Genomic DNA, 56,610 nt, shown 5'->3' on the forward strand with positions numbered 1-56,610 from the left:
TGCCCGCTGTCAGCTTCAACTCGATCTCACGTAGCAGCTTCAGCACGTCTTCGTCTGAATGTCGCTTCCTCGCCATGCCCAATCCCCTCTCGCGGCAAATGTAATGGCCCAGTTCTAGGGGGGAAGGGCAACCTGGCCCCCGCTGTGGAGGCTCCGCTAGATCAGACTTCCATCTGAGCAGATCAATGCTTAGATCAGTCGCGGCTGCACCATCGAGGTCTTGTCAACGTTGGCCGAGCCAACCGATATTAGGAGATAGGGATAGGGATAGGGATAGGGATAGGGACCGGACAACGTTGCCTGGTGAGGATCAAGCGACGTCTTAGGATAAGTCTAGGTCGTGCATTTGCGAGCTACGAGGAGTCGTATGAAACGTGGGTTAGCAATTTATGGAGGGGGCAATTACATTTTCTACATAGCCGGGGTATTAAATCGCCTCATAGAAAGAGGTCTTCAGTTCGACGCGTCCGCGAGCTACAGCGCAGGCGCAGCTCTGATACCTGCCGTAATTTCAAAGAACATTGATGTACTTCTTAACTTTTATTGCGCACAGAGTTTCGATAGACTTGGCGCCTACAACAATCAGAACATGGCTTGGTTTGATAGAATTTTTAGTAGAGATGCTGCTTATTTCCGTATCCTACGAAATAGCTATGATTTTGGCTCTATTCAATCGTCACAGAAGGATATTCGAGTTATTTTTGCTACCTACGAAAGTAGAATTCTTGGCGGTCGTATTGTCGCCCTTGGTGGACTTGCTGCGCTCGCAGCCTACGCTCGTTCGAGACGGCTTGCCGGGCAAACAGCATTGACGCTGTTTAAAAGATGTGCGGGCCTTCGTGCTGATATTGTCGATATGCGTACCTGCACCACGCGGGACGAAGCGATTCACATTGTTCAGGGTAGTTCCACTATCTATCCGTTCATCAAGATCCGCTCGCACAAGGGTCGATATATGCTGGATGGGAAGTTTGCGCTCCTGTCACCGATTGCGGCGCTCGACGATTGTGATCGAATTATTTCAGTGCATGGGAGCTACACCTTCCCGGTGAAGCGAAAAAACCTCGTTCAAATAGGACCGAACCGCCCCTTGAACGCTAAACCCTTTGAATTGATTGATCGTGAAGGCGTATTCGGGCTTTTTGAACGCGGCACCGCTGATGCTGACTCACATTATGAAAGCATAGCAAAGCTTGGATTTTTTGATGATCGCTCTAAAGGGTAGGATCACCCGAACCACGCGTACTAATTATTAACCTGACCCGCTCCCCTTGGAGTCCGCCTATATGAGTTAGCTCTGTTCAGGTTTTGATCTTCGTTTGAACGGTTAGTATATTCGTGTGGCGTCAGGCCAGCGAGGTTAGAGTGAGGCCGCTTGTGATTGTAGTCGGCGCGCCATGCCGCAATCATGCGGCATGGCGCAAAGACTGGAACATGTGTTCGTTCAGGCACTCCTCCCCCATTCGACCATTGAAGCTTTCGACGAGGCCGTTCTGCATCGGTTTGCCTGGCGCGATGCTCAAATGCCAGCCGACCTTTCGGTCTTCTTGCCATTTGAGCATCGCATTTGATGTCAGCTCCGTCCCGTTGTCTGAGACCACGAGGCAGAGATACCCACGCAACTCGGCGATCCGGTCTAGCTCACGGGCGACACGCGCACCGCCGATGGAGGTATCTACCACGGCGGCCAGGCATTCCCGGCTGAAGTCGTCAATCACGTTCAGCACCCGGAACCGACGTCCGTCTTCCAGCGCGTCCGACATGAAGTCGAGCGACCGCCTCTGGTTCGGCCCTTATGGGATTGCCATGCATGTTCTGGTGCCCACTGCGCGCTTGCATCCGCCCCGTTTATGAGCGGTTAACCCTTCTTCGCGGTAGAGCCGGTACAGCTTCTTCCAGTTCACCTCCCAGCCTTCGCGTTTCAGCAGGATGTGCAGCCGTCTATAACCGAACCGACGCCTCTCGGACGCCAGTTCCTTCATCCTGATGCGCAACGCGGTGTCTGCCGGACGCTTCGACGTCCGTCGATAGACACGCAGATCGATCCCAGCCAACGCACAGGCCTGCCTCTGATTATTACCCTTAGTCTTCATGGCCCAGTTCACAGCATTCCTCCGCGAACCAGGCCTCAGAAGTTTTTTCCGAGCATCTCTTTCAGGGTGGCAACGTCGAGCATCTGCTCCGCGAGCATCTTCTTCAACTTGGCGTTCTCAGATTCCAGCGTCTTCAAACGCCGCGCATCAGACACATCCATCCCGCCATACTTGGACCGCCATTTGTAGAATGGTCGCATCGCTGATCCCATGCTTGCGACACCGGTCCTTCGCGTCCAGCTCGGATTGGTGCTCCTTCAGAATGCCTGCAACGATGGATGTAACGGATAGCGTCGCTTCGGAAGTCACACTCACCAAAGCTCTCTGCAAAATCTGATCGCTATGGACTCCACATTAGAAACAGGCCCATGTGACCTTCTGATCCAGGGTGGACCAAAGTCTTGTCTGGCGCGAGATTTTGATGTAACTTGAACTAGAGAGACAGTGATGATCTTTGATCTGAACTTTACACTCGCCCGGATCGCTGAGGTGGTAGGCAAGAACCCTGTCACGCTTCGCACTCATATCAATCGTGGATTGGTGACCGCCCAGGGGCCGCGGAACATGACTGGGGACAAGCCCGCAGGGAAACACTCCCGGTTTAGCTTCTTTACATTGATGGAATTTGCGATGGCCTACCGGCTCTACGACGACCGCGGCCTTCAGCTCGACAAATCCTTCGATTACGCGCGTCATTTCGCGCACGGATCTGGTGGCGGAGATGTCTTCGATCTGCCGTATCGATATCCCGCCCTGCCATTTCATTACGATCATGGCGAGACCCTCTGGGGCATCGCTGGTGAACGTTCCTTTGAGATCCCCACCAATAGCGCGCCGGGCAGGGATCTCTACACCATGATGCGACACTACCTGCAATCTGACGATTTCATGCTGGTGAACGCGAGCAGCGTCTTCGACCAGATGTGCGCCAAGTTGAGACTGCATCCGATCGAGGTTTTGGATGAAGTCTATGGCGACGACATCGAGGACAACGGCCCGGAATGGCCAGAGGCGCCGGAGTAGAAAGTGGCTCGCCCTGCGCCCCTCTTCGCTGACGAGCGTACCGCTGCGGCACTGTTCTGCATGAAGCAGAAGGAGTTCCGGACACTGGTCGATGCCAGGCATTTGCCTCAGCCGAGAGATCTGGGCAGGTTTGAACGCTGGGACGTGGACGAGTCGCGCCGCATTGCCTCGGGTGAAGCCGTCGAAGGATTGGGGGACGTAGAATGGTGACTAAGCGCTACTTCTGGCGAAATGTCCGGGGACGTCCTTGCGTCCGCATTAAGGGCAAGGTCTATCCTCTTCGCGACGAAAACGGCGTCTATCATGAGTTGGACACCGAAGAGGGCGACCGGCACTACTGGGAAATTCTGACTGGCAAGAAGATGGAAGCGAAACGCTCCTGGTCCGCGGCCATCAAGCTCCTTCGCGAATCCGACCGATGGGCCGGGCTTTCCTCCCGCTATCGGCAAGACCTTGAGCCGGTTCTTGAGTACATCGAGAAGAAGATCGGCAAGCGCGATGTGTCTCACCTGACGCATGCAGATATCTATGCCGCGATGGATGCGAATAAGCACCGCGTGAGGTTCGCCAACTATATCCCCGTTGCAATCTCTCTGATTTTCAAGGTGATTGTCCGGCGGCGGTGGATTCAGAACAATCCTGCGACTGACATAGAACTTCTCAAAGTTCCGAAATCACGCACTAAGCCGCACCTTCCCTGGACCAACGAAGCCGTTGCCAAGTGGCGCGCGAAGGCAGGACACTTACCCCTTCTCATCTTCGAGATCGGGGTCGGCACCGTCCAGCGACCGGGCGATTGGGTCGATTTCCGTTGGGAGGATTTCGACGGCGAGGCACTCAACCTCGACCAAAACAAAACCGGGAAGCCGCTGTGGCTCCCCTGCACTGCCCCGCTCTTGAAAGTTCTTGCCGCGGAAAAGGCTCGGCTGGGATATGAACCTCATGGCTCACACTTCATCCTACGAGGTCCAAAAACTGATCGTCTGACCTATCGCCGCATGGCCGATATCATGCGTACGGAACGCAAACGGCTGGGACTCGAGGCATACGACCAGCACGCGCTTCGCTATCGCGGCGTGATGGAATTGGCGTGGGCGGACTGCGACGACGAAGAGATTATGTCCTATAGCGGCCACACCACGAAAGCGATGGTCGTCAAGTATGCGGGGATCGCCCGTCAGATTATGCGAGCAAAGTCCGCCAGCGAGAAGCGGAGGCTCTGGGCTCAGCTATAAACAGAACAAGCACAGAACGCGAAAGTGATAACAGGGGTGATAACTGCTTGCAGGCCGCTTCGCAAAACTCTAATGAAACCAAGGCTTCGGCGAGTTGGCGGAGTGGTTACGCAGCGGATTGCAAATCCGTGTACACCGGTTCGATTCCGGTACTCGCCTCCATTTAATTTCAATCACTTGGCTCACCTCACTGATTGCGCGCGCTGCGCGGTTTGCAGGAGCGTTGACAGTTGTGTTCATGGTCCGCCCCTTTTGGCCTGTGCCAACATAACCAAGACGGCGTCCATTTCGTCGGGTGAGACTCGAGCGTAATGCTCGATCACATTGGCGGCGTGGCAGATCGACCAGCCTATGCGATCAGGCTCAGGATACATAGCCAATAGATGACGGTTGCGGCGAGGGCGATTGCAGAGAGGAAGACCTTTGGGCATCTGTCGTAGCGGGTCGCCACTCGCTGCCAGTCCTTGAGCCTTCCGAACATGATCTCGATCCGGTTGCGCCGCTTGTCGTATTGGACCGGGGTCTTGCGTTGCTTTCTTCCAGGGATACAGGCGCGTACCCCTTTGTCCTTCAACGCTTCCCTGAACCAGTCGGCGTCATAGCCGTGACCAAAAGGTTGAGCGGCCGACATTCACCATTGTCGCTCGGACCAGTGGCGCCCCATGGCTCATCTGTCGCAAATGGCATGCAGTTTGGTGTTCATTCCGCCCTTGGTCCGACCGATCAGGCGTCCACGCCCCCCTTTTTCGCGCCCATGCTGGTCGCTGTTTGATGGGCTTTCAGATAGGTCGCCTCGATCATCACGGTCTTCTCTTCGCCATGCTCAGCGGCCAGGCCGGCCATCATCCGGGCAAACACACCCTTGTCGCTCCACCGCTTCCAAAGATTGTAGAGTGTCTTCGGCGGGCCATATTCCGGAAGCGCGTCTCGCCAGCGCAAGCCTTTGTGATTGATGAAGATAATCCCGCTCAGCACGCACCGGTCATCGACGCGCGGCTTGCCGTGGGACTTGGGGAAGAAGGGTCGAAGACGCTCCATCTGCGCCTCCGTCAGCCAGAAAAGATCAGACATGTCACCGCTCGTTTTCGACGAGTGAATCACGCTAACGCTTGCCGATCAATGGGTCCTGACCCTAGGCAAAAGAGTCGAGAGCCCCCTTGCGTCCATTGGCGATCCTCCGTCCGGTTTTGCTCTCGCGGAGCATCAGCATGGCGGGCGTAACGATGAGGGTGAGCACGGTTGCGATCACAAGACCGCCGGCGATGGCGGCGGAAAGTTCTGTCCACCACTGGGTTGATGGAGCTCCATAGACGACCTCTCGCGTGAAGAAGTTGAGATTCAGGCCGATCACCATCGGCATCAGGCCGAGTGCGGTGGTCACCGAGGTCAGGACGACCGGCCGCAGACGCTGGGCGCCCGTCCGTAGAGCGGCTTCTAGCGGGCTGAGGCCTCGGCGCAGGAAATCGTTATAGGTGTCGATCAGAACGATGTTGTTGTTCACGACAATTCCAGCCAGAGCGATCACGCCGATCCCGCCCATAACCACGCCGAAAGGGCGGCCCGTGAGGATGAGGCCCAGCAGCACGCCTGCGATGGAGAAGACGATCGCACTCATCACGACGAATGCCTGGTAGAAGCTGTTGAATTGCAGCACGAGGATGACGAGCATCAGGAAAACGGCGGCGATGAATGCGCCGATGAGAAAGGCCATCGCTTCGGCCTGATCTTCGGCCTCACCAGCGAAGCTGTAGGTCACGCCCTCTGGAAGATCCGCTGCGTCGAGCGCCGATTGGAGGGCCGTGATCTGGTCGTTCACCAGCAACCCGGGCCCAACATTGGCCTCGATCGTGACGACGCGCTGTTCGTCGAGGCGGCGGATCGTGCCGACCCGGGGCGTCGGTGCAAATGTGACGAAATTCGAGATCGGAACGAGGCCGGAGGCCGTAGGAACCCGGAGATTTCCCAGTTCGGCCAGTGTACGCGCATCGCGGGGGAAGCGAACCCGGATATCAAGCGCGCCTTCTGCGTCATCCGGACGGTAATCGGCCACGGTTACGCCCTGCGTAAGCATCTGAACGGCCTGGCCCAGAAGGCTGACATCCGCCCCGAAACGCGCCGCTTCCGCCCGGTTGACGAGGATCGACACCTCGACGCCGGGGAGCGACCGCGTATCGGTAATGTCGGTGAAGCCGCCGACGCGTTCCATCACGTCCAGAACCGCGCTGACGGCCTCTGTTTGAGTGTCGGAGGCCCTTGCCCGGATCTGAAGATTGATCGGCTTTCCCGCAGTCGGTCCGCCGTCTTCCGTTTCGACCTGGACATCGATACCGGGGATATCGGCGACGTCGGCCCGGATGCTCTCACCGATTTCGGCAGCCTTGCGGCGTTCGTCCCATTCGATCAGGTCGAGTTGGATGACGCCGATCGTTTCCTCGTCGCCTTGCCCGGCCGACATGGTGGACCGGGCATAGACGCTCTCGACCTCGTCGTATTTGAGCAACCTGTCTTCGACGAGACGGACGAGAGCGTCACGCTCCCAGATCGAGAGATTGTCTCGCGCCCGGACCTGAACCGACATGAATTCCGGTTCAACCGATGGGAAGAAGGCCAGACCGCGGCCGAATTGGCCGTATGACGCGAAAGCTCCAAGAAGGAGGGCCAGTGCGAACAGGAGGGTGGCCGCGGGCCGCAGAAGCGCCCATTCCAGAACGCGGACATAGGCCCCCGTCCACCCCTCCATCTCGCGCGGATCGCCCTGTTCAGCGGCGCGGAGCGCACGCTTTGCGCTGGAGGTTTGCGGCTGACGCCGCCCGATGATGCTGCCTGTCACCGGAATGAAGATGAGCGCCATGAAGAGCGACGCGAAGAGGGTCAGGATGACCGTGATGGGCAGAAACTTCATGAACTCGCCCACCAGCCCGGTCCAAAAAAGGAGCGGGAAGAAGACGCTCAGCGTCGTTGCGGTTGAGGCGATGACAGGCCAGGCCATCCGCTTGGCGGCAGCGGCATAGGCAGCGCGGGGGCTTGCCCCATCCTGCAGATGCCGGTCGGCAAGTTCGACGGTGACGATCGCACCGTCAACGAGCATCCCGACGACGAGGATCAGGCTGAAGAGCACGACGATGTTCATCGTATAGCCCATCGCCCAAAGTGCGGCGACCCCGGTCAGAAATGCGCCGGGGATCGCAAGCCCGACCAGAACTGCTGACCGAAGCCCCAATGCGAAGACGATGACAATCATCACCAGGATGACAGCCGCGATCACATTTGCCTCCAGATCCGAGAGCATCGTTTTAACATCTTCGGACTGGTCCTGGAGATAAGTCACCTCGACGCTGTCCGGCCAGTCTTCGCTGACGCTTTCGATAACCTCCCGCACCTGTTCGATGGTGTCGATAATGTTCGCGCCGGAGCGTTTGACGACTTCGAGAGATAGGGCCGGTTGACCGTCGATCCGGGCAAAGCTGGTCGGATCTTCGAAGGTTCGCCGCACGCTGCCAACATCGGCGAAGGTCACGACCGTATTGCCGCGCACTTTCACAGGCAGGGCCATGACATCTTCGATATCCTCGATCAGACCCGGAACCTTCAGGCCGATGCGCGCACCGCCGGTCTCTATCGCGCCGGCGGCAATCAAGCTGTTGTTGCGCTGAAGCTGCCCGATCAACTCATCAAAACTCAGATTGTAGGTCTGAAAGACGGTTGGATCGATCAGGACCTCAAGGACTTCGTCACGCTGGCCGCCGATGTCGATCTCCAGAACGCCGGGCAGCGCCTCTAGGGCGTCCGCGGTATCATCGGCGATGGCGTTCAGGGCACGCTCCGGGACAGGCCCCGATAGCACGATGGTGATGATCGGGAAGAGAGCGGTGTTTATCTCGGTGATCTGGATGTCGTAGGCATCGTCCGGCAACTCGCTTTCGACCCGGTCAGCGGCTTCTCGAACCTTATCGAGCGCGTCGTCGATGTCGCCGCCCGCTGTGAATTCAAGCTGGATGGATGCAAACCCTTCGGCGGCATCCGACGACATCTCGTCGAGGTCTTCGATGGAGCCGAACTCTGCTTCCATCGGCTCCAGCAAAAGCCGTTCGGCATCAGTCGGACTGATCCCGTCAAGCCCCGTTGATACGTAGACCAGCGGGAGCGGCACCTCAGGGTTCGATTCTTTCGGGATCGAGATGTAGGCAACCGTCCCGACACCAAGCAGCATGACGAGCGCCATCATGACAACACGCGATCGGGAGAAAGCGGCGTCGATGATCGCGTTCATCGTCCGGCCTCCCGCGCGGTCGAGGTGCCGCTCAAATCGATCTCCGGCGCGGCGCGTACGGCTTCACCATCCTGAACGAAGCCCTGACCGATGGTGATGATTTCTGCTGCGTCCGGAATACCAGTAACCCAGATGCCGTCGATTTCTGCGCGGACCACCTCTACCGGATAGAAAACCACCCTCTCCTCCTCGACGGTTTTCACGCCGATTTCGCCGGACGGATCGAGCGAGACGATGGACGGAGAGATAAAGTGGGCCTGCGTTTCTCCCGTAGGGATAGAGACCTCGGCAGAGATCCCGGCCGCGATCTCACCTCCGTCATTCGGAACCTCGATTTCGGTCAGAAAGGTGCGGGTATCGGATGAGGCGGCTGATCCGACGAAAGTGACCCGGCCGTTGCGCTGTTCACCGGTAATGAACGTGACCGTGGCCTCTTGACCGTCCCGGATCCTGGTCAATTGCTGCTGCGGCACCTGTACCGCCACGGTCAGGGGCTGATTATCGACCAGACGGGCGACCTCCGCACCGGCTTGGATGAATTCGCCCTCGTCCAGGGTCATCGTCTCAAGCCGTCCGGCAAAGGGCGCCACGATATCGGTGCTTTCCAATGCGGTTTCGGCTGCAACCAACTGTGCTTCCGCGGCGGCCAGGGTGGCCCGGGCCTCTGAAACGCGGTCCTCGGTGGCGCTCCCCCGCTCGCGCAGATCCTGGGCATTGTCGAATTCCCGCTGCGCGCGTGCGACCTCCTCGCGGGCGCGCAGAACATCCGCGCCTTCGCGCTCTGTCGACAGACGCGCGATGACAGTGTCGGCCTCGACAACCTGCCCTTTCCTGACGAAGACCTCTGCCACATCGCCCGACGCCTCGGCGCGGATCATCGTGTCCCGATCCGGCAATGCCTGCCCTTCGGCCTGAAAGGTGAGAACCACAGGCTCCGCTTCGGAGATTCTGACAGCCACCGCGATCGCCTGAAGCTCCGTCTCTCCGGCCCCATCGAAGGCGTCTTCGCTCGGAAAGACAAAACCGCTCCCCATCCAGGCGATGATAAGCACAACGAACCCGCCTGCGACCCACGTCGACCGCCGTGCGCCTGCATCGTCTTCGTCGAAACCCAGTACGTCGCGATGCTGACTTCCCGACGCTTCGCCTTCGTCGCGCATTATCTTTCCTTCGTCATCCGGCCTGGCTTGCAGAGGCTCTCTGTCGCGGTCCGTCAAATCTATGGCAATAATCACGAAACAATCCGCCGCTTCTCCATCCTTCCAATTCCACCCCGATGCAAGACATCGATCCGCTGGTGACGGTGATCGGCCGAGAATGCAGACCTGTCCTCCGCCGCTCCGGTAAAAAGCCGCCGCTGAACCTGACAGGCGACATGATCGTCAACACTTGTGGGACAAGACCGGCTGGCGACGGTCAGTCTTGGCAGGGCATGTTAGGCGGGAGCTCACCTGTGACGTCGTCTTGGAGACTGTGCCATCGAAAGACTGCGCCCCCTTTCTGTTCAATCAGTCAGCGGCAGACGGACAGTTGCGCGCAGTCCGACCTCCGGCAGGTTCTCTAGGGCAACCGTTCCGCCGTGGGCGGCAATGACATCTTGAACGATCGCCAGGCCCAGCCCGACGCCGCCCGTCTCGGCGCTGCGGCTGTCTTCACCGCGCACGAAGGGCGCAAAGACTTCGGTGAGCATGTGGTCGGGGATCCCGGGGCCGTCATCATCGATGGTGACGACTGCCACGTTCGCATCGCGGATCATTGAGGCGCTGGCCGACTTCCCGTATCTCAGCGCGTTGTCGAGGAGGTTGCCGATCGCCCGGCCAAGGGCGACGGGACGGCCGCGGAGGATAGCCTCTTCATGGCAGTCGAACGGCACGCCCCGCTCCACGCAGGCCCGCTCGACAAGCGGGCCGAGTTCAACATCGCGAAAGGGTTCGCCCTCGCTGCTCCCGCGGGCATAAGCGACCAGCCCGTCGGCCATCACCGTCATCTCGTCCAGCGTGCGGATCATCGGGCCGCTTTCTTCCGCTTCCAGCATCTCGGCGCGGATGCGCAGGCTGGTGATCGGCGTGCGCAGGTCATGACCCACGGCGGCGAGGGTCCGCATACGCTCGGCATCGAAACGGGCGATCCGCGCCTGCATATCGTTGAAGGCCGTGGCCGCATCGCGCATCTCTCGCGGCCCCTCGGCATTCACGCGGGCGCTTCGATCCCCGCGCCCGGCTGCGCGGGCTGCAGAGGCAAGCTCGGTCAGCGGTTGCGTCAAGCGGCGAACGAAGAGCAGCCCAACCCCAAGCACGGCCGCAAGCGACAGGACAAGGATCAGCAGGAATGCACCCTCGTCGCTCCCAGGTGGGCGGGGCTGCCTGCCCCGCGAGCGGATGTTGAGCCACTGCGCCTGCCCGCCTTCGGGGATACTGAGCCGCACGGACGCGGCCACGGCTTCTCTCATACCTGCCGCCTCGCTATCGGGCCGCACCCGGATAGCCGCCCGCACGTCACGTCCGTCAAGCGCCTCGGTCAGGGCGCGCGCCAGGGCGAGGGATCGGGGCGCGTCAGGTTGCGTCATCACGAGTGGCTCCGGGTCCACCGTGACCCGGGAAAAGCGGGTCGAGGCCGCGTGCGCGAGGCGTGGGCGTGCCTCTGGGACGGCGGCTTCCAATGCTGGCACCAGGGAGAGAATCCGCTCCTCTTCCCGGGCCACGAGGGCCGCGCGGTCAAGGCGGACCCGCTCGAACGACAAGACCGCGAGGGCCAGCAAATTCGCACTGACGAGAGAGACGATCAGGAGAAGCGCAAAACGGCCCGCGAGGCCGTTGGGCAAAAGGCGGTGAAAGACGGTCAAGCGTTGTATACCTCGGTGGCCAGGCGGTATCCGCCACCCCAGTCTGTCACGATCAGGCGTGGCTCTTTGGGATCCTCTTCGATCTTGCGGCGCAGGCGGCTCACGCTGTTGTCGATCGCGCGGTCATAGGCCTTGGCATCGCGCCCGGCCGTCAGGTCTAGCAGGCGGTGGCGCGACATCACCGTTTGTGGATGATCGAGCAAGACGCCAAGAAGCCGGCTTTCACCCGATGTCAGGGGGATGGCGCGGCCATCCGTATGGCGCACCTCCTGCGCCGCCGGATCGTGAATCCAGGGGCCAAAACACCTGCGGCCCGGCGCCACCTGTGGTGCAGGCGGCGGCGCGCGGCGCAGCACTGCGCGAATACGTGCGACCAGCTCACGCGGATTGAAAGGCTTCACCACGTAATCGTCCGCGCCCAGCTCAAGCCCGACGATGCGGTCGGTCTCGTCAGCCATGGCGGTCAGAAGGATCACCGGCGGCCCCCCGCGCGCGACCAGCCAGCGGCAAAGGCTCAGCCCGTCCTCGCCCGGCATCATGATGTCCAGCACGACCAGGGCCGGTGCGCTTTCCTCGAGCGTCCGGCGCGCCTCGGCGGCGCCCGCGGCAAGCTGCGTCCGCAAGCCCTGGCGCCGCAGGTACTTGCCCAGCGGTTCGCGGATATCGCGCGCGTCGTCCACGATCAGCACTAGGGGGGCCGTCTGCTCCATTCTATCTCCTGCAACCGGACCGGTCCGCATGTTCCTAGCGCCGCCAGCCCGCCCATCCGAGTCTATGCCCTGTCTCGATTGTCGCAAATTGTATCAGCGCCCCGGGGCTGCGACAGGTCGCGACAAAGAAGGCCTCGGGCTGACAAACCTTCCGGGCTGACCTTGTCCATATCGGGGTGAGCGGAGGCGAAACCGCCTCCCGAAACCCGACGAAAGGACATCCAACATGAAACGACTGAACTTTACCGCCATCAGTGCCCTGACCCTGTGCCTTGTCGGACTCGGCGCCGTCGTCGCGAACGCGCAGGACGACGTCGATCCGACGCCGCCGCCATCGGCAGAGGCGCAAACGATGCGCGCCGATCTTCGTGGCGACCATGGCGGAAATCGCATGCGCGGTCATCGCGGCGGGATGCGCGGCGGTGAGATGCTGCGCGACATCTTCGATGCGGCCGATGCCGATGGCGACGGCGCCGTCACGCAGACCGAGATCGATGCCTACCGCTCCGCGCAGCTGGCCGAAGTCGATGCATCGGGCGACGGCGCCCTGTCGATCGAAGAGTTCGACACGCTCTACCGGAGCTTCACACGCTCACGTATGGTCGATGCTTTCCAGGCGCTCGATGCGGATGGCGATGGGCAGATCGCGCCGGAGGAGATGGACCGCAGCGTCTCGCGCTTTTTTGAGCGGATGGACCGCGACGGCGACGGCACGCTGACCCTGCAACGCCCGGGTCGTCCGGCGCCTCAGGAGTGAAGGACGATCGGGGCGGTCTGCACCGCCCCGATCCAGCCAGCGCAGCCGGCACGAAATCCGCCGCAGGCCCGCTGCGCTCCAGACGGAAAACTACCCGAACGTAAAGGAACAGGAGATCCCGATGATCCTCAACGCGTCAGACCTCGTGACTGTCCCTGAATTCGTTGCCCAAGCCGGACCTCGCATCGCTTGCGTCATACCGCCGTACGGCCCAGCACTCTGCACATTTTCCGCGGGCGCCTGCTTGAGGCGTCGGTGACGGTTTGCAGCACGGGACCTAGGTGACAGCGCTCGTGCTCAGCTGCTTCTCGAAACGCCATACCTCCAAGGGGAACGCTCCGTCCGAGGTATCGAGCGCCACGACGTGCCGACCTGCGTTGGTCCAGCCCGACTTTTCGTAGAAGCGGCTGGCCCGCCCGTTACCCACAGCGCAACCCAACCAAGCCATGGGGTGACCCGCTGCGCTGATACGATTTTCGGCGTCCTCCATCAGCGCTTGGGCGACGCCGGAACCGCGCGCTTTTGGCGACACATACATCTGATAGAGTTCGTTCTCTTTGGTCATGCAAAACCCTAGCACTTCAGAACCGTCAGTCGCGACTCGGGTATCAGCAAGGTTTCTTAGGGCGCGTTCACGGAAACTCTTTGCGGTACGCAGCTCACGAAGCGCGGGCGGAACAATCTCCGCATGAGCCTCGTGCCATCCAGCTTCCCAGATCGCACAAATCTGTCCGACCTGTCCTTCCGTCGGAAACTCCAATGTGTAGCCCATGGCACGAGGGTACGACCGGGCCAGCGTCTCGGCAACAGATCTGCAGGCCCATTGCGGACTTTGCTCTTCCGTCAAGCGCTGCAGGGCAGCTCTCGCACTACTGTCATTCGCGCCTCTAGACGTATTCGGGCACGGGAGTGCGATCACGGAGGGCGGGTCGCGGCTTTCCTGATCATCGCCGCCGGGGCGGGATATGATCCATACACCCGGGTCGTTCCGTTGAGAGGACGACTGTCCCCACTGGTATCGCTATCAAGTCTTCGCCTGCTCATCTGCGGGAATGGGGCAGTCGGCGCAGATGCGATTATCGCAAAGGCGGCAGAGCGTGCGGCGCTCGGATACAGTCGTCTCCATCGAAGACAACATCTTGTGCAGCAGCGCCGCAAAGGCCTCCTGCTCCGCGCTGGTCAGCGGGGTCAGCAGCGGCCGGATGGCGGCAAGGCGCCCCGTCAGGAGCTCCTCGCGAAGAGCCGCGCCCCGTTCGCTGAGGTAAAGCGCGATGGCCCGTCGATCGCGCGCCCTTCGACGCTCGACGAGGCCATCCGCGACGAGCCGATCGACAAGGCGCACGGTGCCTGGGTGGGACAGACCCAGGATGCGCCGCAGCTGATCGTTGGAGGGGCCGGAGCCGTATCCGATGACAACCAGTGCTGCAGGCGTTTCACCGCCATGCTGAAGGACCTCACGCGCCACCTCTCCGATGCGGTCGGCGACAGCAAGCCCGACGACACCGAGCAGATTGGCAGTACGGTCAATCATCGGTCGCAGGATATGTGCGGGACGCACGAATTTCAACTTGACAATATGTGCGCTGCGCACATGATTGATCCCATGACCGAATAGTGGCCGCACGGGCCTACCGCAGGTCAGCGGGCGCCAACCCGAATTGACTGTGACCCAGATGGAGGGCGAGACATGCCGGATACGACACGCAGACGTCTGCTTGTCGGCGCGGGCCTTTATGCAGCAGCCGCGCTTGCTGGGCGTGGCCATGCCCATGTTCTGGAACCGGGCGGCGTCCCGACCCTCAGCGCCGCCGATTGGGACGCGAACAGTCCTCCCGAACTGGAGTTCCTGTTTGAGGCGCGTGTCCAGCTTCACCTGCCACCGACGGATGTGGGACAGACGCCCGACGGAAGGCGCATGATCTTTCTCGTGAAGGGCGGCACATTCGAAGGCCCTCACCTGCGCGGGCGTGTCGTGCCAGATGCGGGGGCTGACTGGGTTCGCATCCGGCCGGACGGGTCGGGCGTCCTTGATGTGCGCTTCAATCTGGAGACGCACGACAACGCGATGATCTACGTCTACTGGCAAGGGCGGTTCTGGTCGGCGCCGGAGGATGCGGGTTATGCGCTCGATCTCGAAAAGCCGGACGATCCGGAAGGTGCATGGCGCTACTATTTCCGTACGGCGCCGCAATTCGAGACCGGCGATCCTCGCTATGCCTGGCTCAACAACATCATCGCCGTGACCAAATCCCGAACGGGCGATGGCGGCCCCATTCACCGCGTCTTTGCCGTGATGTGATGCCCTGACGGCGCGGCCGCCGGAAAGCGGCGGTTTCACCGCCTTGATACCGCCGGCGCCCTATCGGCATGGAAATTGCTGGATGACCGACCCGACGAAGATCAGTCCGGCCAGATCGGTTGCATCCCGGCCCTCCGAAGAATACCGAAAAAAGACATTGGTTGGAGCCCTAGCATGCAGGACATTCCACGCATGGTGCATTTCTCGCTCTTTCCAACGCCGCTCGGTGAGTGCGGCATTGCGTGGTGCGGTGACATGGTCGTCGCAACACGCCTTCCGGACAAAAGCCCTGCTGGCACCGGCCGCCGTCTGGCCGCGCAAACGGGCGGGACGAAGGGCGAACCACCGACCACTATCCGGCACGCCATCGCGTCGATGACCGCTCTGCTCGAAGGGGAAGGGACGGACCTGACGTCCATTGCCTGCGATTTCGGCGGCATCGATCCGTTTGCAGCACAGGTCTACGCCGCAACGCGCGCGATCCCGGTCGGCGAGACAGCGACCTATGGCGCCATCGCGTCGCAGCTTGGCGACAAGCAGCTCGCCCGCACCGTCGGACAGGCCCTTGGCCGCAATCCGCTGCCGATCATTGTCCCGTGTCATCGTGTCGTCGGTGCAGATGGCAGGCTCACCGGCTTTTCGGCGGCCGGTGGCGTTGCGACGAAGCTTAGGATACTCGCGATCGAAGGCGCGCAGTTAGGCGGCACGCCCGGGCTGTTCGATGATCTTCCGCTCGCGTCGAAGCCGCGCAGGTGACGGCCTGCCTTGCCGTGAGGCTTTCTCGGGCGATGCCGGGATAATGGGATATCCCACTCGCGATGCTTTCCTTCGACAGCGTTAGCTTGAGCTCCGTAAGGATCCCGCTCGGCAGCTGTTGACCAAACCGAATCAACAAACGCATTCTAAACCTGAACGGCTTGGATCAGGGCACAACATCACGGATTCTGAGCCGGTGTCGTCCGCAAGCAAAGGATCGCTCAGACCCAGATCATCTGGAGACCAACCGGCAACAAACGGCCTATTCTATCGAGAGCTCACAGTCCTCGACGAGTTCATCCAACTCGAGGGGCTGATTTCCAGATCGAACGTAGCAGGATACACCAAGATGCAGGACGTCTGTAACTACCGCATTGCCACAGCCGCCAGTGCCAGAGACCGCTAACCTAGCTACTCCAATGTGGTCGTCAGCCCTGCGCTGCAAACTGCTTTACAACCACTGGGATATGTCGCATCGCTAGTCTATTGCTCCGTGAAACCTCCAATATGCTAGCTGCGAGATTTTGTTGATCATACGCATAATTGAAGAAGCTGCGAACAGGTTGCGAACCGCTCGACAGCTGAAAACATATCAAGGTTACATTGATGGATACATTGGCGATTACCTGCATGGCTGGATCCGCAAGAAAAACGATGAAACCCCTCTTTTCGTCGATATCTTTCTGAACGGCGACCTGGTTCACCGCAGGGTCTTAGCCAACAATTTCCGAGCAGATCTGAAAGAAGAAAAGATTGGTGCTGGCACGTTCGGCTTTCGGGTCCCAATCGATAATCTCTACCTTGCAAGCAACTGCCGCGTGACTGTTTGCTTGAGCGGCCAGAAACGAACTCTGCTCAGTCGTCGAATTCCAGTTACTCCCGAGATCGCTGCTCAGAGGGGCTTAGCTCCGGCGAAATCGCACCTGGATTCAGCTGAAATAGGGAATAGTCGCGGGGCATCATTCCTTGCGTCCAAGTTCATTACCCGGGTTAACACCCCTACGCCCAGATACAATTTTCATTTTGAGAGCCTCGAAGAATCTTTGTTCTGTGGGTGGGCTGTGGACACGAATAATCCAGGCGCTGTTTTCACGATGGGCCTCTCTTTTAACGGTTCGTGGTTTTGCGATGTACGCAATGATGCGTCTCGTGACGATCTATACCGTCTCAAGATTTCTGGAGGACGTGGCGGTATTAAGCAGCTGTTGCCCCGTGGGCTTATCAAGTCCGGAAAAACAACCGTTGCACTGCGCCTTCCGTCCGGAGAGGAATTCAAGAAGGAATTTGTCGTTACATGCACGGACAGCCCGCCGCCTGCAGCACCAAGCCGCCGCCTAAACTCAAGCAGAAACCGAACCGGAGCCTCCGTTACGAAACGGCCTACCCTTTCCGAAAAACTCTGAAGACGGACAGATGATACTACTCAGCCTCCTTCTGGCCCTCTTCAGTATTGGCCTTCGCCTGTCATGAACGCATGCGCGCGCCTGAAGGATCATATAGGGGCCGCAGGCTAATCGATGCGGGGACACGTGTGCCCGCGATCTCAATCTCGTAGCTGTTTGCCAGCACATCAGCCGAAGTCTCTCCCGCGCAAGGCACGTAGCCTAGACCAACGGCTGCCCCAAGGGCGTGGCCATAAGAGCCCGACGTGAGGATCGAGACCGGCTCGCCGTTCCGCAGGATCGTCTCGTCGTGATGCAGGATAGGATCGGGATCATCGAGCAGGAATTGCACCATACGGCGCGTCAGGCCTGCCTCCCGCCGACGCAACACGGCATCGCGGCCGATGAAGTCGCCCTTGCTGGTCCTGACCGCGAAACCGAGACCGGCCTCCAGCACGTGATCTTCGTCGGTAATGTCATGGCCGAAATGGCGAAACGCCTTCTCGCAGCGCAGTGAATCGAGAGCATGCAGACCGCAAAGCTTCGGAGGTGCATCGACACCCATGATTGCCTCAAAAGCATGGGCCACCTGATCGGTCGGGAGATAGAGCTCCCAACCAAGCTCCCCGACGTAGGAGACGCGGTGCGCACGGGCAAGGGTAAGACCGATTTCTACTTCACGCGCGGTTCCGAAGGGATGTCCTTCATTCGATAGATCGCCCGCACCGGCCGCCATCAGTACCTCACGCGCGCGAGGGCCCATGACTGCGATCACGCCCTCACCACTCGTCACGTCGGTAATGACGGCGAAATCATCGCCGACATGCCGGGTCAGCCAGGCCAGATCGCGCCGCACGGTGGCCGCGGGCACGACGCACAGAAAAGCCGTCTCGGACAGTCGCGTTACGGTCAGGTCGCATTCGATCCCACCGCGGGCGTTGAGCATCTGGGTGTAGACGATGCGGCCCGGGGCGACGTCGACCTCGCCTGCACAAACGCGGTTCAGGAAATGGCAGGCGTCGCGTCCCTCGACGCGGATCTTGCCAAAGGTCGACAGGTCGAAGAGGCCCGCGTCCTCACGACAGGCCATGTGCTCGACCGCGCGGTTTTCGAACCAGTTGGCGCGGTGCCAGTCATGGCAGTACTCCCGCTCCTGTCCATCGCGGGCAAACCAGTTGGCGCGTTCCCATCCTGCGGCTTCTCCAAAGACTGCGCCGCGCGCCTTCAGGGTATCATGCAGCGGGGTGCGGCGCACGCCACGGGCCGTCTCGGGCTGCCGGAAGGGCCAATGATCTGCGTAAAGCAGACCAAGCGTCTCGCTCACGCGTTCGCCGAGATAATGCCTCGAACGCTGGAACGGCTGAGCCCGGCGAATATCGACGTCCCAAAGGTCGTGTGGCGGCAGACCGTCATCCATCCAGGCGGCCAGCGCCCGGCCTGCCCCACCCGATGAGACGATGCCGATCGAGTTATAGCCAGCGGCGACCCAGTATCCCCGAAGCTCCGGCGCCTCTCCAAGATAGTAGCGGTCGTCTGGCGTGAAGCTCTCAGGACCGTTGAAGAAGGTGCGGATTCCCGCCTCCTTGAGCATCGGCATACGCGCGATGGCAGTCTGGAGAATCGGTTCGAAATGCTCGAAATCCTCGGCAAGCGAATCGAACTCGAAGTTCTCGGGGATGCCTGCGCCGCCCCACGGCTTTGCGACGCGTTCGAAGGCGCCCAACAGGATCTTGCCTGCATCCTCCTTGTAGTAGGCGCATTCATCTGGGACCCGCAGTACCGGAAGGCGGTCGAGATCCGCGATGGGCTCGGTCACGAGATAGAAATGCTCGCAGGCATGGAGCGGCAGCGTAACGCCGGCGCGCGCGGCCAACTCGCGGCCCCACATGCCGCCACAATTGACAACGTGCTCGCAAGCGATCGTGTCGGTTTCGCCGTCCCGCACCCACGTCACACCTGTTACACGACCATCCTCTGTCAGGACGTCCGTAGCACTCACTCCCTCCATGATCGAAGCGCCGCGCATCCGCGCGCCCTTGGCGAGCGCCATCGCGACACCTGCGGGATCGCATTGCCCGTCGCCCGGCAGGTGGACAGCACCAAGGACGTCTCCAATCTCAACATGCGGGTGAAGGCCTGCAACGTCGGCCGCCGTGATTTCATGCGCTTCGACACCAAAAGCCCGGGCGAGGCCCGCCTGGCGGCGAATCTCTGTCAGCCGATGCTCGGTTAGCGCGAGGCTCAGCGACCCCGTCCGGCGCATCCCTGTTCCGATGCCTGTCTCATCTTCAAGGCGCGCATAGAGATCGGCCGAATAGCGCGCCAGCCGGGTCATATTCGCATTCGAGCGCAGCTGGCCGATCAAGCCGGCCGCATGCCAAGTGGTGCCACAGGTCAGTCGGCGGCGTTCCAGGAGCACCACGTCCCACCCCAGATCGGCCAGATGATAGGCCACGGAGCAGCCCGATACACCTCCGCCAATCACGACGGCACGCGCGGCACCAGGTACTTCTCTCATCTCAACCTCCTCCTTGTCGGATCCCTGACGCGGAAGACCATTTGCAGCGAGGGATTTGAGAACCGGGTATGACCATGGCCAACTCTTGCCGGCCTCAATGCGTCCCAAATGGCTCTCGCATCGTCAACGAGGTTATCGGCCTTCAACCGGAATTCGCGAGCAGCCTACCGATTTGATAGAACGATGCCTCGGAACTGAGAAAACCCAGAGACGATCACCTCGAAAGCTTCAGCGGCATGCCAAGGGCGTGCGAGCGGGCTGCAGCGTCTGCCAGTCTTTGGGCTGCGACCCCGTCCTCGATGCCGGGTGACGGCTTTATGCCCTTGCGGATCGCGTCCAAGAAAGCGCGCATCTCGAGCAAATATGCGGCCTCATAGCGCTCCAGAAAGAAATGCATGTTGGGGGCATGTGTGAAGCCTCCGGTACCTGCCCTTTCAACGAAATGCTCCGGATGATTTCCCGCACGCAGCATTCCGCCCGCCCCGTGCACCTCGATCCGCTGGTCGTAGCCATAGGTGGCGCGGCGGGAGTTGTTGATCTGGCAGAGCTTGCCTTTCGCCGTCTGCAACGTGACCGCGGCGGTGTCGATATCCCCTGCCGCGCCGATCGCGGGGTCGACGAGGCAGGAGCCCGTTGCGAACAACTCGGCCGGTTCTTCGCCTAACAAGAACCGTGCCATGTCGAAATCGTGGATCATCATGTCCCGGAATAACCCACCAGATGTCTCGACATAGGAGATAGGCGGCGGGTTGGGGTCACGGGATGTGATCACGATCATCTCGACCTCGCCGATCACACCTGTGCGGATCTGCGCTTCGAGATACGCGAAACTCGGGTCGAAGCGCCGATTAAAACCGGTGAAGAATGTCACTCCAGCTTCGGCCACGGCCTCCGCGCAGATTGACGCCCGCTCGGATGACAGATCGATGGGCTTTTCGCAGAAGATTGCCTTTCCGGAGATCGCAGCGGCATGGATCTGGTCGAAATGCAGCGATGTCGGAGTGGCGATGATCACGGCGTCGATATCGGCATCGGACAAGATCGCTTCGCTGTCGCGCACCTGTGCAGAGTGCCGGGATGCCAGCGTTTTCGCAGCCTCCGGGACAGCATCGGCAACCGCCACAAGCTGCGCCTCCCCGATCCGGGACAGGCTTCCGGCATGAACCTGTCCGATACGATCGCAGCCGAGCAGCCCAAGCCTGATCATTTCGCGCCTCCCTCGACAGGACCGAGTTGCCGCAAGACACGCTGAGCCGCAGCTTGAAGCGGATCTTCGACCTCCGACAGGATCTGCACCCGATCGAAGCGCTTAGCATCCCTTTCGAGAGCCGCGCGCAGGGCGGATCCGAAAGCCATGCGCAGTTCGGTACCGATATTGAACTTGCAGATCCGCGAGCCGCGGGCGAGGGCACTGCGCTGCGCAGGGGGCACACCCGAGCCGCCGTGAATGACCAACGGCACATCTGTTGCCGCCTCGATATCCCGGATACGCGCCTCGTCCAGCCCACCTTCCTGTTTCTGTTGGAGATGTACGTTTCCGACAGAGATGGCCATTGCATCGATACCGGTCTGGCGGGCGAACCGCGCAGCCTCTTGCGCGTCGGTTCCAAGCGACCTTTCCCCCTGATCGTACCCAACAAACCCGATTTCGCCTTCGCAAGAGATACCCGCCGAATGGGCCAGCTCTGCGATACGCGCCGTCTCGTCTATATTCCGCTCCAACGGCTTGCGAGAGCCGTCATACATCAGTGAGGTAAATCCCGCGTCGAGTGCCTCCTGACACTCCTCGAAAGTGTAGCCATGGTCGAGATGGACGACGACCGGGACCGCGACATTCTCGGCAAGATGGCGCAGCATCTTGCCCAGCACTGGCAGTGGTGTATGCGCCCGGCAGGATGGGCCGGCCTGTAGGATCACAGGCAACCCTACGGCCTCTGCTGCACGGGCATAGGCGCGTGCATCCTCCCAGCCCAAGGTCACGAGCCCGCCCACGGCATAGCCTTTTGCAAGCGCGGGCTGCAGCACGTCTTTCAGGGTGGCAAGCGTCATTTAAACTTGGCCACCATGTCCATGATCCCGGGGATCGTGTGAAGCTGCTCGGCATGGGTAGGCTGAAAGTATTGCTTCAGACTCCGCTGACTGAGACCACCGAGGATAGTGAAGTAGTACATCTCGTAGCCCGGCAGCACGCAGCACGGATGATAGCCCTTGTCGATACATATCGTGGAACCGTCCACGATGTGGTAGGCATCACCCGGTTCATTATCGACGCGCTGGAGCATTTGAAGGCCGGAACCGTGATTGGGCTTGAAGCGGAAGTTATAGGTCTCGTCGTGCCGGGTCTCTTCCGGTAACCGGTCGGTGTCGTGCTTATGGCTTGGAAAGCCTGACCAGCCGCCTGCCCCCACGGTGAAGAGTTCCGAGACCAGAAGGCGGCCGACCCGATCATGCTGCTTCTGGCCGAGGATATGCTTGATCTTGCGATGAGTCTTTGTGTCGTCGGAGCCGTATTGTACAAGATCCAGCTCACTTGCGCGCACGGCAAACGGCTCGAGCACTTCGTCGAATCTCGCACCCGCGATAAAAACTTCCGCATCGTCCGATAGGCAGGTGAAGCTCGCCTTGGCCGCGGTGGGAACGTAAACGCCCTCTGGCTCGCCATCCCAAACATCTACACCACGGCCGCCGAGCGACTTCGCCTCAAATCCGCCGACGGACACGTCGATCAGCCCAGTCGCAGGCACGATGCAGGTCTCGTACCCGGGAACCGCGTAGCCAAAACTCTGGCCTTTCTTCAGTTTGACGATGTTGAAATAGGTCAGCGGGACATGGCTGTGATCCACATCCACGATCGGTTTGTTCGCATTCTCATAAGGTGGGATATGCATGACTAGACCTCCGTAGGCCCCGGATGCTGGGCAAGGAACGCCTCGAGCTGGCCGGAGTCTGGCATAGCGGGCGCACAGCCCGGTTTGGAGACGACGATCGATGCGCAGGCCGAACCGCGCAGGATCGCCTCTTTGAGCGGCCGGCTTTCGGACAGGCTGGCAAGGAGACCCGCCATGAAGCTGTCTCCCGCACCGTTGGGCTTGACCGCGTCGACCGGATAGATGCCCGTGCGTATTTCCTGGCCACCGGCGAAGGTGATCGCGCCCTTCTCTCCCATCTTGTAGACAACGATATCTGCGCCGGCTCGGGCGAGTTCCTTCGCCTTTGCGAGACCTCTTTCCATGCGACCTGCCATGAAGCCGAACTCTTCGTCATTGCCGACGATCATGTCGCTCATCGCGCCCGCGCGGCTGAGGACGTCCGAGGCAATCTCCGGCGACGGCCAAGAATATGGGCGATAGTCGATGTCGAAGATAACCGGAATACCCGCCACACGCGCCTTCTCAAAGGCGTGAAAATGGGCGCTGCGCGACGGTTCGGCGGCAAAGACGGTCCCGGTGGTCACCAGCACCCCGAAGCTGTCGAGATCGACTGCATCAATGTCGGCTTCCGTCACTTCAAAGTCGGCCGCGCCATTGCGGTATATGACGTTCTGGAAATTCTCGGTTCGGCTTTCATAGACTGCAAGCGAGGTGCGATACTCACCGCTCACCGCTTTCACGTGGGTCGTTTTCACCCCGAAACGGGCAAGCTGGTTGCAACAAAAGCGACCGACGGCGTCATCGGAAACAGAAGTAACCAGAGCCGCTTCCGCCCCGAATTTGCAGAGCCCTGCGGCGATGTTGGCAGAACTCCCGCCAAGGCCGGACTGAAAAACCGCCGCATCCTCGCTTCGGGTCCCGATCGGATCTGCGAAAAGATCCATCCCTGCGCGTCCGAACACCGCAAAGCGTCTCTTGGCAATCCCGTCAAGGAGCATCACACCCCTCGCCTTTGCTTGGCACGTTCGGCTTCGATCTCGACATGCTTCTCACGGACCGACGCGTGTTCCGAGACTTCTGGTGTTCCCACTTCCCACCAGGTGTGTCCTTCCGTGGTCCAGCCCTCATAGGCGTCGACTTTCATGACGATCACGGAGGTCTTGTCAGCGGCTTTGGCAGCCTTGAAGGCGTCGGTCAGTTGCTCTGCATTGTCTGCGTAAACGGCGTTGGCGCCCATCGAAGCGGCGTGGGCAACGAAGTCGACGCTGAAGGCTTGTGGGATGGTCGGCGCATCCTCAAGAAGATTGTTGAAGCTCTCGTTGCCGGTGTTGTTCTGCAACTTGTTGATGACAGCGAAGCCACCATTGTCGAGTACGAGGATGATGAGCTTTTTCTCGGTGAGGACAGAGGAATAGATGTCCGAGTTCATCAGCAGATATGACCCGTCGCCGGTGAAGACGATCGTGTCCTGATCAGGCTCCTTCTCCGACTGCGCAATGCGCGCGCCCCAGCCGCCTGCGATCTCGTAGCCCATGCAGGAAAATCCGAACTCCACGTCCACGGTACCGATATCGAGTGTGCGCCAATTGGCCGTGATCTCGGCTGGCAGGCCACCGGCGGCGGCAACGACGCGGTCTCGCCTGTCGCAAAGCGCGTTCACGACCCCGATGGCCTGGGCATAGGAGTTGGGGCGGTTGCCAGGGCGGATGTTCTCAGCAACGTAAGCGTTCCACTTCTTGCGCTCATCCTGCGCGAAACGGACCCAGGTCGCGGGGGTCTGGTAGCCGGCCATTGCTTTGGACAGCGCTTGCAGGCCGAGTCTGGCGTCTCCGACAACGGGCAGGGAACGGTGCTTGCCGGCATCGTGTCGCCCGACATTGAGTGAAATGAACCTGGCGTCCTTGGCGAAGGCCGTCCACGATCCAGTCGTAAAGTCCTGCAGACGTGATCCGATCGAGAGGATCACATCAGCGGCCCCAGAAACCGCATTGGCGCTATCGGATCCGGTCACACCGACAGGACCAATGTTGAGAGGGTGATCGTTTAGCAGGTTTGCGCGGCCCGCAATGGTCTCGATAACGGGTATCTTGTAGCTCTCGGCAAAGGTCGTGAGTTCAGCCACTGCCTCGGAGTACTGAACCCCACCGCCTGCGATGATGACCGGACGTTCAGCCGTCGTGAGAAGGGCCGCGGCATCCGCGATCTCAGCCTCGTCGGGCATGACGCGACGGATGCGATGGGTCTTTTCTTCGAAAAGCTCGACCGGGAAATCGTAGGCCCAGCCCTGCACGTCCTGCGGCAGGGCAAGGAAGGCCGGGCCGCAATCGGCGGGGTCCAGCATCGTTGCTATTGCCGCAGGAAGCGACTGGATGACCTGGGCCGGATGGGTGATCCGGTCCCAGTACCGGCTGACCGCCTGAAAGGCGTCATTCAGCCCGAGAGCCGGGTTGCCGAAATGCTCAAGCTGCTGCAGCACCGGGTCAGGAAGGCGGGTCAGGAAGGTATCGCCGCACAGCATGAGCATGGGCAGGCGATTGGCATGGGCGAGTGCCGCTGCTGTGAGGAGATTCGCCGTACCAGGGCCAGCAGAGGCCGTGCAGAACATGAAGCGGCGGCGCAGGTGGTATTTTGCATAGGCTGCCGCCGCAAATCCCATGCCCTGCTCATTCTGTCCACGGTAGAGCGGCAGGGTGTCGCGATGATCATAGAGCGCTTCGCCCAAGCAGGTCACATTGCCATGACCGAAGATGCCGAAACCGCCGCCGCAAAGTCTTGTTCGCTCCCCGCCGATCTCGATGAACTGAGCATTCAGATAGCGGATGATCGCCTGTGCCGTGGTCAGGCGGACCGTACCGTCAGTCATTCCCATTCTCCCTCCCACGGCGCAGTCGGGCGCCCACGGTCGCGTATTTCGCTTGACCGGTTTTGAGCGGAAGGATACCGCTCTTGCAACCGGTTGCAACGGATTTTTGGGAGGAGCCGTGCCGGAGATCGGAATTGGTCTGGTGGGTGGCGGATACATGGGCAAAGCCCACGCGGTGGCCTATGCCGCCGTAGGTGCTGTGTTTCAGACCCGCCTGCGCCCTCGGCTGGAGATGATTGCAGCCTCGAGCCCGGCCTCATCAGAACGCTATCGAGCGGCCTATGGATTCGCGCGAGCAGCCGCAAATTGGCAAGATCTCGTCGCGGATCCAGGCGTCGAGGCCGTGGTGATCGCCTCACCGCAAAAGACACACAGAGCGATCGCTGAAGCGGCGTTCGCCTTGGGCAAACCCGTTTTCTGTGAAAAGCCATTGGGGGCTTCGATTGCGGATGCAGAGGCGATGGTGACCGCCGCAGAGACCGGTGGCGCAGTCCATATGATCGGCTTCAATTACGTCCGCACTCCGGCCACTCAGTTTGCACGGCAGCTGATCTCGGAAGGTGCGATCGGCAAGGTGACGTGGTTCCGCGGGGAGCACACGGAGGATTTCTATGCTGACCCACAGCTGCCTGCGAGTTGGCGTACCGATGGGGAGGCGAACGGCACGATGGGCGATCTCGCGCCCCACCTGATCAACGCAGCCCTCGCGTTGATGGGACCGATCGAGAGCGTAATGGCCGAGATCGAAACGGTTCACGAGAGTCGCGGTGGTGTGCCCGTGACCAACGATGACCAGGCCCAGATGCTTTGCCGTTTCACAGATGGCACCCGGGGCCATCTCTATTTCAGCCGCATCGCGACTGGCCGGAAGATGGGTTACATCTATGAGATCACTGGAACCAGGGGCGCGATCCGGTTCAACCAGGAAGATCAGAACGCGCTTTGGCTCTACAAGGCGGAAGGCCCGGAGGCCGAGCGCGGGTTTCGCCAAATCCTCACCGGGCCCGCACATCCGGACTATCTCGCGTTTTGTCAGGGGCCGGGCCACGGCACCGGCTATCAGGACCAGATCATTATCGAAGCGCGCGATTTCCTTGAGGCCATCGCCGACGGGACGCCGCATTGGCCCACATTCCGGGATGGGCTGGCCGTCGCCCGCGTCGTGGACGCCGCCCGTCGATCCCATGATCAAGGGCGCTGGACGCCCGTTGCCGCTAGCTAGGGGAGCCTTAAGATGGCAATTCAGATCGGCAATGCCCCTTGTTCCTGGGGCGTCGAATTTGCAGGCGATCCGCGCAATCCGGATTGGCGGGATGTGCTGCGGGAAAACGCAGAAGCCGGATACAAGGGGATCGAATTGGGGCCAGTGGGCTTTATGCCCGAGGACCCGCCGCAGGTCGCTGAGGCACTGGCAGAACATGATCTGACGCTTATCGGCGGCGTGGTTTTCCGCCCCTTCCATGACCCGGCAGCCTGGGACGATGTGCTTGACGGTGCTGTGCGCACTTGCCAGGCGCTCGTCGCCCACAGCGCGCAGCATCTCGTGCTGATCGACTCGATCTCCGAACGACGGGCACCGACAGCCGGGCGCTGGGACGCGGCGGAAAAGATGGATCAGGCGGAGTGGGAGGCCTATCGCGACCGGATTGCCGAGGTGGCGAAGATGGGGACTGAGGAATACGGATTAACGGTCGGCATTCATGCCCATGCCGCAGGCTTCATGGACTTTGAACCGGAACTGGAGCGTCTCTTGGACGAGATTGATGAAAGCATCCTGAAGATCTGCTTTGATACCGGCCACCACTCCTATGCGGGCTATGATCCGGTAGCCTTCATGAAGCGCCACCTGCCGCGCATCAGCTATATGCACTTCAAAGACATCGATCCGGCGGTAAAGGCAGATGTGATCGCCCGGGGAACCGGGTTTTACGACGCTTGCGGTCAGGGGATCTTCTGCAATTTGGGCAATGGCGATGTGGATTTTCCGCGGGTGAGGGACCTGCTGATGGAGGGTCGCTTCGAAGGCTGGTGTACAGTGGAGCAGGACTGCGATCCCACGTTGCCGGACACCGACCCTATGGGCGATGCGAAAGCCAACCGGGCCTATCTGCGGTCAATCGGGTTTGAGTGAGGGCCGCATCATGAAGCGACTGAATTGGGGCATGATCGGCGGCGGTGAGGGAAGCCAGATCGGGCCTGCCCACCGCTTGGGGGCCCAAGCAGACGGAAACTTCCGCCTTGCAGCCGGAGCATTGGATGCCGATGCAGCGAAGGGCAAGGCCTATGCCGAAAGACTGGGTATAGCTGGCGATCGGGCCTATGGCGACTGGCGGGGAATGCTGGCGGCAGAGGCGGCGCGCGGCGAAGACAGCCTGGATCTGGTAACGGTCGCCACGCCCAACAGCACCCATTTCGAAATCACGAAGGCCTTTCTGGAGGCGGGCTTCAACGTGCTCTGCGAGAAGCCGATGACCATGTCCGTCGAAGAAGGTGAGGAGATCGTGCAGGTGGCGAAAGCTTCCGGTAAAATCTGTGCGGTCAATTACTGCTATTCGGCCTACCCGATGGTGCGCGAGATGCGCGCGCGCGTTGCGGCGGGCGAGATCGGCAAGGTGCGTCTGATCGTCACGAACTTCAGCCACGGGCATCACGGCGACGCGGCGGATGCAGACAACCCCCGCGTCCGCTGGCGCTACGATCCCGCCATGGCCGGCGTCTCGGGGCAGTTCGCCGATTGCGGCATCCACGCGCTGCACATGGCGAGTTTCATCGCGGGCGATGAGGTAGAGAAGCTCTCGGCCGATTTCGCTTCAACCATCTCAAGTCGGGAGCTTGAGGATGACGCCATGGTCAATTTCCGCATGTCCGGCGGTGCTATAGGGCGGCTGTGGACCTCGTCGGTGGCGATCGGCCGACAGCACGGATTCGACATCCAGGTCTTCGGTGAGACGGGCGGCTTCCGCTGGGCGTCGGAGCAGCCGAACCAAGTGCTCTATACGCCGGTGGGCAAACGTACCCAGATCATGGAAAAGGGCGAGGCGGGCCTCTCTGACGATGCGCAACGGCTCAGCCGCGTGGCGATCGCGCATCCCGAAGGGTTTCCTCTGGCTGTGGCCAACATCTATGTGGACCTCGCGGCAAGCATCCGCGGTGACGCCGCAGGCGCCCTGCCCTCAGCCGAGGACGGACTGCGCTCCATGGCGGCGGTCTACGCAGCCGTCAGATCCGCGGGCGCAAATGGCGCGTGGGTCGACGCCCGCCCACCGATGTTCCGCTAAAGCGGCCGAAGCGTCCCCCGCTCAATGACCTCGCAGGCAAAAAGCCGGGCTTCCGGATAACGGTCCGGCTCATCCAGCATCGCAACCACAAGTTCGATGGAACTGTCGATGATCTGCCGGACGGGTTGCCGGATCGTGGTGAGGTTTATGTTAGCCCACCCGGCCATCTCCATATCGTTCAGTCCGATGATCCCGACATCCTCGGGAATACGCAGCCCTTTCGTCTCGACGGCGCTCAACGCCCCGACGGAGAGGACGTCGTCACCGCAGAAGTAAGCCTCGGCAGGAGGGCCCTCGAGAAGCCGGAGCATCTCATGGCGACCGGCGTCAAACGAATAAGCCGTGGCATAGGATTCGCTGACCTCAATCTCGGACTCGCCCTTCAGCACCTCGAAAAATCCCGCGCGACGATCCACTGTAGAGGTGGCCTCTCGGGGGCCCCCGAGAAATGCCAGCTTTTTGTAGCCCCTTTTGAGAAGGGTCCGGGCGGCCATGCGCCCACATTCAACGTTGTCGATACCAACGACATGGACACTGGGCGCGCTGGCAAAGCGGCCAAAGGAATGGACCACCGGCATACGCGCGTCGCGAAACGCCTTGGCGAACTCCGGGGAAAGGGTGGAAGAGGCGACAATCACCCCGTCGACGGAATACTGGCGTAAAAGTCGGACCGAACTTGCCGGGTCAGTTTCCTCCGTAAGGTTGACCAGAAGTGGCCGCAGGCCGCGATCCTGAAGAGAGCGGGTAAAAAGGTCAAAGACCTCCAAGAACAGGGGGTTGTGGAAGTTGTTGGAAATCAGCCCGATCAACTTGGTGCGCCCTGTCGTCAATGACGAGGCGAGCGCGTTTGGGTGGTACCCGAGTTCTTCCGCGGCCTTCTCTACCTTTCGGCGGGTCTTGTGAGAGACCGAGGCACCCTCCGTGAAGGTCCGAGAGACTGCGGACCGGGAAACACCGGCGCGCTCTGCAACCTCTTTCAACGTGACTGACATGCATAACCCTTGTGCTTGGGCAAAACGCTAAGCGGAGCGCCTTGAAAAGGGAACTCAGTTTTTGCAACCGGTTGCATTATGACCATCCTTATGCTTTGCTGATCAGACGAGGCGGGCCTACCGCCCGACCGGCGATCGAAAATGAGTAACTGGGAGGAGCTCATGAGAACCATTTTTAAGGCGGCGGCCCTTGGCACTACGCTTGTGGCCGCGCCATTGTCTGCGCTTGCGGAGGGCCATGGAGACCTCAGCTACGTACTGGTCAGCCACGCACCCGACAGCGATACATGGTGGAACACCATCAAAAACGGCATCGCACTTGCGGGGGAGCAGGTCGGCGTCGAGGTGGAGTATCGGAACCCGCCGACCGGCGATATCGCCGACATGGCGCGCATTATCGAGCAAGCGGTGGCGTCTGGGCCCGATGGCATCATCACCACGTTGGCGGATTTTGACGTGCTGAAAGGCCCCATCACGAATGCCGTCGATCAGGGCATTGACGTCATCATCATGAACACGGGGACGCCAGAACAGGCCCGCGAAGTAGGCGCGCTGATGTATGTGGGCCAGCCGGAATATGATGCGGGCTTCGCCGCGGGCCTTCGCGCTAAGGAGGAAGGCGTCACCAACTTTCTTTGTGTCAACCACGCCATCCAGCAGCCCACCGTCGGGGAACGTTGCCGCGGCTATGCGGACGGCCTGGGCGTCGAGCTTGGCGATGCGATGATGGATAGCGGCACCGATCCGGCGGAAATCAAGAACAAGGTCCTGGCCTATCTCTCCGCGAACCCGGACGTTGACGGTATCCTCACGTTGGGCCCTGTGTCGGCAGACCCGACCATCGCCGCCCTGCAGGAAAACGGCATGGCGGGCGACATCCATTTCGGTACGTTCGATCTGGGCGAAGAGATCGTCAAGGCCATCAAGGACGATGTCATCAACTGGGGCATCGATCAGCAGCCGTTCCTGCAGGCCTATATGCCGGTTGTCATTCTGGCCAACTGGGACCGTTACGGTGTCTTGCCGGGCAACAACATCAACTCCGGCCCTGGCTTCGTGACCAAGGAAGGTCTGGCCAAAGTCGAGGAGTTCGCAGGCGAATTCCGCTAAGGGGGATCTTCGGCTCAGGAAAGGGCCGGACCTTCATTCGGGGCGCGCCGCGAAAATTCGCGCGCGCCCATTTTCGCACTCGATAATACCGGAGATCTGTGATGACGGATGCCGCGACATCGACTGACGAGCGTATCAAGGCGATACCGGCCTGGCGACGCTCTTTGATACGGCCAGAGCTAGGCGGCATCTGCGGTACTGCCCTTGTCTTCACCTTCTTTTTGTTGACCGCCTTTGACAGCGGCATGTTCGCGCCCCAAGGGATCATGAACTGGACGGTCGTATCGGCCCAATTCATGATTATCGCCGTCGGCGCATGCCTGCTGATGATCGCGGGCGAATTTGATCTCTCGGTCGGGTCAATGATCGGTTTTGCCGGCATGATGATTGCGGTCTTCGGGGTGGTTCTCGAATGGCCGATGTGGCTTGCCATCCTCACGACCTTCGCCCTCTGTATCTGCATCGGGGCCGTCAACGGCATCATCGTGATCAAGACCGGCCTGCCCTCCTTCATCGTGACGCTTGCTTCGCTGTTCATCCTGCGAGGATTCACCATCTACATCCCGCAAACGCTCGAAAGCAAAACCATCATCGGCGGCATCCGCGACGCCGCCGAGGGGGATTGGCTTGGTGCGATCTTTGGGGCCAAGATTGGCAAGCCATTCTTCCAATGGCTTGGCGAGATCGGCGTGATTGATACCTTCCAACGGGGCACCCGCATGGGGGAACCTGTGATTGATGGCCTTCCGATGCTCGTTGTCTGGGCGATTGTCCTGATCATTCTAGGCCATGTGCTGCTAACGCGAACCCGCTTTGGCAACTGGATCTATGCGTCGGGCGGTGACGCGGAGGCAGCGCGGAACTCCGGTGTGCCGGTGAACCGCGTGAAGATCCTGATGTTTATGTTCACCGCGTTCTGCGCCACCGTTTTTGCCACCTGTCAGGTGATGGAGTTCGGTTCCGCCGGGGCGGACCGGGGCCTCTTGAAGGAATTCGAGGCCATCATCGCGGTGGTCATCGGCGGCGCACTTCTAACAGGCGGCTACGGTTCGGTAATCGGCGCAGCGCTCGGCGCGCTGATCTTCGGCGTTGTCCAGCAGGGCCTTTTCTTTGCCGGCGTCGAAAGTTCGCTCTTCCGGGTCTTCCTCGGGGTGATCTTGCTCTTCGCGGTGGTCCTGAACACCTACATTCGGCGCATGATTACGGGGGAACGGTAAGATGAACTCTCGAACCGAACACGCCCCGATCATCGAGATGAAGAACATTGAGAAGCACTTCGGCAGTGTCATCGCACTGGCTGGCGTCTCGGTCGATATTTTCCCGGGCGAGTGTCACTGCCTTCTGGGCGACAACGGCGCCGGGAAGTCGACCTTTATCAAAACAATGTCCGGGGTCCACCAGCCGACGAAGGGCGATATCTACTTCGAAGGCAAGCCGATGCACTTCGACGACCCGCGCGATGCGATCGCGGCCGGGATAGCAACCGTGCATCAGCACCTGGCGATGATCCCGCTCATGAGCGTAAGCCGAAACTTCTTCATGGGAAACGAGCCCCAAAAGAGCTGGTTGGGCCTTAAGTTCTTCGATCATGACTACGCCAATCGTGTGACTATGGAGGAGATGCGCAAGATGGGTATCAACCTGCGCGGCCCCGATCAGGCGGTAGGTACTCTGTCTGGAGGAGAGCGGCAGACAGTCGCGATCTCCCGTGCCGTTCATTTCGGGGCGAAAGTGCTGATCCTCGACGAACCGACCTCTGCCCTTGGCGTGCGCCAGACCTCCAACGTGCTCGCGACGATCGACAAGGTGCGCAAGCAGGGCATCGCGGTGGTCTTCATTACACATAACGTACGCCACGCACTCGCTGTTGGAGACCGGTTCACAGTGCTCAACCGCGGCAAGACGCTGGGAACCGCGCAACGCGGTCAGATCACGCCGGAAGAGCTGCAGGACATGATGGCCGGTGGTCAGGAACTCGCCCAGCTCGACGATGCGCTCGGTGGAACCGTCTGAAGAAAAACCCTCGGGAAGATCTTGGGGGGCCTCTGAAACACTATGCCTGTGACTACCCCTACACTCAAAAAACCATTCCGCCGGTGCGTACCGGACAGTCCGAGGAGGCAAACATGGCCGATCTCAAGCGCTCGCCGCGCGGCTCAACGGGACATGTGCACCACATCACACCTGAAAGCGCCGGATGGTCCTACGTCGGCTTCGACCTTCATCGGATGCGACCTGCTGACCGCGCCGTTGCTAAGACGGGGGATCGGGAAGCGATCCTCGTTCTGGTCGAAGGGAAGGCGCGGGTATCTGCGTCCGGGAAGGATTATGGCGAGATGGGGGATCGAATATCGGTCTTTGAGAAGACGCCGCCCTACTGCCTTTACGTACCGAGCGACACGTCCTGGTCCGTCGAAGCCATGACCGACTGCACGCTCGCAGTCTGCTCTGCCCCCGCTCAAGGGAGTTATCCGGCGCGCCGTCTTGGACCGGACGGGATCACCCTGACCCCCCGGGGCACCGGCACGAATACGCGCTATATCAACAACATCGCGATGGAAGACAGGGACGTTGCCGGCAGTTTGCTGGTGACAGAGGTCTTCACACCCGCCGGGCATTGGTCGAGCTACCCGAGCCACCGGCACGATGAAGACGATTTTCCGAACATGACCTACCTCGAAGAGACCTACTATCACCGCCTAAATCCAGCACAGGGCTTCGGGATCCAACGGGTTTATACCGAAGACCGGACTCTGGACGAAACGATGACTGTCGAAGACGGTGACGTTGTCCTGGTGCCCCGTGGCCACCATCCCTGCGGCGCACCCTACGGCTATGAAATGTACTATCTAAACGTCATGGCCGGCCCGCTGCGCAAATGGCGTTTCCAGAATGACCCAGCTCACGACTGGATCGCGCGGTCCGATCAGTGACTTGGATAGAGACTAGGCGCAGGACGTGCTGCCCGCGTTTTCACCACTGCTAGAGCAACGCAGCTTCCCGACGAGCGGGGCACCCTTTGCGGGGGCAAACGCGGCAGCTGGATCCGACCTCAAGGGCATCCGGACGCTCGGGCGCATCGCCTAACAACAGCATCGTTGCCTCGATCACGGGCGGGTCGTCGAAGCTGGGTGTGCCGCGGATCTCGGCAATCGCGTAGGCGCTGAAGCGTGAGGGCGGAACATCCGGCATCGCCAGCTCTCCCCGTACCGGCTGACCCACCCGGCCAAGAGCGGTGAAGACCGGCCAAAGCGGACAGGCCGCGCCCAGCCGGGGCACCGAGAACCCAGCGATCGGCTTTCGAAAAAGGATCGCGCCCGCCGGATCGCACAGGATCAGCCCGGCGGGCCGCCCCTTGAGCCCTGTTGTTCCAACAGCAAGGCGGCGGAGTACGCAGCCGATCGGGGCGCCCGTGCAGGCGGCGATCGCGCCGGGATCGGGGCCACAGACAGACACGGCGTCGGCCAGTCGGTCGAGGCTCAGCGCCTCAGCATCCACGGCGTATCGCATGAGGATGGGCCGGGCCGACTTGCGGATGGCAACCGGAAAATGACGTGCACAAAGATCGTCCACGGCGCCGGTGCCGCCTGTCTCCAGCGTGTCGATGAACCATCCTTGTGCATCGAAGAAGGCCAGAACCTCGTCCGTCGGAAGGCGCCCAGCGGCCTCCCCCGCCGAGGTGTCAAGGTAATCGACAAGCGACTGGCTGCTCTCCGCCAGACGGACACTGTCGTTATAGAGATTGGCGTGGAATCGCTGCCGCCAGTCGGCGTCGAGATCACCGCCATTGACCAGGATGGATGAGGTCGACCGGATTGCTGTCACCGCCGAGATCACGTCGTGTAGCGCGGCGGCCAGGTCGGGGTCATGGGCCATTCGGTCACCCAGCGCCTCTACCTGGTCGGTCAGGGTATCGATCTCGCGGGCCTGCCGGGCCAAAAGTGTAGCCCAGCCGGGAAAGCGCGCCGTCATCTCTGCTGCACGGTCGAACTCAGGCGCGGCGCCACCGCCGTCGGCCAGACCGGCAGCGGCCGCGCGCACCTCCTCGATCAAAGCCACATCGGCTGCCGCAGAGAGCGTACGCGGATCAACGTCCAGATTACGGGCAATGCGGGCCAGCAGCTTGCCGCCGATTCTGCGGCGGTTGTGTTCGATGAGGTTGAGGTACGAGGGCGAGATCTCAACCTGGCGTGCAAGCTCCGCCTGCTGCACGCCAAGGGCGATCCGCCGTTCACGGATGCGGGAGCCTACATGGACCGCTGTCTGCACCATCCGATTTCCCCTGAGATTTCAACGCGTCTCTGCGCTGCATCGAAAAGAACTTTACAGAACCGGCGCTGCCGTATGTCGATAAGTTTACAGAAAAATCCAGTATTTAAAAGGTGTTGTTGATAGGTTTTCCGATGCAGGTCATGGTTCGGCAGCGCTGTAAAGCGCCGGCGGCGGGCAGGAGGAGCCCTTTAGCCGCCAGTTTTATTCGGGAGGATAACATGTCGAAATCGACCTTCACGCGCCGTCGGGTGCTCAAAACGGGGGCCGTGTCGGGTGCCGCGCTGGCGACCCCGACGATCTTTACCAGCAAGGTTTGGGCGGACGCCCATACCGGCTTCACCAACGCCCCCACCGGCGACACCGTGACGCTCGGCTTCAACGTGCCGCAGACCGGCCCCTATGCCGACGAAGGCGCGGACGAATTGCGGGCCTTCGAACTGGCGGTCGAGCATCTGAACGGCGAAGGCGACGGCGGGATGCTGCAGACCTTCTCATCCAAGACGCTGGACGGGACCGGCATCATGGGCAAGCGGGTCGAATACGTGACCGGCGACACCCAGACCAAATCGGACGCCGCCCGTGCCTCTGCCCGGTCGATGATCGAAAAGGACGGCGCGGTGATGATCTCCGGCGGCTCGTCCTCGGGCGTGGCCGTGGCCGTGCAGGCGCTCTGCCAGGAGGCGGGCATCATCTTCATGGCCGGTCTGACCCACTCGAACGACACGACCGGCAAGGACCGGAAGGCCAACGGCTTCCGCCACTTCTTCAATTCCTACATGTCCGGTGCGGCGCTCGCCCCGATCCTTGCCGATCAGTACGGCAGCGACCGGAAGGCCTATCACCTGACGGCCGACTACAACTGGGGCTACACGACTGAGGAAGCCATCCGCGCCTCGACCGAGGCGATGGGCTGGGAAACCGTGAACTCCGTCAAGACGCCGCTCACCCAGACCGACTTCTCGTCCTACATCGCGCCGGTCCTGAATTCGGGCGCGGACGTGCTGGTGCTGAACCACTACGGCGGCAACATGGTCAACTCGCTGACCAACGCCGTTCAGTTCGGCCTGCGCGAGGCCCAGGCCAACGGCAAGGACTTCCAGATCGTCGTGCCGCTCTATTCCGAGCTGATGGCCCGCGGCGCGGGTCAGAACATCGCCGGGATCCTCGGCTCGCAGAACTGGGACTGGAAGCTGGAAAACCAGCTGGGCGAAAAGTACACCGGCACCAATGCCTTCGTGCAGAGCTTCGGCCAGAAATACGGCTTCCCGCCGTCCCAGGCCGCCCATACCTGCTATGTGCAGACGCTGCTCTATGCGGATGCGGTCCAACGGGCGGGCAGCTTCCAGCCCTGCGCCGTGGTCGAGGCCCTGGAAGGGTTCGAGTTCGACGGGCTCGGCAACGGCCCGACGCTCTACCGGGCCGATGATCACCAGTGCTTCAAGGACGTCGTCGTCGTGCGGGGCAAGGAGAACCCCGAGAACGAGTTCGACCTTGTGGAAATCGTCGAGGTCACGCCGGTCGATCAGGTCACCTATGCCCCCGACCACCCGCAATTCGCGGGCGGCTCGCTGGGATCGTGCAACAACGGCGCCTGATCGCCTGACCGTTCGCAAATCGCTGCCGGCCCTTGACGGGCCGGCGGTCCCCTCCCTTGCGGCTGACGCCATCGAAAGGGCTCCGCCATGGATCAGATCATCGTCCAAATCCTCAACGGCCTCGACAAGGGGTCGGCCTATGCGCTGATCGCGCTGGGGCTGACGCTTATTTTCGGCACGCTCGGCGTGGTGAACTTCGCACACGGCGCGCTTTTCATGCTCGGCGCGTTCTGCTCGGTCATCATGTCGCGCCTGCTGACGCTCAGCCACGAGGTGGTCGACGAGACGCGCACCGATTTCCTGGGCAACCCCCTGAAAGTCGACGTGCCCTACGTCTACGACTGGTTCGGAGAGCCCGCGGGCAACGCCATCATCGACTGGGCGGTGCCGCTGGCCATCCTCTTTTCGATCCCCGTCATGATCCTGGTCGGCTTCGCGATGGAGCGGGGACTGATCAAGCACTTCTACAAGCGCCCGCATGCCGACCAGATCCTGGTGACCTTCGGCCTGGCCATCGTGCTGCAGGAGATCATCAAGTATTTCTTCGGCGCCAACCCGATCCAGACCCCCGCGCCGGATGCGTTCCGCGGTTCGCTCGATTTCGGGGCTTTCCTGGGCTTCGATCCGCTGACGATCATGTATCCCTACTGGCGACTGGTTTACTTCTTCTTCGCGGCCGTCGTCATCGCCGGTGTCTTCGCCTTCCTGCAATTCACCACCTTCGGGATGGTCGTCCGCGCCGGGATGGCCGATCGGGAAACCGTCGGCATGCTGGGCATCGATATCGACAAGCGCTTCACCATGATGTTCGGCCTCGCCGCCGCGGTCGCAGGGGTCGCGGGGGTGATGTACGCGCCGATCGTCGCGCCGAACTACCATATGGGAATGGACTTCCTCGTCCTGTCCTTCGTCGTGGTGGTCGTGGGCGGCATGGGATCGCTGCCGGGCGCCGTCTTCGCGGGCTTCCTTCTGGGCATCCTCGAAAGCTTCGCCTCGATGCCCGCGGTGGTCGATCTGCTGCCCGGCATCAACCAGATCATCATCTACCTCGTAGCCATCATCATTCTGCTGACCCGTCCGCGGGGCCTTATGGGCCGCAAGGGCGTGATGGAGGAGTAATCCCATGACCGACCAGACCACCGACACGCCCCCCCTCGCCGGCGGCGCCAAGGGTCGCAGGGCCGGCACGTCCGGCCGCACCCTGGGGCTGGGGCGAAAGGATTTCGGGCTCCTCACGATCGTGGCGATCCTGGCGCTGCTGGCACCGTTTCTCCTGAACCCGTTCCCGGAAAGCACGGCGCTAGCGCAGTTCAACGCGGGCTATCCGGACCTGATGCAGCGCTTCGTGATCTTCGGGATCTTCGCGATCGGCTTCAACATCCTGTTCGGACTGACCGGATACCTCTCCTTCGGACACGCGGCCTTCCTCGGCGTCGGCTCCTATGCGGCGATCTGGATGATGAAGCTTGTGACCACCAACGTCATTCCGGCGATCATCATGGGGATCCTTCTCGCCGGCGTCTTCGCGCTGGTGGTGGGCTTCGTATCGCTGCGCCGGTCAGGCATCTACTTCTCGATCCTCACGCTCGCCTTCGCACAGATGTCCTATGCGCTGGCCTATTCCGTCCTGACCCCGATCACCGGCGGCGAGACGGGCCTCCAGCTCAAGGTCACGGACAACCCGATCCTCGATGGCGACACCGCCGGGATCGGACGCGCGAACCTCTTCGGGCTCGACATGAAATCGTCTTACATCCTCGAATTCGGGGATTGGCAGTTCACCTTCAATACCGGCTACTACATCTGCGCGGTGGTGCTGATCCTGGCCTTCTATCTCTCGATCCGCATCTTCCGCTCGCCCTTCGGGATGATGCTGCGGGCGGTGAAGTCGAACCAGAACCGGATGAACTATACCGGGCTCAGCCCCAAGCCGTACACGCTGGCCGCCTTCGTCATCTCCGGCATGTATGCGGGCCTTGCTGGTGGCCTGATGGTCGCGATGGACACCCAGGTGGGGCCCGAACGGATGTTCTGGACGGCGTCTGGCGAGGTCGTCCTGATGACGATCCTCGGGGGGGCCGGATCCCTGATCGGGCCGGTGCTGGGCGCTGGGTTCATCAAGTATATGGAGAATATCCTCTCGAAGATTAACAAGGGCATCCTCGAGCAGTGGTACAGCTTCATGCCCGACGGGATGAGCGACATGTTCGTCGTCGTCACCGACCTTTTCGTCGGCAAGCAATGGCACCTGACGCTCGGCATCCTCTTCATGCTCGTCGTCATCTTCCTGCCCGGCGGTCTTGTTCAGGGTGGCCAGAAGATCGCCACGGTCTTCCGCCGGGGCCGCAAGGCCGGATCGGTCGAAAAGGATGCGGCCGAACAACAACCGCCGCATTCCGCCGAATAAGGAGACGGACAGATGGGCATTCTCGAAGTCAAAGGTGTCGGCAAGCGCTTCGGCGGGCTGCAGGCGCTGTCGGACGTGAACCTCTCGGTCGCCGAGAACAGCGTGCATGCGATCATCGGGCCGAACGGGGCAGGCAAGTCGACGCTCCTGAACTGCCTCGTCGGCAAGCTGATGCCCGATACCGGGTCGGTGATGTTCGACGGGCAGTCGGTGCTGGGGCGCAAGCCGCATGAGATCAACCAGATGGGGATCTCCCGGGTTTTCCAGACGCCTGAGATCTTCGCCGATCTCTCGGTGATCGAGAATGTCGTCATCCCCTGCTTCGCCAAACGCGACGGCGCCTTCCGGATGCACGCGATCGAAAGCTTTGCCAACGAAAGGGCGATCATTGAAGAGGGCGAGCGGATGCTCGACGACCTGGGCATGCTGGACAAGCGCGATATCCATGCGGGTTCTCTCTCCCGCGGGGACAAGCGGCGGCTCGAGATGGCGATGTGCCTCGTGCAGGAACCGAAGCTGCTGCTGCTCGACGAACCGACGGCCGGCATGGCGCGGGCGGATACGAACAACACGATCGATCTGCTCAAACAGATCCGCGACCGGCGCAACATCACGATGTGCATCATCGAGCATGACATGCACGTCGTCTTCTCGCTCGCCGAACGGATCACCGTGCTCGCCCAGGGCACCCCGCTGGTCGAGGAGACGCCCGAGAACATCAAGGGCCACCCGAAGGTCCGAGAAGCCTATCTCGGCGAGGCCCAAGTCTGATGCAACGCCGCCATTTTCTTCTAGAAGAAAATGCACGGGAAAATTCTTCTAGAAGAATTTTCCACCGCCCGGAGGAACGCCCATGAACGCCCCCTTCAACAAGCACGCCAACAACGCGGCCACTCATCCCGCCTTTCTCTCGGTCTGGGAGATCGAGGCCTATTACGGCGAAAGCTACATCGTCCAGAACATCTCGTTCAATATCCACGAGGGCGAGATCCTGGCCCTGCTCGGCCGCAACGGCGCGGGCAAGACCTCGACTCTGCGCACCATTGCACGTCTCGACAATCCCGAACTGCGCCACGGCGAGATCTGGCTGGATCACCAGCCACTCCATGAAATGAAGAGCCATCAGGCCGCCTCTGCCGGGATCTCGCTCGTTCCCGAGGACCGGCGCATCATCGCCGGGCTGACAGTAGAGGAGAACCTGCAGCTCGCCCAAATCGCCCCGCCCAAGGGCTGGTCGCTGGAGCGGGTCTACAATCTCTTCCCCCGCCTCGGCGAACGCCGCAAGCAGGAAGGTGTGACGCTCTCGGGCGGCGAGCAGCAGATGCTGGCCATCGCCCGCGCGCTTTGCCGGGACATCAAGGTCCTGCTCCTCGACGAACCCTACGAAGGTCTGGCTCCCGTTATCGTGCAGGAGATTGCTAAGACGCTGGGGGTCATCCGCGATCAGGGAATCACGACCGTCATCGTCGAACAGAACGCCGTCGCCGCGCTCAAACTCGCCGACCGGGCGGTGATCCTCGATACCGGATCGGTCGTCTATGACGGCTCGGCCCAGGAAGTGCTTGATGACGAGAAACTGCGTGCCGAATACCTTGCGATTTGATTAACTGAGGGGGCGGTCCCCTCCGACGTTATGCCGACCAGATACCGACCGGATGCCGCAGGAGGTTTTCGGCCGCGGAAAGCTTCAGGGAGAGAGCCATGCTTGACGAAAACACCCCCATCTATCCCCCCTCTGACGACGCCGCCTCCCACGCCCACGTGGACGCCGCGAAGTACGAGCAGATGTACCGGGAGAGCGTCCAAGACCCGGACAAATTCTGGGGCGAACATGGCAAGCGGATCGACTGGATCAAGCCCTACAGCACTGTAAAGAATACGAATTTCAACTTCGGCTCGGTCTCGATCAAATGGTACGAGGACGGCACGCTGAACGTTGCCGCCAACTGCATCGACCGCCATCTGACAACCCGCGGCGACCAGACCGCGATCATCTGGGAGCCCGACGATCCGGCGGACGAGGCGCTGCACATCACCTACAGGCAGTTGCACGCCGAGACCTGCAAAATGGCCAACGTCCTCAAAGCATTGGGCGTCGGCAAAGGCGACCGCGTCGTCCTCTATTTGCCGATGATCCCCGAGGCCGCCTATGCGATGCTCGCCTGTGCCCGCATCGGCGCCATCCACTCAATCGTCTTCGCCGGCTTCTCGCCCGACGCGCTTGCCAACCGGATCGACGACAGCGAGGCGAAGGTCGTCGTCACCGCCGACTGGGCGCCGCGCGGGGGACGCAAGACGGGCCTGAAAGACAATGTAAACAAGGCCTTGGTTAACTCGAACGAGGATCCGAAGGTGCTGGTCGTCAAACGCACCGGCGATCAGGTTGCCTGGGTGGCCGACCGCGACCACTGGCTGCATGAGATGGCCGCTGACGTCTCGGACGATTGCCCGCCTGAAGAGATGAACGCGGAAGATCCGCTCTTCATCCTCTACACCTCCGGCTCCACCGGCAAACCCAAGGGCGTCGTCCATTCAAGCGGCGGCTATCTCGTCTACGCTGCCATGACGCACGAGATCACATTCGATTACCATGATGGTGACGTCTACTGGTGTACCGCCGATGTCGGCTGGGTCACGGGCCACAGCTACATCGTTTACGGCCCGCTGGCCAACGGCGCGACGACGGTGATGTTCGAGGGGGTCCCGACCTATCCCGACGCCTCCCGCTTCTGGCAGGTCTGCGAAAAACACAAGGTGAATCAGTTCTATACGGCGCCGACCGCAATCCGCGCGCTGATGGGAAAGGGCAAGGAGTTCGTCGAGAAATGCGACCTCTCCGACCTCCGCATCCTCGGCACGGTGGGTGAGCCGATCAATCCGGAGGCCTGGAACTGGTACAACGACGTCGTCGGGAAGGGGAAGTGCCCCATCGTTGATACGTGGTGGCAGACCGAGACGGGCGGCCACCTGCTGACACCGCTTCCCGGCGCGACCCCCTTGAAACCTGGCAGCGCAACGAAGCCGTTCTTCGGGATCAAGCCCCTCGTCCTCGACGCCGAAAGCGGCAAGATCCAGGAGGGCAACCCCGCCGAAGGCGTGCTTTGCATCGCCGATAGCTGGCCGTCGCAGATGCGCACGGTGTGGGGCGATCACGAACGCTTCGAGGCTACGTATTTCCAGCAATACAAGGGCTATTACTTCACCGGCGATGGCTGCCGCCGCGACGAGGATGGTGACTACTGGATCACCGGCCGGGTCGACGACGTCATCAACGTCTCCGGCCACCGGATGGGCACGGCCGAAGTCGAAAGTGCGCTCGTCGCGCATGAGGCGGTCTCGGAAGCGGCCGTGGTCGGCTACCCGCACCCGGTCAAAGGACAGGGCATTTACGCTTATGTAACGCTCATGAGCGATAGAGAGCCATCTGACGAGTTGCGGAAGGAGCTTGAGACCTGGGTGCGCACTGAAATTGGCCCGATCGCCAAGCCGGACCTGATCCAGTGGGCCCCGGGCCTGCCGAAGACGCGGTCCGGCAAGATCATGCGCCGCATCCTGCGCAAGATCGCCGAGAACGAGCATGACGCCCTTGGTGACACGTCCACGCTGGCAGAACCCGAAGTTGTGGATGATCTGATCGAGAACCGGATGAACCGCGATTGATCGTTCGGGCCGTTAGTCTTTCGGTAACCATTTGTTCAGTTGCCGTTCGCGATTCTGGATCCGATCCGCTTTGATGGGCGTTGCTTCAGCATGCTGGGTGGCGGCGACAGCGATGGAGCCACTATGCCTGTCAATCCGCCTGGAGGGATAACCTTTCTGCAATCACCGGCCAAGATAGCGGCCAGGGACGGGGCAACGACAACACACTCGATCCGGGGGCGACCGGGCAAACCGGCGGTTCCGGCGAAACAGGCGGGACCGGGCAAACCAAGACGGACAATGATAATAGCGGCGGCGCAAACAATCCGAATTCCGGCAACACTGGAGGGAACGGCAGCGTGACGCGACCGGTGTCAGTCGTACTACCTCCTGCGCCGCCGAAACCAGGGCTGATAGACGCCCTGACCGTCAACGCAACCACGGATATCCCGGCGCAGGATCTGACAATCGAGGAGGCACGAGCCTTGGCCGAGGCCGTTCAGAAGGAGCTAAGGCAGACCTCCCTTATCGAGCAGATGACACAGGTCAAGCAGGCAACCGAGACCACCGCGACAGAAGATCGGCGCTTTGCAGAAAGCGCAGAAACCGTTCGAGATATCGAACGGCCTAGAGGCGAAAGAACGGTCGACTTCGTAAACTAGGAGGCAAACAAGGCTCCGTTTACCTGTCGTTAACGCGTTTTGTGCTAAGCTATCAACGGGGCGCGCAGAATCGGAAACACGATGATGGACGTCACCCTTCCTAAGGCGGTGCCCGTATCCAATCTCACGGGACGACCTGCCAACCCGAGCGTAAAACAGCCGGTCGAGGCGGTATCGCGTGCTGCAACCGGCGCCATTGATAAGCAATCCGTCGCGCCGCCAAAACCGGGACAACCGGTTACCATTACCCAACACAGCATTGCGGAAGCGGACAAGATCAACGATCTGCCGGACTACCTTAAAGCGGTGGAGAAGACGCTAAAACCCTATGACATGCCTATGCTTCCAGCTGATCCGAACGCGAAACCGTCCTAAGGGTCCCCAAGGCACATCCGTGATCACCACCCGATTTTCGCAACCCTGCCCCTTGAAAGCGCCCCGCTTTTAAGCGACGCACAGTTTCGGAAGATGCAAGGGTCGAGGTCGGCATGGCGAAGAACTCCCAACACGACAGCGATGTCAGTTTCATTCAGGCTCTGGCAGAACTGCTGCGAGAGAACGATCTGACCGAGCTGCGAGTCAAACGGGACTACGCGGAAAATGACGCCCTGGATGTCCGGGTCAGTCGGGCCGCGCCGCCCGCCGCAGTGCCCGCCCCAATTGTTCATGCCGCTCCGCAGCCCTCCGCACCTGCGGCAGAACCCCGCCAACCGGACGCATCACAGGACACAGCTAGTGCCCCTGAAGATCCTGCCTCCCACCCCGGTGCCATCACCTCCCCCATGGTCGGTACTGCCTATCTGCAGCCGGAACCCGGCGCCCCGGCATTTGTCTCGATTGGTCAGCAGGTCAAGGAAGGCGACACCCTTCTTATCGTCGAGGCGATGAAGACGATGAACCAGATCCCGGCCCCCCGAGCGGGAACCGTGAAGCGGATTCTGATCGAAGATGGCGCCCCGGTGGAGTATGGCGCGCCGCTCATGATCCTCGAATGATGTTCGAGAAAATCTTGATCGCAAACCGGGGCGAGATCGCCCTCCGCGTCGTCCGTGCGGCCCGCGAGATGGGGATCCACACCGTTGCGGTTCATTCCACCGCCGATGCGGATGCGATGCATGTGAGGATGGCCGACGAGTCAGTCTGTATCGGCCCGCCACCTTCGCCACAGAGCTATCTGTCGATCCCCGCCATCATCTCGGCCTGCGAAATCACCGGCGCCCAGGCGATCCACCCGGGCTATGGCTTCTTGTCGGAGAATGCGAATTTCGTACAGATCGTTGAGGATCACGGGCTGACCTTCATCGGTCCGACGGCCGAGCATATCCGCATCATGGGCGACAAGATCACCGCTAAGGATACGATGAAGGCCCTTGGCGTCCCATGCGTGCCTGGCTCCGACGGCGGCGTCCCGACGCTGGAGGATGCGCGCCGGATCGCGGGCGAAATTGGCTATCCGGTCATCATCAAGGCCACCGCGGGCGGCGGCGGGCGCGGCATGAAGGTGGCCCAGGATGCCGATGCGCTTGATGTGGCCTTTGGCGCGGCCCGGTCGGAGGCCAAGGCCGCGTTCGGCAACGACGAGGTCTATATCGAAAAGTACCTCACCACCCCGCGCCATATCGAGATTCAGGTCTTCGGCGACGGAAAGGGCAACGCCGTGCATCTGGGCGAGCGGGATTGCTCGCTGCAGCGCCGCCATCAGAAGGTCTTCGAAGAAGCGCCCGGCCCTGCCATCGACGCCGACACGCGTGCCGAGATCGGCCGGGTTTGCGCAGATGCAGTCGCCCGGATCAACTATATTGGCGCCGGCACGATCGAGTTTCTTTACGAGAACGGCGAATTCTACTTTATCGAAATGAACACCCGCCTGCAGGTCGAACACCCGGTGACCGAGGCGATCTTCCGTCAGGACCTGGTACGCGAGCAGATCCGCGTGGCAGCCGGGCTACCGATGTCCTTCACCCAGGACGACCTGGAGATCGACGGCCACGCGATCGAGGTGCGGATCAACGCCGAGAAGCTCCCGAATTTCTCCCCCTCGCCAGGCCGCATCTCGCAATACCACGCACCCGGCGGCCTTGGCGTGCGGATCGACAGTGCGCTCTACGATGGCTATTCGATCCCGCCTTACTACGACAGTCTGATCGGCAAGTTGATCGTCCATGGACGCGACCGGCCCGAGGCGCTGGCGCGTCTGCAGCGGGCGCTCAACGAGCTGATCGTCGACGGGGTCGAAACGACAGTGCCTCTCTTCCACGCGCTTCTAGCCGAGCCGGACATCCAGAAGGGCGATTACAACATTCATTGGCTCGAAGAGTGGTTGCGCGCCAATATAGGCTAGCCCTGTGATTGGTCGGCAGCACCTTACCGTTGAGCTTCTGCTTCATGCCTACTCTTCCGGCGTCTTTCCGATGTCGGAGAGCCGGGAAAATCAGGATGTCTTCTGGGTGGATCCACGTCGGCGGGGCATCTTCCCTCTGGACGGGTTCCGGATCTCACGCTCCCTCCGCCGACGGATCCTACAGAACCGCTACACGATGAGTGCGGACCAGGCGTTCAACGATGTGGTGGCAGGCTGCGCAGATCGGGACGAGACCTGGATCAACGCGACGATTGCAGACCTCTACGCGCAGCTCCACGACGGTGGTTTTGCCCATTCGGTGGAGGTTTGGGAAGACGGAGAGCTTGTGGGCGGTGTCTATGGCGTTGTCATCGGCGCGGCGTTTTTTGGGGAAAGCATGTTCTCCCGGCGGACTGATGCATCGAAAATCGCGCTGGCCTATCTGATCGATCGATTACGGACGGGCGGCTTTCGGCTGTTCGATACACAGTTCCTGACAGATCACCTCGCCAGTCTCGGCGCTGTCGAAATCACACGCGCCATCTATAAGCGTATGCTTTCGGATGCAGTCGGGAAGGAGGCCGATTTCGATTGTTACGAAACAGAGCCGACGCCTCAGGAGATCATACAGCGCAACACCCAAACATCGTAGCGCGGGTGATCAAGCGGATTGAGCGCTGGCGCCGAAGCGATCATCCATCCCTGATAGGCCGCTTTCGTCGCCCCGCGAACCGAAATCGTGAGGAATGCATAAGCATCGCCCGATGGATTCTCCGCCGGATAGCGGCATTCCTGAAGTGTGACTTGGATACGGCCAGCGGCCTGCGCCTCGCCCGAGAAGATCTCAAGGTCGGTCAGTTCGCCACTAACCTTGTCTAGCACGCGAACCACGCCGCCGGGGGCCTGAGACGTCTCTTCAGGGGTCTGGGCGGAAACACTTCCAACCGCGAAGAGAGCAACAAGTGCGGCAACCCACCTCATTCCGGTGACCACGCCTCGTAGTCGGTCTGCGGCTTCGGGTCTGACCGACGGATCGATCCGGGCGGAGCGTAAGCGGCAGGTGTTCCGGTCATATTCGGGATATGCGGCTTCTCCCAAGCTTTCTTGGGCAGCGGGCTTTCCGTTGGCGGCTCGTCCCAGGTGTGGTGCAGCCAACCATGCCAGTCGGGGCTGACCTTGCTCGCCTCGGCCTCGCCGTTGAAGATCACCCAGCGGCGCTTTCCGCCATCGGTCTGATAATAGACGTTGCCGTCGGTATCCTCGCCAACCTTCTCTCCCCGCCGCCAGGTGAAAATCTGAGTGCCGATCGTCTGGCCGTTCCACCACGTCAGGATACGTCCCAGGAAGGTCTTAAGGCCCATATCGCGTCGCTCCTTCTCTCAGGGCGTTCTATGCCGCAACGCCGGCATCGGGTCCAGTCCGAGGACGCAGAGTGATTGCCTTCGTCACGACGACGCAGCATCTTTCCCCGATCCGGATGGCGAAATGAATCACCGGTCGTTCGCTTCAATCAGGCAAAACCGCCGTCACTTCGATCTCTATCCGGTCTTTGGGATCGAGCAGGTTCGCCTCGATAACGGTCGCCGCGGGTGGATGAGCGCCAAACGCTTCGCGCAAAAGCGGCCAGCACGGCTCGAAATCGGCTATGTCCGGAAGGTAGTAGGTCACACGCACTACATGCGCCATATCGGTGCCGGCTTCTTCCAGCGCAGATCGAATGACCGTGAGCGCCGATTGGCATTGTCCGACGACATCCTCGGGAATGTCGTCTCCTTGTGCGCAGGTTCCGGCAACATAGACAGTTCCGCCAGCCACGACGGCACGGCAATAGCCGACCTTCGGCTCAAACGGGCCGCCGCTGCGGATACGCCGGATCATCCCGCTGAGGCCGATTCCTTCTTGCCCTCAGCATAGATCATCAGCGGCGCAGCATCTGACATGACCGCCTCGTCATTGACGACCACCTCGTTGACGGCATCCATACCGGGAAGGTCGAACATGGTGTCGAGGAGGATATCCTCGAGGATCGACCGCAGACCTCGCGCACCGGTCTTGCGCTCGATCGCCCGCTTTGAGATCGCCTTGAGGGCTTCTTCCGTGAAGGTCAGTTTGGTATCCTCAAGCTCGAACAGACGCTGGTACTGCTTGACCAAGGCGTTCTTCGGCTGCGTCAGGATCGTGACGAGCGCATCCTCGTCCAGATCCTCCAGCGTCGCAATCACCGGAAGGCGGCCGACAAATTCCGGGATCAGACCGAATTTCAGCAGGTCCTCTGGTTCCAGATCCCCAAAGATCTCCCCCACACCGCGGCTATCATTGTCGCGCACATCCGCCCCGAAGCCCATTGCGCTGCCCTTACCGCGCTGCGCGATGATCTTGTCGAGGCCCGCGAAGGCGCCGCCGCAGATGAAAAGAATGTTCGTCGTGTCGACCTGCAGGAATTCCTGCTGCGGATGCTTGCGCCCACCCTGCGGCGGCACAGAGGCGACGGTGCCCTCCATGATCTTCAGAAGCGCTTGCTGAACCCCTTCACCCGAAACGTCGCGGGTGATCGAGGGGTTGTCCGACTTGCGGGTGATCTTGTCGACCTCGTCGATATAGACGATGCCGCGCTGCGCGCGTTCGACATTGTATTCACTGGCTTGCAGAAGCTTGAGGATGATGTTCTCGACATCCTCGCCGACATAGCCCGCTTCGGTCAGTGTTGTCGCGTCAGCCATCGTGAACGGAACATCGAGAATACGCGCGAGTGTCTGGGCGAGCAGAGTTTTGCCGCAGCCCGTCGGCCCGATCAGCAGGATGTTCGACTTGGCCAGCTCGATATCGGACGACTTCGAGGAGTGATTCAACCTCTTGTAGTGGTTGTGAACCGCTACGGAGAGGACGCGTTTCGCGTGCCCCTGGCCGATCACATAATCGTCCAAGACCTCGCAGATCTCCTTCGGGGTCGGCACTCCGTCCGAGGCTTTAAGCCCGGCACTCTTCGTCTCTTCACGGATGATATCCATGCAGAGTTCAACGCACTCGTCGCAAATGAACACGGTCGGGCCGGCAATAAGCTTGCGAACTTCGTGCTGACTCTTCCCGCAGAAGCTGCAGTAGAGCGTGTTCTTGCTGTCGCCACTTGAGTTGGACATGGGCAATCCTCGGTGACATTCCCACCTGGCGCCGGACACCCGGCGCCTTGTCGTTTCCGCAGACTAGGCTAGCGCATTCGCGGCCACAACGTCTAATTGGCCGTCCTGACGTCAATGTCGCGCGCTGTTGATCTCAGTCCTCGCTCTCTTCGCCCTTGCTGCGATTCTCAACGATTTCATCGATCAAGCCCCAGTCCTTCGCCTCTTCGGGGGACATGAAGTTGTCGCGCTCAAGGGCCCCTTCGACCTCTTCCAGCGCCCGTCCAGTATGCTTTACGTAGATCTCGTTCAGCCGCTGCTTGAGCTTCTGGGTCTCCTGGGCATGGATCATGATGTCGGTCGCTTGGCCCTGGTAGCCGCCGGACGGCTGGTGGACCATGATCCGGGAATTCGGCAGCGAAAAGCGCATCCCCGGCTCACCCGCTGTCAGAAGAAGCGAGCCCATCGAGGCCGCCTGCCCGACGACCAGCGTCGAAACCTTTGGGCGGATGTACTGCATCGTGTCGTAGATCGACAGACCCGAGGTCACGACACCACCCGGGGAATTGATATACATCGAGATCTCTTTCGACGGGTTGTCGGCCTCAAGGTGCAGAAGCTGGGCGACGATCAGCTGGCTCATCCCGTCATGAACGGGGCCATTCACGAAGATGATCCGCTCCTTGAGGAGCCGGGAGAAGATGTCGTAGGCGCGTTCCCCGCGCGAGGTCTGCTCGACCACCATCGGGACGAGATTCATGTAGGTTTGTGCGGGATCTTGCATCACGGGTGCCTGCCTTTGGGAGGAAACTGGTCATTGCGGTTCGCGAGACAGTAGTGACCGCTATGGTGGCCTTCAAGGGCCATTGCATTGACGGACCTGCCTCTGCCATGTAATGTAAGCCATGACTTACGAAGCTGCAATAGCCGCCTTGGCCGACCCCTCCCGACGCACGATCATGGAATGCCTGCGCACGGGGCCTATGCCAGTCGGCGCGCTTGCCGAAGGGCTTCCGATCAGCCGGCCGGCCGTTTCGCAGCATCTAAAAGTATTAAGCGATGCGGGGCTTCTGACCGTGACGACCGAAGGAACCAAACGCATCTATGCCATATCGCCCGATGGCGTCGAGGCGCTGAGAACCTATCTGGACGAACTCTGGAGCGATGCGCTGACCGCCTTCGCAGACCATGCCGACCGCGACAGGAAAGGAGCAAAGGATGAGCGATAACGGGATCCGCAAGCACGTCAGCGTTGCCCTTCCCCGGGACGAGGCATTTCGCGTTTTCGTCGAAGAGATCGGCGCGTGGTGGCCGAAGAACCGCGATCCGGAGAAGGTTCGCTTGAAACCGGGCTTTGGCGGATCGCTAATCCGGGAGACGCCGGACGGCGAAGAAGAAGAACTGGCCAAGATCACTGAATGGGAACCGGGCGAACGCCTGGTGCTCACCTGGACGCACGGTGATGACGCGATCGAGCTTGAGCTGACCTTCACCGAGACGGCTGAGGGCACCCGGATTGACTTGCGTGAACTCCCGCTTCTGCCGCTTACCGACGCCGTCGCCGCCTGCCGCTGGCTGCCGGACCCGCGTTGGGTCCTGATGCGTTTTGCGGCCTACCCGGTCATCGCCTGACCCTTGATCGCCTGACATTGCGCCCCACCCTTGCTGCAAGGCAGGACCGGAGAGCGCATGATCGATTTTCCCGCAAGCAGAGAGGCTGCGCTTGCACGTTTTGAGGCCTTTCTCCCCGACGCTGGCGAGACCTATGCCGCCCGGCGCAACTACGATCTGCCCGGACATCCGCACGTCTCTGTCCTGTCTCCTTACATCCGTTACCGCACGGTGACCGAGGAGGAGGTCTTGCGGGCCGTCCTCAAGAGGCATTCGGCGTCAGATGCGCAGAAGTTCATTCAAGAGGTCTTCTGGCGCACCTACTGGAAAGGCTGGCTGGAGATGCGGCCATCCGTCTGGCAGAGCTACCGATCCGGCGTCGTTAGCGCCTGGGACCGGGTGCAGACCGAAAGCGGCCTCCGATCGGAGTGGGAGGCGGCCTGCAAGGGCGAGACCGGCATCGTTCCTTTCGATCACTGGGCAAAACAACTGGTCGCGGAGAATTACCTGCACAACCACGCCCGGATGTGGTTCGCCTCGATCTGGATCTTCACGCTCCGCCTGCCATGGGAGCTCGGGGCGGATTTTTTCCTGCGCCACCTGCTCGACGGCGATCCCGCGTCGAATACCCTGTCCTGGCGGTGGGTCGCGGGGTTGCAGACCAAGGGGAAAAACTACATCGCGCTGGCCTCGAACATCGCGAAGTATACTGAGGGCCGCTTTGATCCCGACGGCCGGCTCGCGCCCGATCCCGCAGCGCTGGGCGGGCCGCCGCATCCAGAGAAGGAGGCACTTGTGCTGGACGGCGCCTGGGACAGAAGCAAACGAACCGGCCTTCTGATAACCGAAGAAGATCTGTCACCCGGATGGCTTCTCGATGCCGGGCTCGACCCGGCCGCAATCGCGCATCTCGATGGCCCATCGCGCCGCTCACTGCTGGAGACAAGTCGAGCCGTGAAGACCTTCGTGCCGGCACTCATGGAGGATGCCGTCGAACGTCTTCCTGACCGCTCTCAAGGGGTCAGCAGTCCTGATCACATCGTCGAGTGGGCCGCATCTGCCAAGCTCGATCAGATTATAACATCTCATATGCCCACCGGCCCATGCGCCGACAGACTTGCCGGGTTAGAGCGTCAGCTCGCGGACAGACACATCGTCTTGCGCCAACCGGTTCGACCCTATGATGCGATGACCTGGCCGAAAGCCACCGCAGGGTTCTTCAAGTTCAAGGAAAGCATTCCAAGATTCCTCACGGCGCTGCGCGACCAGAAACTGGAAGTGGCCTAGCCACCTAGATCGAGGACGTGTTGTTCCCGGTAATGACCGCCATCGTGGCATTGTCGGTCATCTCCAAAGCATCTCCGTCCTCAAGTTGAAGAAGCTCGGCAAGGCGGACCCGCCCCCGGTTGGCGCGGCTTTTGATCGTGCCGATGGCGACGCCGCACATCTCGGCGGCCTCCTCGTAGGAAAAGCCCGACGCGCCGACAAGGATCAGCGCCTCTCTCTGTTCGTCAGCCAGCTTCTCGAAGGCACGGCGGAAATCCTTCAGCTGCAGGCGCCCATCATGGGCGGGTTTCTCCGCCAATCCCGCTGCAAACGCGCCGTCGACATCGGCGACCTCGCGCTTCGCCTTGCGGCGGCCGGTATAGAAGGTGTTGCGCAGGATGGTGAACAGCCAGGCGCGCAAGTTGGTTCCCGGCTGAAACCGGTCAAAGTTGCTCCACGCCTTCACGAGCGTGTCCTGAACGAGATCATCGGCAGCAGAGCCGTTGCGTGAAAGCGACAACGCAAATGCCCGCAATGCAGGCAAGTGATCGATCAACTCTTCCTTCGGGTCGCGAGGGGTCATGCCTCGTCCTTATCCGGCGTCATGCCCTCGGCATTACCGGACTTGAGGCGGTCCAGAAGCTGCAGAAAGCGATCGGGAAGCTCTTCGTTCAGCGCCTCCTGATAGACGCGCTTCAGGTTCTCATCGATTTCGTCCTGGATGCGATTGCTTGATTTACTGTCACTCATGCGGTGATCGCGATTTGCCTCAAAAGATCAGTTCTGCACGTTTATCGCGCACAGTCAGACGAAAGCCAGTCCTAAATCAGTTCGCCGCAGCGGCGCCGGACGCCTCTGTCGCTTCCCTGCGCCGCCTTTCTTCGCGCACGTCTTCAAGTGCGACGTTCAGGGCGGCGCCAAGAAGGACCAGGAACGCGCTGATATAGATCCACATAAGCATGGCGATCACCGCGCCGATCGATCCGTACACCTCGTTGTAGTTTCCGAAATTCGCCAGATAGGTCGAAAACGCGGCAGACGCGAAGCCCCAGGTGATCAAGGTGATGAAGGCTCCTGGCGTTACCCAGGCCATCCGCGCTCCACGCCGGTTCGGACCGAAGCGGTAGAGAATGCTGAGCCCGACGATCAGAACCGAGATGACCAGCCCCCAGCGCACAACCTCAGCAACGATCCCGGCAACGGGTCCCAGCGGGAAAATCGCCAGAACGATCGGGGCGACAACGATGCCAAGAAGCGCGATGATCGCGACCCCGACCAGCGTGATCGTAATGAGAAGCGCAATCACATAGTGACGCAGTCCGCTTCGGTTCGGTTGTCGGTTGATCGCGTTGAGCCCGCGCATCAGCGCCGCCACACCTGCCCGCGTCGACCAAAGCGCAGCACCGATCGAAACGATCGTCGCAAAGCCAAGACGCTGGGTCCGCGTGCTTGTCAAATTCTCGATCTGCTGGTCGAGCAGGTCAAACGCATCCGAAGGAATAATATTCCTCATCAGATCGAGCTGCGCATCGACAATCATCGGATCCGCAAGCAGCCCGAAGATCGCGATAATGGCGGCCAGCCCCGGAAAAATCGCAAGCATCCCGAAAAAGGCGACGCCAGCTGCGATCAGGCTCAGGTTCTTTTCGTCCATGACCTGAAAGACGGCCTTCAGCGCGCGCCACCACGTCGTCAATCGATACCCGAAAAATCGACCCATTGCTCTAACTTAGCTGGATCCTGATGTCGCGCCAGACGGGAAGAGGAGAAGTGTCATCGGTGGTGTGTCGGGGGGACGGTTGGAATGGACACACCACCGATGAACAGGGGACAAGAGACATTCGGGAGTGTCTCTTCGAAAAGTGGAACGGACTGCGATCGAATTGGTTCCGGAAAACGACGACCCCTTCTGAATAAAAATGAAACTATGTTAGCGGGGACGTGGGGTCATGCTGGTAGATCCACTCGCTCCGTCGGCGCAGAACAGCGGGGAAAAGGTGCCCCGCAAGCCAGGCCGGGCCATAGGTTAGAACTCCCGAAACCCCACCAGCGCGATGGAAGAGGTTGGCGTTTCTTGCCGAAAGCTGGGCGATCCGGCTGACCCGATCGATGCGCGCCTGATAATAGCGGTTCAGCGCTTCCGGAACATCAGGCTTCTCTTTAAGCATCAGCGCAAGGCAGGCCGCATCCTCAAGCGCCTGCACCGCGCCCTGGGCCATGGAAGGCTGCATCGGATGGGCAGCATCACCCAGGAGAACGACTGCACCGTCAGACCAGGCAGGCAGCGGGTCGCGGTCGAAAAGGCCCCATCGGATCAGGTTCGGAGCCTCGGCAAACCCCTTCTCAATCGTCGGATGCCAGCCCGCAAAATCGGCAATAGCCTCATCTCGCTGCCCTGGGTCGCCCCATCCCTGCCCGGTCCAATCCGCCACTTCGACCGCTCCAACCAGATTGATTTCCTTCCCTCCCCGCACCCGGGTGGTGACCGCGTGCCGGCCTGCACCGACCCAGATGCAACTCGTCGGTGGTGGCACATCCGTGCCGAAGCGCTCAATCGGGATGACCGCCCGCCATGCCGCGTTCCCCGAAAACTGTGCCTTCGCATCAGGGTGCATCTGCGCGCAGATGGCCGAGCCGATCCCGTCCGCCCCGATCACGACATCACCTCCGACCGCGCCGCCATCGCGCTCCAGCGCCTCGGCTCCCTGCCCCGCAAGGCGGTATCCGATGATCGGCCGCCCCATCTTCAAGGCGCCTGGGCTGCGCGCTTCCAGCGTCTCGCGCAGGATATCGGCAAGATCGGCCCGGTGGATCTGAACGTAGGAGGCTCCAACGTCAGAGCCTGCTCCTTCGGCAACAGTTCCGATCGGCAAGCGAAAGATTCGGCGGCCAGATCGGCCGATCCGCATTTCGATCGCCTCAGGCGCAAAGGCGACCTGACGAACGGCATTGCCGACTTCAAGCCAGTCGAGAACGCGCATCCCGTTCGGGCTGATTTGAACGCCGGCGCCGGCCTCTCGCGGCGCCTCATCCCGCTCCAAAACGGTGACATCTGTACCGACCTTCAACAGGGCCAGGGCCGCGGCCAACCCGCCAATACCGCCGCCAACGATGACCGCTTTCATCCCCGATTGCACCTCCGCAGCTTCACCCCGCTTGCCCGGGGAACCAGGACACATCCATGTCGACATAGCGGTTGTAGAAGTCTGTCATCTCAATCAGATCGCCTTCGCGCAGCAAACGCACCTTGATGCCATCGCGCTCCAGGTACTCATCCTGTTCGAGCTGACGGAAGGTCTTGCTGACGTAGACATTTGTCAAACCGAGCATGTCGCCGATCTCGGTCTGACTAAGCGGCAACCGGAACGTATCCGTCATCGTCGTATTGGTGATCCGTAAACGGCTGATCAGATCAAGAAGCAGATAGCCGATCCTCTCTCGAGCGCTCATCCGACCCATGGCTTTCATCAGATCCATGAAGATAACCTGATCGCGGACGGCAAGCGTGAACAGAAGCGCCGTCAATCGCGGGGATTCGCGGAAGATGCTGTCGAGATGGGTCTTGGGAAACGGGCAAAGACAGGTCGCCTCGACCGCGCGGACTGTCGCCGTTGCATGATGAAACGCGATGTCGGGAAAACCGATCACATCGCCAGGATGATAAAGCCGCAAGATCTGACGGCGGCCGTCGGCGAGATCTGCATAAGCGTAGAGCCATCCGGTCTTCACGACATAAAGGGCGTCCGTCGTCGTTCCGATCGTATTAACGATTTCGGCCTTATCAAGCATCTGCTCCTTCTCCTCCAGCCGCGCGAGATGTCGCTGAGAAACGGAATCAAGCGAGATGTACGTTGAGAGCTTCTGCACCAGGCAGCTCTTGGTTACGTCTGACACGCAGTTTCTCCTTACCCCTGTCTATTCAACAGCTCGGAAACGGTGCAGTTCCAACGGGGCTCGGCTTTGAACTCCAACGTGTCAGACATCAGCAAGCCAGCACTTGCGCAAGAACTGACCGAGCTCCAAAGGCCGCCTCCATCCTAGCTTCCCGTCATTTCGGTTTGTCATCTGACATAGTCCATTGGAGGGCGGATCTGCTGCGCTATCGAAAGACTTACGTGAGGGAAATAACATATTTGAGCGCCTTCTCGCAAAAAAGATGACTAGGTTAATCCTGTTTAACTGCGTCCAGAGGTCAATCCGGTATGCGTTGGATAACACATTATAAGCCGGCCCAAAGACCGGATAAAAGCAGTTCGGAGAACACCATGTCCCGCTACACAAGTTCACTCCTCATCCGCCTCGAGCGGTATCTGAGCCTACTTGAGGATGAACGCACCGCAGTTGCACGGCTCGAAAAGGCCGAACTTCGCCTTGACCGAGGAACCGTCCTTCTTGAGCGCGGCGAGGCGTCGGAGAAGTTCTATGTTCTTAAATCCGGCTGGGCTGTCGTCCGAACGCAGCCGCGGCGCGGACATTCGTCGATCGCGCGGATCTATCTTCCCGGTGAAGTGATCGGTTTTGCCGAGATTGGCTTGTCTGTAACGCCGCATACCGTTGTGATGCAGACCGATGGGACGGTTGGTGCCTTCGGCAAGGATCACCTGCCTGAATTATGGGTGCACCATCCCAGGCTGATGTCGCTTCTGACCGCATTGTCGAGCCTTGATCAGATCGCCTTACGCGACCAGATATTCACACTCACC

General features: G+C 60.8%; 53 protein-coding genes, 1 tRNA gene and 2 pseudogenes (1 of these 56 only partly in view). 30 read left to right on the plus strand and 26 right to left on the minus strand.

Going from position 1 to position 56,610, the window contains the following annotated elements:
* The first annotated feature begins 367 nt into the window (after positions 1 to 367).
* Complete coding sequence (locus AADZ90_RS17575; RefSeq protein WP_367311924.1) at positions 368 to 1,225, plus strand: patatin-like phospholipase family protein; 858 nt, start codon at positions 368 to 370, stop codon at positions 1,223 to 1,225.
* 20 nt (positions 1,226 to 1,245) lie between these two features.
* Here the strand turns inward: AADZ90_RS17575 and AADZ90_RS17580 are convergent.
* Positions 1,246 to 2,369: pseudogene (locus AADZ90_RS17580) on the minus strand (IS3 family transposase).
* Between the two features lie 171 nt (positions 2,370 to 2,540).
* Here AADZ90_RS17580 and AADZ90_RS17585 point away from each other — a divergent pair.
* The 3 genes from AADZ90_RS17585 to AADZ90_RS17595 all read left to right on the plus strand — a co-directional run bounded on the left by AADZ90_RS17585 (position 2,541) and on the right by AADZ90_RS17595 (position 4,513).
* Positions 2,541 to 3,116, plus strand: a complete 576-nt coding sequence (locus AADZ90_RS17585; RefSeq protein WP_367311925.1) for a hypothetical protein — start codon at positions 2,541 to 2,543, stop codon at positions 3,114 to 3,116.
* 203 nt (positions 3,117 to 3,319) lie between these two features.
* Positions 3,320 to 4,351: a tyrosine-type recombinase/integrase gene (locus AADZ90_RS17590; protein WP_367311926.1), complete on the plus strand. Its 1,032-nt coding sequence runs from the start codon at positions 3,320 to 3,322 to the stop codon at positions 4,349 to 4,351.
* Positions 4,352 to 4,439: 88 nt separating this feature from the next.
* Positions 4,440 to 4,513: transfer RNA gene (locus AADZ90_RS17595), tRNA-Cys, on the plus strand.
* Between the two features lie 187 nt (positions 4,514 to 4,700).
* On the opposite strand, the pseudogene AADZ90_RS17600 reads toward AADZ90_RS17595, so the two are convergent.
* The 5 genes and pseudogenes from AADZ90_RS17600 to AADZ90_RS17620 form a co-directional block, all read right to left on the minus strand.
* Positions 4,701 to 5,422 (minus strand): annotated as a pseudogene (locus AADZ90_RS17600) (IS5 family transposase).
* A gap of 61 nt (positions 5,423 to 5,483) precedes the next feature.
* Positions 5,484 to 8,621, minus strand: coding sequence for an efflux RND transporter permease subunit (locus AADZ90_RS17605; protein WP_367311927.1), 3,138 nt, complete (start codon positions 8,619 to 8,621; stop codon positions 5,484 to 5,486).
* Positions 8,618 to 9,781, minus strand: a complete 1,164-nt coding sequence (locus tag AADZ90_RS17610) for an efflux RND transporter periplasmic adaptor subunit (RefSeq protein WP_367311928.1) — start codon at positions 9,779 to 9,781, stop codon at positions 8,618 to 8,620. The genes AADZ90_RS17605 and AADZ90_RS17610 overlap by 4 nt, the downstream gene beginning before the upstream one ends.
* A gap of 344 nt (positions 9,782 to 10,125) precedes the next feature.
* A complete protein-coding gene (locus AADZ90_RS17615) occupies positions 10,126 to 11,463 on the minus strand; it encodes an ATP-binding protein (RefSeq protein WP_367311929.1) in 1,338 nt (445 codons plus the stop codon).
* A complete protein-coding gene (locus AADZ90_RS17620) occupies positions 11,460 to 12,173 on the minus strand; it encodes a response regulator (protein WP_367311930.1) in 714 nt (237 codons plus the stop codon). The genes AADZ90_RS17615 and AADZ90_RS17620 overlap by 4 nt, the downstream gene beginning before the upstream one ends.
* Before the next feature lie 226 nt (positions 12,174 to 12,399).
* Between AADZ90_RS17620 and AADZ90_RS17625 the strand changes: the two genes are divergently transcribed.
* The gene (locus AADZ90_RS17625; protein ID WP_367311931.1) at positions 12,400 to 12,930 is read left to right on the plus strand and encodes an EF-hand domain-containing protein; all 531 of its coding nucleotides are present in this window, start codon (positions 12,400 to 12,402) and stop codon (positions 12,928 to 12,930) included.
* 277 nt (positions 12,931 to 13,207) lie between these two features.
* Here AADZ90_RS17625 and AADZ90_RS17630 read toward each other — a convergent pair whose 3' ends face one another.
* On the minus strand, positions 13,208 to 13,702 hold the full coding sequence (locus AADZ90_RS17630; RefSeq protein ID WP_367311932.1) for a GNAT family N-acetyltransferase: 495 nt from the start codon (positions 13,700 to 13,702) through the stop codon (positions 13,208 to 13,210).
* Between the two features lie 252 nt (positions 13,703 to 13,954).
* Positions 13,955 to 14,521: a MarR family winged helix-turn-helix transcriptional regulator gene (locus AADZ90_RS17635; protein ID WP_411997080.1), complete on the minus strand. Its 567-nt coding sequence runs from the start codon at positions 14,519 to 14,521 to the stop codon at positions 13,955 to 13,957.
* A 96-nt stretch (positions 14,522 to 14,617) separates the two neighbouring features.
* On the opposite strand from AADZ90_RS17635, the gene AADZ90_RS17640 reads away from it, so the two are divergent.
* From AADZ90_RS17640 to AADZ90_RS17650, 3 genes are all read left to right on the plus strand, one after another.
* Complete coding sequence (locus AADZ90_RS17640; protein ID WP_367311934.1) at positions 14,618 to 15,229, plus strand: DUF3237 domain-containing protein; 612 nt, start codon at positions 14,618 to 14,620, stop codon at positions 15,227 to 15,229.
* Positions 15,230 to 15,403: 174 nt separating this feature from the next.
* Positions 15,404 to 15,985 (plus strand): methylated-DNA--[protein]-cysteine S-methyltransferase, encoded by a 582-nt coding sequence (locus tag AADZ90_RS17645; RefSeq protein WP_367311935.1) that lies wholly within the window; start codon positions 15,404 to 15,406, stop codon positions 15,983 to 15,985.
* A gap of 527 nt (positions 15,986 to 16,512) precedes the next feature.
* Positions 16,513 to 17,388 carry a hypothetical protein gene (locus AADZ90_RS17650; RefSeq protein WP_411997081.1) on the plus strand — a complete coding sequence of 292 codons (876 nt, stop codon included), beginning with the start codon at positions 16,513 to 16,515 and terminating at the stop codon, positions 17,386 to 17,388.
* Positions 17,389 to 17,449: 61 nt separating this feature from the next.
* Here the strand turns inward: AADZ90_RS17650 and AADZ90_RS17655 are convergent, their stop codons facing one another.
* The 6 genes from AADZ90_RS17655 to iolD form a co-directional block, all read right to left on the minus strand.
* Entirely contained in the window at positions 17,450 to 19,885 is a 2,436-nt protein-coding gene (locus AADZ90_RS17655; RefSeq protein ID WP_367311937.1) for a GcvT family protein, read from the minus strand.
* Between the two features lie 214 nt (positions 19,886 to 20,099).
* Entirely contained in the window at positions 20,100 to 21,092 is a 993-nt protein-coding gene (iolG, locus tag AADZ90_RS17660; RefSeq protein WP_367311938.1) for an inositol 2-dehydrogenase, read from the minus strand.
* Positions 21,089 to 21,934, minus strand: a complete 846-nt coding sequence (locus AADZ90_RS17665) for a class II fructose-bisphosphate aldolase (RefSeq protein WP_367311939.1) — start codon at positions 21,932 to 21,934, stop codon at positions 21,089 to 21,091. Before AADZ90_RS17665 ends, iolG begins: the two co-directional genes overlap by 4 nt.
* Entirely contained in the window at positions 21,931 to 22,773 is an 843-nt protein-coding gene (locus AADZ90_RS17670; protein WP_367311940.1) for a 5-deoxy-glucuronate isomerase, read from the minus strand. The genes AADZ90_RS17665 and AADZ90_RS17670 overlap by 4 nt, the downstream gene beginning before the upstream one ends.
* A gap of 2 nt (positions 22,774 to 22,775) precedes the next feature.
* Complete coding sequence (gene iolC, locus AADZ90_RS17675; RefSeq protein ID WP_367311941.1) at positions 22,776 to 23,699, minus strand: 5-dehydro-2-deoxygluconokinase; 924 nt, start codon at positions 23,697 to 23,699, stop codon at positions 22,776 to 22,778.
* Positions 23,700 to 23,752: 53 nt separating this feature from the next.
* Positions 23,753 to 25,618: a 3D-(3,5/4)-trihydroxycyclohexane-1,2-dione acylhydrolase (decyclizing) gene (gene iolD / locus AADZ90_RS17680; protein ID WP_367311942.1), complete on the minus strand. Its 1,866-nt coding sequence runs from the start codon at positions 25,616 to 25,618 to the stop codon at positions 23,753 to 23,755.
* A gap of 118 nt (positions 25,619 to 25,736) precedes the next feature.
* On the opposite strand from iolD, the gene AADZ90_RS17685 reads away from it, so the two are divergent.
* The 3 genes from AADZ90_RS17685 to AADZ90_RS17695 are packed head-to-tail and all read left to right on the plus strand — an operon-like array spanning position 25,737 to position 28,896.
* Positions 25,737 to 26,840, plus strand: coding sequence for a Gfo/Idh/MocA family protein (locus AADZ90_RS17685; RefSeq protein ID WP_367312043.1), 1,104 nt, complete (start codon positions 25,737 to 25,739; stop codon positions 26,838 to 26,840).
* Between the two features lie 12 nt (positions 26,841 to 26,852).
* Positions 26,853 to 27,749, plus strand: a complete 897-nt coding sequence (locus AADZ90_RS17690) for a sugar phosphate isomerase/epimerase family protein (RefSeq protein ID WP_367311943.1) — start codon at positions 26,853 to 26,855, stop codon at positions 27,747 to 27,749.
* A gap of 10 nt (positions 27,750 to 27,759) precedes the next feature.
* Positions 27,760 to 28,896, plus strand: coding sequence for a Gfo/Idh/MocA family protein (locus AADZ90_RS17695; RefSeq protein ID WP_367311944.1), 1,137 nt, complete (start codon positions 27,760 to 27,762; stop codon positions 28,894 to 28,896).
* On the opposite strand, the gene AADZ90_RS17700 is transcribed toward AADZ90_RS17695, so the two are convergent.
* The gene (locus AADZ90_RS17700; RefSeq protein WP_367311945.1) at positions 28,893 to 29,888 is read right to left on the minus strand and encodes a LacI family DNA-binding transcriptional regulator; all 996 of its coding nucleotides are present in this window, start codon (positions 29,886 to 29,888) and stop codon (positions 28,893 to 28,895) included. The genes AADZ90_RS17695 and AADZ90_RS17700 overlap by 4 nt on opposite strands.
* Before the next feature lie 162 nt (positions 29,889 to 30,050).
* On the opposite strand from AADZ90_RS17700, the gene AADZ90_RS17705 reads away from it, so the two are divergent.
* The 4 genes from AADZ90_RS17705 (at position 30,051) to iolB (ending at position 33,931) form a co-directional block, all read left to right on the plus strand.
* Positions 30,051 to 30,998 (plus strand): sugar ABC transporter substrate-binding protein, encoded by a 948-nt coding sequence (locus tag AADZ90_RS17705; protein WP_367311946.1) that lies wholly within the window; start codon positions 30,051 to 30,053, stop codon positions 30,996 to 30,998.
* 101 nt (positions 30,999 to 31,099) lie between these two features.
* Positions 31,100 to 32,215, plus strand: a complete 1,116-nt coding sequence (locus AADZ90_RS17710) for an ABC transporter permease (RefSeq protein ID WP_367311947.1) — start codon at positions 31,100 to 31,102, stop codon at positions 32,213 to 32,215.
* A 1-nt stretch (position 32,216) separates the two neighbouring features.
* Positions 32,217 to 33,011, plus strand: a complete 795-nt coding sequence (locus AADZ90_RS17715) for an ATP-binding cassette domain-containing protein (RefSeq protein WP_367311948.1) — start codon at positions 32,217 to 32,219, stop codon at positions 33,009 to 33,011.
* A gap of 113 nt (positions 33,012 to 33,124) precedes the next feature.
* Entirely contained in the window at positions 33,125 to 33,931 is an 807-nt protein-coding gene (iolB, locus tag AADZ90_RS17720; protein WP_367311949.1) for a 5-deoxy-glucuronate isomerase, read from the plus strand.
* 49 nt (positions 33,932 to 33,980) lie between these two features.
* Here the strand turns inward: iolB and AADZ90_RS17725 are convergent, their stop codons facing one another.
* Entirely contained in the window at positions 33,981 to 35,270 is a 1,290-nt protein-coding gene (locus AADZ90_RS17725) for a short-chain fatty acyl-CoA regulator family protein (RefSeq protein ID WP_367311950.1), read from the minus strand.
* 218 nt (positions 35,271 to 35,488) lie between these two features.
* On the opposite strand from AADZ90_RS17725, the gene AADZ90_RS17730 reads away from it, so the two are divergent.
* The 11 genes from AADZ90_RS17730 to aat all read left to right on the plus strand — a co-directional run bounded on the left by AADZ90_RS17730 (position 35,489) and on the right by aat (position 46,566).
* Entirely contained in the window at positions 35,489 to 36,865 is a 1,377-nt protein-coding gene (locus AADZ90_RS17730; RefSeq protein WP_367311951.1) for a substrate-binding protein, read from the plus strand.
* An 87-nt stretch (positions 36,866 to 36,952) separates the two neighbouring features.
* Positions 36,953 to 37,984: a branched-chain amino acid ABC transporter permease gene (locus AADZ90_RS17735; protein WP_367311952.1), complete on the plus strand. Its 1,032-nt coding sequence runs from the start codon at positions 36,953 to 36,955 to the stop codon at positions 37,982 to 37,984.
* A 4-nt stretch (positions 37,985 to 37,988) separates the two neighbouring features.
* Positions 37,989 to 39,272, plus strand: a complete 1,284-nt coding sequence (locus tag AADZ90_RS17740; RefSeq protein WP_367311953.1) for a branched-chain amino acid ABC transporter permease — start codon at positions 37,989 to 37,991, stop codon at positions 39,270 to 39,272.
* Between the two features lie 12 nt (positions 39,273 to 39,284).
* Positions 39,285 to 40,043 (plus strand): ABC transporter ATP-binding protein, encoded by a 759-nt coding sequence (locus tag AADZ90_RS17745; RefSeq protein WP_367311954.1) that lies wholly within the window; start codon positions 39,285 to 39,287, stop codon positions 40,041 to 40,043.
* 82 nt (positions 40,044 to 40,125) lie between these two features.
* Entirely contained in the window at positions 40,126 to 40,875 is a 750-nt protein-coding gene (locus AADZ90_RS17750; RefSeq protein WP_367311955.1) for an ABC transporter ATP-binding protein, read from the plus strand.
* A 98-nt stretch (positions 40,876 to 40,973) separates the two neighbouring features.
* Entirely contained in the window at positions 40,974 to 42,932 is a 1,959-nt protein-coding gene (gene acs, locus AADZ90_RS17755) for an acetate--CoA ligase (protein WP_367311956.1), read from the plus strand.
* 338 nt (positions 42,933 to 43,270) lie between these two features.
* The gene (locus AADZ90_RS17760) at positions 43,271 to 43,573 is read left to right on the plus strand and encodes a hypothetical protein (RefSeq protein WP_367311957.1); all 303 of its coding nucleotides are present in this window, start codon (positions 43,271 to 43,273) and stop codon (positions 43,571 to 43,573) included.
* A gap of 81 nt (positions 43,574 to 43,654) precedes the next feature.
* Complete coding sequence (locus AADZ90_RS17765; protein WP_367311958.1) at positions 43,655 to 43,948, plus strand: hypothetical protein; 294 nt, start codon at positions 43,655 to 43,657, stop codon at positions 43,946 to 43,948.
* 113 nt (positions 43,949 to 44,061) lie between these two features.
* Entirely contained in the window at positions 44,062 to 44,568 is a 507-nt protein-coding gene (gene accB / locus AADZ90_RS17770; protein ID WP_367311959.1) for an acetyl-CoA carboxylase biotin carboxyl carrier protein, read from the plus strand.
* Complete coding sequence (gene accC / locus AADZ90_RS17775) at positions 44,568 to 45,914, plus strand: acetyl-CoA carboxylase biotin carboxylase subunit (protein ID WP_367312044.1); 1,347 nt, start codon at positions 44,568 to 44,570, stop codon at positions 45,912 to 45,914. The genes accB and accC overlap by 1 nt, the downstream gene beginning before the upstream one ends.
* A 4-nt stretch (positions 45,915 to 45,918) precedes the next feature.
* Positions 45,919 to 46,566: a leucyl/phenylalanyl-tRNA--protein transferase gene (gene aat, locus AADZ90_RS17780; protein WP_490372067.1), complete on the plus strand. Its 648-nt coding sequence runs from the start codon at positions 45,919 to 45,921 to the stop codon at positions 46,564 to 46,566.
* On the opposite strand, the gene AADZ90_RS17785 is transcribed toward aat, so the two are convergent.
* From AADZ90_RS17785 to AADZ90_RS17805, 5 genes are all read right to left on the minus strand, one after another.
* Entirely contained in the window at positions 46,530 to 46,907 is a 378-nt protein-coding gene (locus tag AADZ90_RS17785) for a DUF2155 domain-containing protein (protein ID WP_411997083.1), read from the minus strand. The two genes, aat and AADZ90_RS17785, sit on opposite strands and share 37 nt — an antisense overlap.
* Positions 46,892 to 47,275, minus strand: a complete 384-nt coding sequence (locus AADZ90_RS17790; protein WP_367311961.1) for an NADH:ubiquinone oxidoreductase subunit NDUFA12 — start codon at positions 47,273 to 47,275, stop codon at positions 46,892 to 46,894. Before AADZ90_RS17790 ends, AADZ90_RS17785 begins: the two co-directional genes overlap by 16 nt.
* A gap of 145 nt (positions 47,276 to 47,420) precedes the next feature.
* Positions 47,421 to 47,792: a RidA family protein gene (locus tag AADZ90_RS17795; protein ID WP_367311962.1), complete on the minus strand. Its 372-nt coding sequence runs from the start codon at positions 47,790 to 47,792 to the stop codon at positions 47,421 to 47,423.
* The gene (clpX, locus tag AADZ90_RS17800; RefSeq protein WP_367311963.1) at positions 47,789 to 49,051 is read right to left on the minus strand and encodes an ATP-dependent Clp protease ATP-binding subunit ClpX; all 1,263 of its coding nucleotides are present in this window, start codon (positions 49,049 to 49,051) and stop codon (positions 47,789 to 47,791) included. Before clpX ends, AADZ90_RS17795 begins: the two co-directional genes overlap by 4 nt.
* Positions 49,052 to 49,184: 133 nt before the next feature.
* The gene (locus AADZ90_RS17805; protein WP_367311964.1) at positions 49,185 to 49,814 is read right to left on the minus strand and encodes an ATP-dependent Clp protease proteolytic subunit; all 630 of its coding nucleotides are present in this window, start codon (positions 49,812 to 49,814) and stop codon (positions 49,185 to 49,187) included.
* Between the two features lie 121 nt (positions 49,815 to 49,935).
* Between AADZ90_RS17805 and AADZ90_RS17810 the strand changes: the two genes are divergently transcribed.
* From AADZ90_RS17810 to AADZ90_RS17820, 3 genes are read left to right on the plus strand one after another with little or no spacing between them, the layout of a single operon-like run.
* Positions 49,936 to 50,259, plus strand: a complete 324-nt coding sequence (locus AADZ90_RS17810) for an ArsR/SmtB family transcription factor (RefSeq protein ID WP_367311965.1) — start codon at positions 49,936 to 49,938, stop codon at positions 50,257 to 50,259.
* Complete coding sequence (locus AADZ90_RS17815; protein WP_367311966.1) at positions 50,249 to 50,662, plus strand: SRPBCC domain-containing protein; 414 nt, start codon at positions 50,249 to 50,251, stop codon at positions 50,660 to 50,662. Before AADZ90_RS17810 ends, AADZ90_RS17815 begins: the two co-directional genes overlap by 11 nt.
* 57 nt (positions 50,663 to 50,719) lie before the next feature.
* A complete protein-coding gene (locus AADZ90_RS17820) occupies positions 50,720 to 51,928 on the plus strand; it encodes an FAD-binding domain-containing protein (RefSeq protein WP_367311967.1) in 1,209 nt (402 codons plus the stop codon).
* Between the two features lie 4 nt (positions 51,929 to 51,932).
* Here the strand turns inward: AADZ90_RS17820 and AADZ90_RS17825 are convergent, their stop codons facing one another.
* The 5 genes from AADZ90_RS17825 to AADZ90_RS17845 form a co-directional block, all read right to left on the minus strand.
* Positions 51,933 to 52,490: an RNA polymerase sigma factor gene (locus tag AADZ90_RS17825; protein WP_367311968.1), complete on the minus strand. Its 558-nt coding sequence runs from the start codon at positions 52,488 to 52,490 to the stop codon at positions 51,933 to 51,935.
* Positions 52,487 to 52,657: a NepR family anti-sigma factor gene (locus AADZ90_RS17830; protein WP_367311969.1), complete on the minus strand. Its 171-nt coding sequence runs from the start codon at positions 52,655 to 52,657 to the stop codon at positions 52,487 to 52,489. The genes AADZ90_RS17825 and AADZ90_RS17830 overlap by 4 nt, the downstream gene beginning before the upstream one ends.
* A gap of 76 nt (positions 52,658 to 52,733) precedes the next feature.
* On the minus strand, positions 52,734 to 53,627 hold the full coding sequence (locus AADZ90_RS17835; protein WP_367311970.1) for a YihY/virulence factor BrkB family protein: 894 nt from the start codon (positions 53,625 to 53,627) through the stop codon (positions 52,734 to 52,736).
* A 205-nt stretch (positions 53,628 to 53,832) separates the two neighbouring features.
* Entirely contained in the window at positions 53,833 to 55,032 is a 1,200-nt protein-coding gene (locus AADZ90_RS17840) for an FAD-dependent monooxygenase (protein WP_367311971.1), read from the minus strand.
* 22 nt (positions 55,033 to 55,054) lie between these two features.
* Complete coding sequence (locus tag AADZ90_RS17845) at positions 55,055 to 55,801, minus strand: Crp/Fnr family transcriptional regulator (protein WP_367311972.1); 747 nt, start codon at positions 55,799 to 55,801, stop codon at positions 55,055 to 55,057.
* Between the two features lie 371 nt (positions 55,802 to 56,172).
* Here AADZ90_RS17845 and AADZ90_RS17850 point away from each other — a divergent pair, with 371 nt between their 5' ends.
* Positions 56,173 to 56,610 carry the 5' portion of a Crp/Fnr family transcriptional regulator gene (locus AADZ90_RS17850; RefSeq protein WP_367311973.1) on the plus strand. The gene runs 303 nt beyond the window's last position, so only the first 438 of its 741 coding nucleotides appear in the window; its start codon is at positions 56,173 to 56,175; the stop codon falls past the right edge of the window.

It is taken from the genome of Aestuariibius violaceus (assembly GCF_040779325.2).
Taxonomy (GTDB): Bacteria; Pseudomonadota; Alphaproteobacteria; order Rhodobacterales; family Rhodobacteraceae; genus Aestuariibius; species Aestuariibius violaceus.

Excerpts from the sequence above, each read along its gene's own strand:
- AADZ90_RS17575 (WP_367311924.1), top strand. The coding sequence starts at position 368 with ATGAAACGTGGGTTAGCAATTTATGGAGGGGGCAATTACATTTTCTAC.
- AADZ90_RS17585 (WP_367311925.1), top strand. The coding sequence starts at position 2,541 with ATGATCTTTGATCTGAACTTTACACTCGCCCGGATCGCTGAGGTGGTA.
- AADZ90_RS17590 (WP_367311926.1), top strand. The coding sequence starts at position 3,320 with ATGGTGACTAAGCGCTACTTCTGGCGAAATGTCCGGGGACGTCCTTGC.
- AADZ90_RS17605 (WP_367311927.1), bottom strand. The coding sequence starts at position 8,621 with ATGAACGCGATCATCGACGCCGCTTTCTCCCGATCGCGTGTTGTCATG.
- AADZ90_RS17610 (WP_367311928.1), bottom strand. The coding sequence starts at position 9,781 with ATGCGCGACGAAGGCGAAGCGTCGGGAAGTCAGCATCGCGACGTACTG.
- AADZ90_RS17620 (WP_367311930.1), bottom strand. The coding sequence starts at position 12,173 with ATGGAGCAGACGGCCCCCCTAGTGCTGATCGTGGACGACGCGCGCGAT.
- AADZ90_RS17625 (WP_367311931.1), top strand. The coding sequence starts at position 12,400 with ATGAAACGACTGAACTTTACCGCCATCAGTGCCCTGACCCTGTGCCTT.
- AADZ90_RS17630 (WP_367311932.1), bottom strand. The coding sequence starts at position 13,702 with ATGGGCTACACATTGGAGTTTCCGACGGAAGGACAGGTCGGACAGATT.
- AADZ90_RS17640 (WP_367311934.1), top strand. The coding sequence starts at position 14,618 with ATGCCGGATACGACACGCAGACGTCTGCTTGTCGGCGCGGGCCTTTAT.
- AADZ90_RS17645 (WP_367311935.1), top strand. The coding sequence starts at position 15,404 with ATGCAGGACATTCCACGCATGGTGCATTTCTCGCTCTTTCCAACGCCG.
- AADZ90_RS17655 (WP_367311937.1), bottom strand. The coding sequence starts at position 19,885 with ATGAGAGAAGTACCTGGTGCCGCGCGTGCCGTCGTGATTGGCGGAGGT.
- iolG (WP_367311938.1), bottom strand. The coding sequence starts at position 21,092 with ATGATCAGGCTTGGGCTGCTCGGCTGCGATCGTATCGGACAGGTTCAT.
- AADZ90_RS17665 (WP_367311939.1), bottom strand. The coding sequence starts at position 21,934 with ATGACGCTTGCCACCCTGAAAGACGTGCTGCAGCCCGCGCTTGCAAAA.
- AADZ90_RS17670 (WP_367311940.1), bottom strand. The coding sequence starts at position 22,773 with ATGCATATCCCACCTTATGAGAATGCGAACAAACCGATCGTGGATGTG.
- iolC (WP_367311941.1), bottom strand. The coding sequence starts at position 23,699 with ATGGATCTTTTCGCAGATCCGATCGGGACCCGAAGCGAGGATGCGGCG.
- iolD (WP_367311942.1), bottom strand. The coding sequence starts at position 25,618 with ATGACTGACGGTACGGTCCGCCTGACCACGGCACAGGCGATCATCCGC.
- AADZ90_RS17690 (WP_367311943.1), top strand. The coding sequence starts at position 26,853 with ATGGCAATTCAGATCGGCAATGCCCCTTGTTCCTGGGGCGTCGAATTT.
- AADZ90_RS17695 (WP_367311944.1), top strand. The coding sequence starts at position 27,760 with ATGAAGCGACTGAATTGGGGCATGATCGGCGGCGGTGAGGGAAGCCAG.
- AADZ90_RS17700 (WP_367311945.1), bottom strand. The coding sequence starts at position 29,888 with ATGTCAGTCACGTTGAAAGAGGTTGCAGAGCGCGCCGGTGTTTCCCGG.
- AADZ90_RS17705 (WP_367311946.1), top strand. The coding sequence starts at position 30,051 with ATGAGAACCATTTTTAAGGCGGCGGCCCTTGGCACTACGCTTGTGGCC.
- AADZ90_RS17710 (WP_367311947.1), top strand. The coding sequence starts at position 31,100 with ATGACGGATGCCGCGACATCGACTGACGAGCGTATCAAGGCGATACCG.
- AADZ90_RS17715 (WP_367311948.1), top strand. The coding sequence starts at position 32,217 with ATGAACTCTCGAACCGAACACGCCCCGATCATCGAGATGAAGAACATT.
- iolB (WP_367311949.1), top strand. The coding sequence starts at position 33,125 with ATGGCCGATCTCAAGCGCTCGCCGCGCGGCTCAACGGGACATGTGCAC.
- AADZ90_RS17725 (WP_367311950.1), bottom strand. The coding sequence starts at position 35,270 with ATGGTGCAGACAGCGGTCCATGTAGGCTCCCGCATCCGTGAACGGCGG.
- AADZ90_RS17730 (WP_367311951.1), top strand. The coding sequence starts at position 35,489 with ATGTCGAAATCGACCTTCACGCGCCGTCGGGTGCTCAAAACGGGGGCC.
- AADZ90_RS17735 (WP_367311952.1), top strand. The coding sequence starts at position 36,953 with ATGGATCAGATCATCGTCCAAATCCTCAACGGCCTCGACAAGGGGTCG.
- AADZ90_RS17740 (WP_367311953.1), top strand. The coding sequence starts at position 37,989 with ATGACCGACCAGACCACCGACACGCCCCCCCTCGCCGGCGGCGCCAAG.
- AADZ90_RS17745 (WP_367311954.1), top strand. The coding sequence starts at position 39,285 with ATGGGCATTCTCGAAGTCAAAGGTGTCGGCAAGCGCTTCGGCGGGCTG.
- AADZ90_RS17750 (WP_367311955.1), top strand. The coding sequence starts at position 40,126 with ATGAACGCCCCCTTCAACAAGCACGCCAACAACGCGGCCACTCATCCC.
- acs (WP_367311956.1), top strand. The coding sequence starts at position 40,974 with ATGCTTGACGAAAACACCCCCATCTATCCCCCCTCTGACGACGCCGCC.
- AADZ90_RS17765 (WP_367311958.1), top strand. The coding sequence starts at position 43,655 with ATGATGGACGTCACCCTTCCTAAGGCGGTGCCCGTATCCAATCTCACG.
- accB (WP_367311959.1), top strand. The coding sequence starts at position 44,062 with ATGGCGAAGAACTCCCAACACGACAGCGATGTCAGTTTCATTCAGGCT.
- accC (WP_367312044.1), top strand. The coding sequence starts at position 44,568 with ATGTTCGAGAAAATCTTGATCGCAAACCGGGGCGAGATCGCCCTCCGC.
- AADZ90_RS17790 (WP_367311961.1), bottom strand. The coding sequence starts at position 47,275 with ATGGGCCTTAAGACCTTCCTGGGACGTATCCTGACGTGGTGGAACGGC.
- AADZ90_RS17795 (WP_367311962.1), bottom strand. The coding sequence starts at position 47,792 with ATGATCCGGCGTATCCGCAGCGGCGGCCCGTTTGAGCCGAAGGTCGGC.
- clpX (WP_367311963.1), bottom strand. The coding sequence starts at position 49,051 with ATGTCCAACTCAAGTGGCGACAGCAAGAACACGCTCTACTGCAGCTTC.
- AADZ90_RS17805 (WP_367311964.1), bottom strand. The coding sequence starts at position 49,814 with ATGCAAGATCCCGCACAAACCTACATGAATCTCGTCCCGATGGTGGTC.
- AADZ90_RS17810 (WP_367311965.1), top strand. The coding sequence starts at position 49,936 with ATGACTTACGAAGCTGCAATAGCCGCCTTGGCCGACCCCTCCCGACGC.
- AADZ90_RS17815 (WP_367311966.1), top strand. The coding sequence starts at position 50,249 with ATGAGCGATAACGGGATCCGCAAGCACGTCAGCGTTGCCCTTCCCCGG.
- AADZ90_RS17820 (WP_367311967.1), top strand. The coding sequence starts at position 50,720 with ATGATCGATTTTCCCGCAAGCAGAGAGGCTGCGCTTGCACGTTTTGAG.
- AADZ90_RS17825 (WP_367311968.1), bottom strand. The coding sequence starts at position 52,490 with ATGACCCCTCGCGACCCGAAGGAAGAGTTGATCGATCACTTGCCTGCA.
- AADZ90_RS17830 (WP_367311969.1), bottom strand. The coding sequence starts at position 52,657 with ATGAGTGACAGTAAATCAAGCAATCGCATCCAGGACGAAATCGATGAG.
- AADZ90_RS17835 (WP_367311970.1), bottom strand. The coding sequence starts at position 53,627 with ATGGGTCGATTTTTCGGGTATCGATTGACGACGTGGTGGCGCGCGCTG.
- AADZ90_RS17840 (WP_367311971.1), bottom strand. The coding sequence starts at position 55,032 with ATGAAAGCGGTCATCGTTGGCGGCGGTATTGGCGGGTTGGCCGCGGCC.